General features: G+C 70.8%; 42 protein-coding genes and 1 pseudogene. 26 read left to right on the top strand and 17 right to left on the bottom strand.

The window, feature by feature from the left end:
- The first annotated feature begins 215 nt into the window (after positions 1-215).
- The 3 genes from ACSLTV_RS31260 to ACSLTV_RS31250 all read left to right on the top strand — a co-directional run bounded on the left by ACSLTV_RS31260 (position 216) and on the right by ACSLTV_RS31250 (position 3422).
- Complete coding sequence (locus tag ACSLTV_RS31260; RefSeq protein WP_432139354.1) at positions 216-1064, top strand: GNAT family N-acetyltransferase; 849 nt, start codon at positions 216-218, stop codon at positions 1062-1064.
- A 52-nt stretch (positions 1065-1116) separates the two neighbouring features.
- A complete protein-coding gene (locus ACSLTV_RS31255; RefSeq protein ID WP_432139355.1) occupies positions 1117-1650 on the top strand; it encodes a GNAT family N-acetyltransferase in 534 nt (177 codons plus the stop codon).
- Between the two features lie 71 nt (positions 1651-1721).
- Positions 1722-3422 carry a proline--tRNA ligase gene (locus ACSLTV_RS31250; protein WP_432155612.1) on the top strand — a complete coding sequence of 567 codons (1701 nt, stop codon included), beginning with the start codon at positions 1722-1724 and terminating at the stop codon, positions 3420-3422.
- A gap of 203 nt (positions 3423-3625) precedes the next feature.
- Here the strand turns inward: ACSLTV_RS31250 and ACSLTV_RS31245 are convergent, their stop codons facing one another.
- The 3 genes from ACSLTV_RS31245 to ACSLTV_RS31235 form a co-directional block, all read right to left on the bottom strand.
- A complete protein-coding gene (locus ACSLTV_RS31245) occupies positions 3626-4525 on the bottom strand; it encodes an aminoglycoside phosphotransferase family protein (RefSeq protein WP_432139357.1) in 900 nt (299 codons plus the stop codon).
- Positions 4526-5297: 772 nt separating this feature from the next.
- Entirely contained in the window at positions 5298-5828 is a 531-nt protein-coding gene (locus ACSLTV_RS31240; protein ID WP_432139358.1) for a ferritin-like domain-containing protein, read from the bottom strand.
- A complete protein-coding gene (locus tag ACSLTV_RS31235; RefSeq protein WP_432139359.1) occupies positions 5825-6475 on the bottom strand; it encodes a hypothetical protein in 651 nt (216 codons plus the stop codon). Before ACSLTV_RS31235 ends, ACSLTV_RS31240 begins: the two co-directional genes overlap by 4 nt.
- 182 nt (positions 6476-6657) lie before the next feature.
- Here ACSLTV_RS31235 and rimP point away from each other — a divergent pair, with 182 nt between their 5' ends.
- The 9 genes from rimP (at position 6658) to ACSLTV_RS31190 (ending at position 19283) form a co-directional block, all read left to right on the top strand.
- Entirely contained in the window at positions 6658-7164 is a 507-nt protein-coding gene (gene rimP, locus ACSLTV_RS31230) for a ribosome maturation factor RimP (RefSeq protein WP_432139360.1), read from the top strand.
- 2 nt (positions 7165-7166) lie between these two features.
- Positions 7167-8153, top strand: coding sequence for a transcription termination factor NusA (nusA, locus tag ACSLTV_RS31225; protein ID WP_432139361.1), 987 nt, complete (start codon positions 7167-7169; stop codon positions 8151-8153).
- A gap of 101 nt (positions 8154-8254) precedes the next feature.
- Positions 8255-8551, top strand: a complete 297-nt coding sequence (locus tag ACSLTV_RS31220; protein ID WP_432139362.1) for a YlxR family protein — start codon at positions 8255-8257, stop codon at positions 8549-8551.
- A gap of 147 nt (positions 8552-8698) precedes the next feature.
- A complete protein-coding gene (gene infB / locus ACSLTV_RS31215) occupies positions 8699-11725 on the top strand; it encodes a translation initiation factor IF-2 (RefSeq protein ID WP_432139363.1) in 3027 nt (1008 codons plus the stop codon).
- Between the two features lie 139 nt (positions 11726-11864).
- Positions 11865-12158 (top strand): DUF503 domain-containing protein, encoded by a 294-nt coding sequence (locus ACSLTV_RS31210; protein WP_432139364.1) that lies wholly within the window; start codon positions 11865-11867, stop codon positions 12156-12158.
- 34 nt (positions 12159-12192) lie between these two features.
- A complete protein-coding gene (gene rbfA / locus ACSLTV_RS31205; protein WP_432139365.1) occupies positions 12193-12642 on the top strand; it encodes a 30S ribosome-binding factor RbfA in 450 nt (149 codons plus the stop codon).
- The gene (gene truB, locus ACSLTV_RS31200; RefSeq protein ID WP_432139366.1) at positions 12639-13544 is read left to right on the top strand and encodes a tRNA pseudouridine(55) synthase TruB; all 906 of its coding nucleotides are present in this window, start codon (positions 12639-12641) and stop codon (positions 13542-13544) included. The genes rbfA and truB overlap by 4 nt, the downstream gene beginning before the upstream one ends.
- A gap of 247 nt (positions 13545-13791) precedes the next feature.
- Positions 13792-18168 (top strand): hypothetical protein, encoded by a 4377-nt coding sequence (locus ACSLTV_RS31195; RefSeq protein WP_435613321.1) that lies wholly within the window; start codon positions 13792-13794, stop codon positions 18166-18168.
- 164 nt (positions 18169-18332) lie between these two features.
- On the top strand, positions 18333-19283 hold the full coding sequence (locus ACSLTV_RS31190; RefSeq protein WP_432139368.1) for a bifunctional riboflavin kinase/FAD synthetase: 951 nt from the start codon (positions 18333-18335) through the stop codon (positions 19281-19283).
- A gap of 97 nt (positions 19284-19380) precedes the next feature.
- Here ACSLTV_RS31190 and ACSLTV_RS31185 read toward each other — a convergent pair whose 3' ends face one another.
- The 4 genes and pseudogenes from ACSLTV_RS31185 to eccE all read right to left on the bottom strand — a co-directional run bounded on the left by ACSLTV_RS31185 (position 19381) and on the right by eccE (position 25568).
- On the bottom strand, positions 19381-22464 hold the full coding sequence (locus ACSLTV_RS31185) for an AAA family ATPase (RefSeq protein WP_435613323.1): 3084 nt from the start codon (positions 22462-22464) through the stop codon (positions 19381-19383).
- A 543-nt stretch (positions 22465-23007) separates the two neighbouring features.
- Positions 23008-23136: pseudogene (locus ACSLTV_RS31180) on the bottom strand (SCO5717 family growth-regulating ATPase); the annotation flags it as partial.
- 339 nt (positions 23137-23475) lie between these two features.
- Entirely contained in the window at positions 23476-24153 is a 678-nt protein-coding gene (locus ACSLTV_RS31175; RefSeq protein ID WP_432155634.1) for a hypothetical protein, read from the bottom strand.
- A gap of 107 nt (positions 24154-24260) precedes the next feature.
- Positions 24261-25568, bottom strand: coding sequence for a type VII secretion protein EccE (eccE, locus tag ACSLTV_RS31170; protein ID WP_432155616.1), 1308 nt, complete (start codon positions 25566-25568; stop codon positions 24261-24263).
- 177 nt (positions 25569-25745) lie between these two features.
- Between eccE and eccB the strand changes: the two genes are divergently transcribed.
- The 3 genes from eccB to ACSLTV_RS31155 are packed head-to-tail and all read left to right on the top strand — an operon-like array spanning position 25746 to position 30057.
- Positions 25746-27272 carry a type VII secretion protein EccB gene (eccB, locus tag ACSLTV_RS31165; RefSeq protein ID WP_432155617.1) on the top strand — a complete coding sequence of 509 codons (1527 nt, stop codon included), beginning with the start codon at positions 25746-25748 and terminating at the stop codon, positions 27270-27272.
- A gap of 47 nt (positions 27273-27319) precedes the next feature.
- Positions 27320-28552, top strand: a complete 1233-nt coding sequence (mycP, locus tag ACSLTV_RS31160; protein ID WP_435613322.1) for a type VII secretion-associated serine protease mycosin — start codon at positions 27320-27322, stop codon at positions 28550-28552.
- The gene (locus ACSLTV_RS31155; RefSeq protein WP_432155618.1) at positions 28549-30057 is read left to right on the top strand and encodes a PQQ-binding-like beta-propeller repeat protein; all 1509 of its coding nucleotides are present in this window, start codon (positions 28549-28551) and stop codon (positions 30055-30057) included. Before mycP (ACSLTV_RS31160) ends, ACSLTV_RS31155 begins: the two co-directional genes overlap by 4 nt.
- Positions 30058-30110: 53 nt before the next feature.
- On the opposite strand, the gene ACSLTV_RS31150 is transcribed toward ACSLTV_RS31155, so the two are convergent.
- The gene (locus tag ACSLTV_RS31150; protein ID WP_432155619.1) at positions 30111-30407 is read right to left on the bottom strand and encodes a DUF397 domain-containing protein; all 297 of its coding nucleotides are present in this window, start codon (positions 30405-30407) and stop codon (positions 30111-30113) included.
- 305 nt (positions 30408-30712) lie between these two features.
- Here ACSLTV_RS31150 and ACSLTV_RS31145 point away from each other — a divergent pair, with 305 nt between their 5' ends.
- Both ACSLTV_RS31145 and ACSLTV_RS31140 read left to right on the top strand, forming a co-directional pair.
- Positions 30713-31045, top strand: coding sequence for a WXG100 family type VII secretion target (locus ACSLTV_RS31145; protein WP_432155620.1), 333 nt, complete (start codon positions 30713-30715; stop codon positions 31043-31045).
- A 37-nt stretch (positions 31046-31082) separates the two neighbouring features.
- Positions 31083-31397 carry a WXG100 family type VII secretion target gene (locus tag ACSLTV_RS31140; protein WP_432155621.1) on the top strand — a complete coding sequence of 105 codons (315 nt, stop codon included), beginning with the start codon at positions 31083-31085 and terminating at the stop codon, positions 31395-31397.
- A gap of 71 nt (positions 31398-31468) precedes the next feature.
- Here ACSLTV_RS31140 and ACSLTV_RS31135 read toward each other — a convergent pair whose 3' ends face one another.
- The 7 genes from ACSLTV_RS31135 to eccCa form a co-directional block, all read right to left on the bottom strand.
- Complete coding sequence (locus tag ACSLTV_RS31135; RefSeq protein WP_432155622.1) at positions 31469-32137, bottom strand: hypothetical protein; 669 nt, start codon at positions 32135-32137, stop codon at positions 31469-31471.
- A 20-nt stretch (positions 32138-32157) separates the two neighbouring features.
- A complete protein-coding gene (locus ACSLTV_RS31130; protein ID WP_432155623.1) occupies positions 32158-34416 on the bottom strand; it encodes a hypothetical protein in 2259 nt (752 codons plus the stop codon).
- A gap of 4 nt (positions 34417-34420) precedes the next feature.
- Positions 34421-34729: a hypothetical protein gene (locus tag ACSLTV_RS31125; protein ID WP_432155624.1), complete on the bottom strand. Its 309-nt coding sequence runs from the start codon at positions 34727-34729 to the stop codon at positions 34421-34423.
- A 178-nt stretch (positions 34730-34907) separates the two neighbouring features.
- Positions 34908-36293: a type VII secretion-associated serine protease mycosin gene (gene mycP, locus ACSLTV_RS31120; protein ID WP_432155625.1), complete on the bottom strand. Its 1386-nt coding sequence runs from the start codon at positions 36291-36293 to the stop codon at positions 34908-34910.
- A 29-nt stretch (positions 36294-36322) separates the two neighbouring features.
- Positions 36323-37846, bottom strand: a complete 1524-nt coding sequence (locus ACSLTV_RS31115) for a WXG100 family type VII secretion target (RefSeq protein ID WP_432155626.1) — start codon at positions 37844-37846, stop codon at positions 36323-36325.
- Positions 37846-38355 (bottom strand): hypothetical protein, encoded by a 510-nt coding sequence (locus ACSLTV_RS31110; RefSeq protein ID WP_432155627.1) that lies wholly within the window; start codon positions 38353-38355, stop codon positions 37846-37848. Before ACSLTV_RS31110 ends, ACSLTV_RS31115 begins: the two co-directional genes overlap by 1 nt.
- 59 nt (positions 38356-38414) lie before the next feature.
- Positions 38415-42377, bottom strand: a complete 3963-nt coding sequence (gene eccCa, locus ACSLTV_RS31105; protein WP_435613320.1) for a type VII secretion protein EccCa — start codon at positions 42375-42377, stop codon at positions 38415-38417.
- A 164-nt stretch (positions 42378-42541) separates the two neighbouring features.
- On the opposite strand from eccCa, the gene eccD reads away from it, so the two are divergent.
- The 6 genes from eccD to ACSLTV_RS31075 all read left to right on the top strand — a co-directional run bounded on the left by eccD (position 42542) and on the right by ACSLTV_RS31075 (position 49709).
- A complete protein-coding gene (gene eccD / locus ACSLTV_RS31100) occupies positions 42542-44011 on the top strand; it encodes a type VII secretion integral membrane protein EccD (RefSeq protein ID WP_432155629.1) in 1470 nt (489 codons plus the stop codon).
- 189 nt (positions 44012-44200) lie between these two features.
- Positions 44201-44488 carry a 30S ribosomal protein S15 gene (gene rpsO, locus ACSLTV_RS31095; RefSeq protein WP_010042739.1) on the top strand — a complete coding sequence of 96 codons (288 nt, stop codon included), beginning with the start codon at positions 44201-44203 and terminating at the stop codon, positions 44486-44488.
- A 362-nt stretch (positions 44489-44850) separates the two neighbouring features.
- Positions 44851-47073, top strand: a complete 2223-nt coding sequence (locus ACSLTV_RS31090; protein ID WP_432139382.1) for a polyribonucleotide nucleotidyltransferase — start codon at positions 44851-44853, stop codon at positions 47071-47073.
- Entirely contained in the window at positions 47070-48449 is a 1380-nt protein-coding gene (locus tag ACSLTV_RS31085; protein ID WP_432139383.1) for a M16 family metallopeptidase, read from the top strand. Before ACSLTV_RS31090 ends, ACSLTV_RS31085 begins: the two co-directional genes overlap by 4 nt.
- Positions 48450-48490: 41 nt before the next feature.
- Positions 48491-49243, top strand: a complete 753-nt coding sequence (gene dapB / locus ACSLTV_RS31080; protein WP_435613319.1) for a 4-hydroxy-tetrahydrodipicolinate reductase — start codon at positions 48491-48493, stop codon at positions 49241-49243.
- A 13-nt stretch (positions 49244-49256) separates the two neighbouring features.
- Positions 49257-49709 (top strand): hypothetical protein, encoded by a 453-nt coding sequence (locus ACSLTV_RS31075; RefSeq protein WP_432139385.1) that lies wholly within the window; start codon positions 49257-49259, stop codon positions 49707-49709.
- Between the two features lie 290 nt (positions 49710-49999).
- Here the strand turns inward: ACSLTV_RS31075 and ACSLTV_RS31070 are convergent, their stop codons facing one another.
- Together ACSLTV_RS31070 and ACSLTV_RS31065 are read right to left on the bottom strand one after the other, a co-directional pair.
- Positions 50000-50554 carry a hypothetical protein gene (locus ACSLTV_RS31070; protein WP_432139386.1) on the bottom strand — a complete coding sequence of 185 codons (555 nt, stop codon included), beginning with the start codon at positions 50552-50554 and terminating at the stop codon, positions 50000-50002.
- Between the two features lie 88 nt (positions 50555-50642).
- Complete coding sequence (locus ACSLTV_RS31065; RefSeq protein WP_432139387.1) at positions 50643-50828, bottom strand: hypothetical protein; 186 nt, start codon at positions 50826-50828, stop codon at positions 50643-50645.
- A gap of 138 nt (positions 50829-50966) precedes the next feature.
- Between ACSLTV_RS31065 and thyX the strand changes: the two genes are divergently transcribed.
- From thyX to ACSLTV_RS31050, 3 genes are all read left to right on the top strand, one after another.
- Positions 50967-51704, top strand: a complete 738-nt coding sequence (gene thyX, locus ACSLTV_RS31060) for an FAD-dependent thymidylate synthase (protein ID WP_432155630.1) — start codon at positions 50967-50969, stop codon at positions 51702-51704.
- A 213-nt stretch (positions 51705-51917) separates the two neighbouring features.
- Complete coding sequence (gene dapA / locus ACSLTV_RS31055) at positions 51918-52817, top strand: 4-hydroxy-tetrahydrodipicolinate synthase (RefSeq protein WP_432139389.1); 900 nt, start codon at positions 51918-51920, stop codon at positions 52815-52817.
- A gap of 155 nt (positions 52818-52972) precedes the next feature.
- Positions 52973-54658: a ribonuclease J gene (locus ACSLTV_RS31050; protein WP_432139390.1), complete on the top strand. Its 1686-nt coding sequence runs from the start codon at positions 52973-52975 to the stop codon at positions 54656-54658.
- Positions 54659-54811: the final 153 nt, after the last annotated feature.

Below are 54811 nucleotides of genomic sequence, written 5' to 3'. Positions count from 1 at the left end.
TGCAGGCGGACGGCGTGACGAGCGGGGAGCCGTCGATCTCGGTCGCGGGCTGACCAAGCCCAGGCGCAGCGCCCCGTGAGGGGCGCGGGGACTGCGCGAGCACCCCCCGAATCGCACGGGCACGCACACAGCCCCCCGAGCGGTCGGGCGCAGGGCGGCGTACCTCAGCTCCCGCAGGTACAGTGCGGAAACCAGCAGTTCCCCGGAGGACCCCCGTGTTGACCCAGACCACCTCCCGGGTCCTCGAACCGAGCGACCTGGACGCCGCCCTCGCCGTCCTCGACCGCGAGCCCGTCGCGAACGCCTTCGTGACGTCCCGCGTGCAGGCCGCCGGCCTCGACCCCTGGCGCCTGGGCGGCGAGATGTGGGGCTGGTACGAGGACGGAATGCTCACGTCCCTCTGCTACGCCGGCGCCAACCTCGTCCCCATCTGCGCCACCCCCCGCGCCGTCCGCGCCTTCGCCGACCGCGCCCGCCGCGCCGGCCGCCGCTGCTCCTCCATCGTCGGACCGGCCCGGACCACCGACGACCTGTGGCGCCTGCTGGAACCCAACTGGGGCCCCGCCCGCGACGTCCGCCGCCACCAGCCCCTCATGGTCACGGACCGCGTGCCGGCCGACATCACCCCCGACCCGTACGTCCGCCGCGTCCGCAAGGACGAGATGGAACGGATCATGCCGGCCTGCATCGCGATGTTCACCGAGGAGGTCGGCGTCTCCCCGATGGCCGGCGACGGCGGCCTCCTCTACCAGGCCCGGGTCGCCGAACTCGTCGGCGCCGGCCGCTCCTTCGCCCGCTTCGACGAGCACGGCAAGGTCGTCTTCAAGGCCGAGATCGGCGCCGCCACCGCCCAGGCCTGCCAGGTCCAGGGCGTCTGGGTGGCCCCCGAACACCGGGGCCGGGGCATCGCGGCCCCCGCCATGGCGGCCATCCTGCGCCACGCCCTCGCGGACGTCGCCCCGGTCGTCAGCCTGTACGTCAACGACTTCAACACCGCGGCGAGAAGGACGTACAGCCGGGTCGGGTTCCGGGAGGTCGGCGCCTTCATGAGCGTGCTGTTCTGAAGCGTCTCCTTCTCGGCCCCGGCACCCCCCGCACCCCCTGTACGCTCCCCGCATGGACCTCGTCATCGGCCCCCTGGACCTCTCCGCGCACGTGGACGAGGCGCTGGCGGTCCAGGCAGTCGCCTTCGGCCTGGGCCCCGACGAGGTGGCGGTACGCCGCCAGATCGTCCTCAGACACATGACCTCCCCGGGCGCCCGCGCCCTCGGCGCCACCACGCCCGACGGCCGGCTCGCCGGCTTCGTCTACGGCATGCCCAACGACCGCGCCCACTGGTGGTCCACCGTCGTCGAGCCCTACCTGCGCGCCCGGGGCAACGACCACTGGCTCGACGACTCCTTCGTCATCACCGAACTCCACGTCCACCCGGCCTACCAGAACCGCGGCGCGGGCCGCGCCCTGATCACCACGATCACCGACAGCGCCACCGAGCCCCGCTCGATCCTCTCCGCCATCGACACCGAGAGCCCCGCCCGCGCCCTGTACCGCTCCCTCGGCTACCACGACCTCGCCCGCCAGGTCCTCTTCCCCAGCGCCCCCCGCCCGTACGCCGTGATGGGCGCCGTGCTGCCCCTGCTGCGCCGTTAAGGATTTCCGGCCGGGCCGCCCGCCCGGCTAACCTCCTGCCATCACCCTCACGCAGCAGGAGTACGAGAACCATGGCCAACGCACCGGTCCAGCGCATGTCGAACTTGATGGCGAAGACGCTGCGCGACGACCCGGCGGACGCCGAGGTCCTCAGCCACAAGCTTCTCGTCCGGGCCGGCTACGTCCGCCGCACCGCCGCCGGCATCTGGAGCTGGCTGCCCCTCGGCAAGAAGGTCCTCGCCAACGTCGAGCGCGTCGTCCGCGAGGAGATGGACGCCATCGGTGCCCAGGAGGTGCTGCTCCCCGCCCTGCTGCCCCGTGAGCCGTACGACGCGACCGGCCGCTGGGACGAGTACGGCGCCGAGCTGTTCCGCCTGCAGGACCGCAAGGGCGGCGACTACCTCCTCGGCCCGACCCACGAGGAGATCTTCACCCTCCTGGTGAAGGACCAGGCGTCCTCCTACAAGGACCTGCCGGTCATCCTGTACCAGATCCAGCACAAGTACCGCGACGAGGCCCGCCCCCGGGCCGGCATCCTGCGCGGCCGCGAGTTCCTGATGAAGGACTCCTACTCCTTCGACCTCGACGACGACGGCCTCGCCCGGTCGTACGCCCTGCACCGCCAGGCCTACCAGCGCATCTTCGAGCGTCTCGGCCTCGACTACCGCATCTGCGCCGCCACCGCCGGTGCGATGGGCGGCTCGAAGTCCGAGGAGTTCCTCGCCCCGGCCGGCGCCGGCGAGGACACCTTCGCCGACTGCCCGAACTGCGACTTCGCGGCCAACACCGAGGCGATCAGCTACCAGCTGAAGCCGGTGGACGGCTCCGCCGTGCCCGCCGCGGAGGAGATCCCCACCCCCGACACCCCGACCATCGAGACCCTCGCCGCCTCCCTCGGCGTCCCGGCCTCCGCCACGCTGAAGAACCTGCTGGTGAAGGTCGACGGCGAGATCGTCGCCGTGGGCGTGCCCGGCGACCGCGAGGTCGACATGGGCAAGGTGGAGGCGCACTTCGCCCCGGCAGCGGTGGAGATGGTCACCGAGGCGGACTTCGCCGAGCGCACCGACCTGGTGCGCGGCTACGTCGGCCCGCAAGGCCTGGAGAAGGTCACGTACCTCGCCGACCCGCGCGTGGCGCCCGGCACCGCCTGGATCACCGGCGCCAACAAGCCCGACCTGCATGCGAAGAACGTCGTCGCCGGCCGGGACTTCCAGGTCGACGAGTACGTCGACGTCGTGGTCGTCCAGGAGGGCGACCCCTGCCCGAAGTGCGGCACCGGCCTGAAGCTGGACCGCGCCATCGAGATCGGCCACATCTTCCAGCTGGGCCGCAAGTACGCCGACGCCCTCAAGCTCGACGTCCTCGGCCAGAACGGCAAGCCGGTCCGCGTCACCATGGGCTCCTACGGCGTCGGTGTCTCCCGCGCGGTCGCGGCGCTCGCCGAGCAGACCGCCGACGACAAGGGCCTGTGCTGGCCCGCCGAGGTGGCCCCGGCCGACGTCCACGTGGTCGCCGCCGGCAAGGCCCTGCAGACCGAGCTGGCTCTCGACGTCTCCGAGCGGCTCGCGGCGGCCGGCCTGCGGGTCCTCGTCGACGACCGGGCGGGCGTCTCCCCGGGCGTGAAGTTCACCGACTCCGAGCTGATCGGCGTACCGCGGATCCTCGTGGCGGGCCGGCGCGCCGGCGAGGGTGTCGTCGAGCTCAAGGACCGCCGCACGGGCGAGCGCGAGGAGCTGACGGTCGAGGAGGCGGTCGCCCGCCTCACCGCCTGACGCGCGCGCCGGACGCGGTGTCGCTCCAGGTCACGCGAGGTGGTGCCGGCGGTGCCGGGGGAAGCACCCCGGCACCGCCGGCGACTGTTACCGGGCGCCCCGGGTACTCGTCGTGCGGCGACCGTGCTCCCACGACGCGTCTCATGTGCGGTCGCCACCAGCCGGGCGCCGCGGGGGTCACGTCCTCGGAGCCGGGTCCCCTCTCAGAGCCAGCTCGCGAACTCCAGCAGCAGCTCGGCGTCCCGCCGGCGCCCCACCCGGCGGGCCCGCACCCCCGACTCCACCGCCCGGAACAGCGTCCAGCCGCGCAGCCGCTCCTGGTCGACCTCCAGGGACTCCGCGAGCCGCTTCACCCGGCGCCGGGTGGTCGTCGCCCCCGACGGTGAGGCGATCAGGTCCTCCACGCGGTCGCGCACCAGCCGCGCCAGGTCGAACGCGCCCTCCCCGACCACCGGGTCGGGCCCCACGGCCAACCACGGCACCCGGTCCCCGGAGAGCACCTTGCTCTGCCGGAACGTACCGTGCAGCAGCAGCTCCTGCGCCGGGCCGGCCAGCAGCTCCTCGCGGGCCGCGAGCGCCGCCTCCACCAGCGGCGCCACCTCCGGGTCACGCCCGGCGCTCGCCCGCATCGCCGCCGCCTGCCGTCCGGTGCGCCCGGCCACCGTCTCGAACCCGTGCCCGGCCGACGGCGTCACCCACAGGCGGCGCAGCGTCCCCGCCGCCTCCAGCAGCGCCTTCGCCTCCGGCAGCGACCGCAGCGAGACGTCGGGGTGCAGCCGCTCCAGCAGCAGTGCCCCGTCGGGCGAGGTGTCCTCCAGCAGTCGTACGGCGCCCAGCCCGGCCCACCGCGCGAGCGCCGCACGCTCCGCCTCCGGCCGGAACCGGGGCGGGGCCAGCTTCAGCACGGCCGGAGTGCCGTCCGCCCGCCGCACCAGCAGCACCAGGCTGCTGCGGCCGCCGGGCACCTGAACCCGCTCCGCGGTCGAATCGCGCAGCGCGACGGCCCTGTCCACCGCCTCCGGCAGCCTTTCCAGCCAGTCGTCACCGTCGGGTGCCGTCTCACCGAGCGCCCTGGCCAGACGCTGCGGCGGTTCGAAAACCATGCGCGAGTCGTTCCCTTCCTGCCCCCGGTCGCACCGACGGCCCCACGTCCCATCACCCCGACGGCCCGCCCACGTCATCCCGACGGCCCGCCCCGCCCTTCCGGGCACCACCGCGCCCGACGGCCCACCCACTGCCGTCGCGCCGGAGGTCCTGCTGCGGCGTCGGCTCCGGCGATCCGGTGGTTCCGGCCTCGGCCGGCTTCCACTGCCGGAGGCCGCTCAGGCCGCTCGCCGACGGAACCGGCAGCCCCGCAGCCCCGGGCCCCGGCCGCGTGGCCCCCGGCACTCAGGCGCCTCATGTCCGGCCCGCGGCCCGTGCCCCGCCCGCTCGGACGCCGTGCCTCGGGCCCGAGGGCCGTGCCTCCGCTCGTTCCCACACCCGCCGCCGTGCGGTCCCGGGGGCCGCGCCGGGCTTTCCGGTGCCGACCTCCGAGGCCCGCGGTCCTGACCCGGGTCATTGTGCTGGGTGCCCCGGGTGACGCTGGGACGCGCCCCGGCGATCCGGGCGCCTGCCCACGACGACCCGGGCCAAACACACTCTCTCAGCCCGGCACCGGCCGCCGACCACGCCCCGGTGTGCCCGGACGTGCCCCGACCGGTCCGGTGTCCGCCCGCGGCGCCTCGGCGGTCCGGCCACCGCCCTGGCGCCTTGCCCGCCGGGCCCCTCCCCGCGGCCGTTCACCCCGACCGCCGATCACCTCGACGACGCCGGACCGGCGCATCCGGGGTGCCGGCGGCCCACCGCGGCTCGTCCGGTGTGCCCGGCGCCGCGTCACCTCGACGGGGTCGACGAAGAGCGGACCCGCTCCGGCGACGGCCCCGGAGCCGGGGAGTGGCCCGATCGGCCCGGGGCGCCGGCGGCGGCCGTCTCGGTGCGCTCGGCGCGCTCGGCGAGCCCCGGGAAGGCCACGCCGCCGCCGCGCCAGCGCACCGCCCGCACCGCCGCCTCCCGCAGTGCCACGGCCGCCTCCCGCCGCCGCGCCCCCGCCGTCGCCCGCACCAGGTCGGAGTACACCCCGGACACCCGGTCCTCCAGCTCGGCCGCGAGCCGTACCGCGGCGACCGAGTCGGCCACCGGGAACGGCAGGGCGTACCCCGCGCTCGCCGCGACCGGCGTCGCGCCCCGGTCGTGCACCTCGCGCATCAGCGCGTCGCGCCGCGCCCGGTGCGCGTCGTACCCGGACCGTGCCTCCGTGCGCCGCTCCTCGCGGATCCGCCCGCCGACGACCCCGTAGCCGTACACGGCCGCGTGCTCGGCCGCCAGCGCGGCCTGCAGCGCCCGCAGCTCGTCCGCCGCGCTCATCGGGCCTCCTCGGTGAGCAGGTACGCGTGCGCCGCTCCGGCCGCCGCCACCGACGCCAGCAGCCGCGCGGACTCACCCGGCAGGTCGAGCAGCGCGGTGATCCGGGCGTCCGAGAGCGCCCGCTCGGCTTCGGCCAGACCGGCCAGGGCAGCCTTCGGATCCACCGGCACGGAAGCACTGGACCCGGACCCACGGGACCGGGAGGCACCGGGCGCCGGAGCGCTCGCCCCGGAAGGCGCCGGCGCCGATCCGCTCGGCCCCGCACCAGCCGGAGCGGACGCGGCCGGAGCCGACGCCGACCGGGACGGCGACGGGGACGACGGCGACAACGGCGCCCGTGGCGCCTTCACCTCGCCCCCGAACGCCTCCACGTGCCGTACGACCTCCGCCCTGAGCGGCGCCAGCCGCCCCGTCAGCGCCGGATGCGCGGCGAGCACCGCGTCGTACCGCTCCACCAGCCCGGCGCTGTCCCGCGCCGCACGCGCGCGTGCCTGGTCCGCCGCGGAGGGACGGGTGGGGCTCTCGCCCGAGGCGGAGCCGTCGGACCCGGGAGAGCAGCCGGCGAGCAGCGCGGCCCCGGCGGCCGAGGCGAGCAGGGATCTTCTGCGCGGTCCCGACGGGGAGCGCGGCGGCGGAGCGTAGGGCACTGCGGACGTCCTCGGGGAGCTCGTGCGGCGGAAAGCGGGAGAAGGCGGGCCCCGGGCCCGTGATCACCGTATCGTGCACTCTCCGTACCCAGGTGGACGGCAACACCCTCCGCGACCGGATACCCTTTGACCTGACACGCGACCCATCCCACAACAGCACACGCGGCCGAGGAGTCACCCGGATGAGCACCACCCCCAGCGAGAGGCTGCGAGAACTGCTCGAACCGCTCGTCACGGCACAGGGCCTCGATCTCGAAGAGCTCGCCGTGGACTCCGTAGGGCGAAAGCGGGTGCTGCGCGTCGTCGTCGACTCCGACACCGGAGCCGACCTGGACAGAATCGCCGATGTGAGCCGCGCGCTCTCGGCGAAGCTCGACGAGACGGACGCGATGGGCGCGGGCGCCTACGACCTGGAAGTCGGCACGCCGGGCGCGGAACGCCCCCTCACCGAACACCGCCACTACGTCCGGGCCGTCGGCCGGCTGGTGAAGTTCCAGCTCGCCGAGGGCGGCGACCTGGTGGCCAGGATCCTGAAGGTCGACGACGAGGGCGTCGACCTGGAGGTGCCCGGGGTCAAGGGCCGCAAGGCCACCGCACGCAGACTCGCCTTCGCCGAGGTCGCCAAGGCGCGCGTGCAGGTCGAGTTCAACCGCAAGGACACGCACGAAGAGGAAGCAGAGGAGGCGTAGCCGTGGACATCGACATGAGCGCCCTGCGGGGCTTGGTCCGGGAGAAGGAGATCTCCTTCGACCTGCTGGTCGAGGCGATCGAGTCGGCCCTCCTCATCGCCTACCACCGCACCGAGGGAAGCCGCCGACACGCGCGCGTGGAGCTCAACCGGGAGACCGGGCATGTGACCGTGTGGGCGAAGGAGGACCCCGAGGACCTGGCGGAGGGGCAGGAACCCCGCGAGTTCGACGACACGCCGTCCGGCTTCGGCCGGATCGCCGCGACCACCGCCAAGCAGGTGATCCTGCAGCGTCTGCGCGACGCCGAGGACGACGCCACGCTCGGCGAGTACGCGGGCCGCGAGGGCGACATCGTCACCGGTGTGGTCCAGCAGGGCCGCGACCCGAAGAACGTGCTCGTCGACATCGGCAGGCTGGAGGCCATCCTGCCGGTGCAGGAGCAGGTCCCCGGCGAGACGTACCCGCACGGCATGCGCCTGCGCTCGTACGTCGTCCGGGTCGCCAAGGGCGTGCGCGGACCGTCGGTCACACTCTCACGCACCCACCCCAACCTGGTGAAGAAGCTCTTCGCGCTGGAGGTTCCGGAGATCGCCGACGGGTCGGTGGAGATCGCCGCCATCGCGCGTGAGGCCGGTCACCGCACCAAGATCGCCGTCCGTTCCACCCGCTCCGGCCTGAACGCCAAGGGCGCCTGCATCGGCCCCATGGGCGGCCGGGTGCGCAACGTCATGGGCGAGCTGAACGGCGAGAAGATCGATATCGTCGACTGGTCGGACGACCCCGCCGAGATGGTGGCGAACGCGCTGTCACCCGCGCGGGTGTCCAAGGTCGAGGTGGTGGACATGGCCGCCCGGTCCGCCCGGGTGACCGTCCCCGACTACCAGCTGTCGCTGGCGATCGGCAAGGAGGGTCAGAACGCGCGCCTCGCCGCCCGGCTGACCGGCTGGAGGATCGACATCCGGCCGGACACCGAGCAGCCCGGGGAATAGATCCCGGACGCGCGGCGCTCACTTCACGACAGATTACCGGCGGCAAGTGTTCGATTCCTGCCCCCAAAGGGTGAGGCCGGTGCGGGGAGGTAGACTTAGCTGTGTCTGGCCGGACGCACGTCGGCTCATGCCCTGAACGCACCTGTGTCGGGTGCCGGGAGCGAGCGGCCAAGAATGATCTGCTGCGGATCGTGGCGGTCGAGGACGCATGCGTCCCCGATCCTCGCGGTACGCTGCCCGGCCGGGGTGCGTACGTGCACCCCGCCGCGGCCTGTCTCGACCAGGCGGTGCGCCGCCGGGCGTTCACGCGGGCACTCCGTGCCCCGGGCACGCTCGACACAAAGGCGTTGCGCCGGTACGTCGAGCAGACAACAGTTGCCGATCGGGCAACACCGTAAGACGAGCCGTACGGAACAACCCGTGCGGCCTGGTACCTCGCGAGTCGAAAGCAGGTCGAGATTGCGATGAGCACTCGATGAGTACGCGATGAGTACGCCCATGAACTAGCGACGGTCCGGACGCAACCCGGACCTCAAAGGAGCGAAGTGGCTAAGGTCCGGGTCTACGAACTCGCCAAGGAGTTCGGTGTGGAGAGCAAGGTCGTCATGGCCAAGCTCCAGGAACTCGGTGAATTCGTCCGTTCGGCGTCTTCGACCATCGAAGCGCCCGTTGTACGCAAGCTGACCGACGCCTTCCAGGGCGGTGGCAACGGCAAGTCCGCCAAGCCCGCCCCGCGCAAGGCGTCTCCCAAGCCTTCCCCCGCGCCGTCCCCGGCGCAGGCGGCCCGTCCGGCCGCGCCGAAGCCGGGCGGCCCCAAGCCTCCCGCGGCGCAGCCGCCCGCGTCCGCGCCGGCCCCGGGCCCGCGTCCGGTGCCGGGCCCCAAGCCCGCGCCGCGTCCCGCCCCGGCCGCGCCGGAGTTCACCGCTCCGCCGGCGGCCCCGGCCGCGCCCCAGGCGCCCGCCGCCCAGGGCCCGCGTCCCGGTGCCCGCCCCGGCCCCAAGCCCGGCGGTGCCCGTCCCGGCGCGCCCGGCCAGGACCGTCAGGGCGGACAGGGACAGCGTCCCGCCGCCCAGGGCCCGCGCCAGGGTGGCGCCGGCGCGCCGCGTCCGGGCGCCCGTCCGTCCGGTCCGCGTCCGGGCAACAACCCCTTCACCTCCGGCGGCAACGCCGGAATGGCCCGCCCGCAGGCGCCCCGCCCGCAGGGCGGTCCGCGTCCCGGCCCCGGCGGTGCCCCCGGTGGCGGTCCCCGTCCCCAGGCGCCCGGCGCCCAGGGCGGCGGCCCCCGTCCGCAGGGTCCCGGCGGCTCCCGGCCGTCCCCGGCGGGCATGCCCCGTCCGCAGGGCGGTCCGCGTCCCGGCCCGGCCGGTCCGCGTCCGAACCCCGGCATGATGCCGCAGCGTCCCGCTGCCGGCCCGCGTCCCGGCCCCGGCGGCCGTGGTCCGGGCGGCGGTGCGGGCCGTCCCGGCGGCGCCGGTCGTCCCGGCGGCGGCGGCTTCGCCCGTCCCGGTGGCGGCGGTGCCCGTCCGGGCGGTGGCGGCGGCTTCGCCGGTCGTCCCGGTGGGGGCGGCGGCGGTGGCGGCTTCGGTGGCGGCGGTGGCCGTCCCGGCTTCGGCGGCCGTCCCGGCGGTCCCGGTGGCCGCGGTGGCACGCAGGGCGCCTTCGGCCGTCCCGGCGGTCCCGCGCGTCGCGGCCGCAAGTCGAAGCGGCAGAGGCGCCAGGAGTACGAGGCCATGCAGGCCCCGAGCGTCGGCGGCGTGATGCTGCCGCGCGGCAACGGCGAGACCATCCGTCTCTCCCGCGGCGCGTCGCTCACCGACTTCGCGGAGAAGATCAACGCCAACCCGGCGTCGCTCGTCGCCGTGATGATGAACCTCGGCGAGATGGTCACCGCCACGCAGTCCGTCTCCGACGAGACGCTCCAGCTCCTCGCGGACGAGATGAACTACAACGTTCAGGTCGTCAGCCCGGAGGAGGAGGACCGCGAGCTGCTCGAGTCCTTCGACATCGAGTTCGGCGAGGACGAGGGCGACGAGGAGGACCTGGTGGTCCGCCCGCCGGTCGTCACCGTCATGGGTCACGTCGACCACGGCAAGACCCGCCTCCTCGACGCCATCCGCAAGACGAACGTCATCGCGGGCGAGGCCGGCGGCATCACCCAGCACATCGGTGCCTACCAGGTCGCCACCGAGGTCAACGACGAAGAGCGCAAGATCACGTTCATCGACACCCCGGGTCACGAGGCGTTCACCGCCATGCGTGCCCGTGGTGCGCGGTCGACGGACATCGCGATCCTCGTCGTCGCGGCCAACGACGGCGTCATGCCGCAGACGGTCGAGGCGCTCAACCACGCCAAGGCCGCCGAGGTCCCGATCGTCGTCGCGGTCAACAAGATCGACGTCGAGGGCGCCGACCCGACCAAGGTGCGCGGTCAGCTGACCGAGTACGGCCTGGTGGCCGAGGAGTACGGCGGCGACACCATGTTCGTCGACATCTCCGCCAAGCAGGGCCTGCACATCGACAGCCTGCTGGAGGCCGTGATCCTCACGGCCGACGCCTCGCTCGACCTGCGGGCCAACCCCAGCCAGGACGCGCAGGGCATCGCGATCGAGTCCCGTCTCGACCGCGGCCGCGGCGCCGTGTCGACGGTCCTCGTCCAGCGCGGCACGCTCCGGGTCGGCGACACCATGGTGGTCGGCGACGCGTACGGCCGGGTCCGGGCGATGCACGACGACAACGGCAACAGCGTGGCCGAGGCCGGCCCGTCGACGCCGGTCCAGGTCCTCGGCCTGACCAACGTCCCGGGCGCCGGCGACAACTTCCTGGTGGTCGACGAGGACCGTACGGCCCGTCAGATCGCCGAGAAGCGTGCCGCCCGCGAGCGCAACGCGGCCTTCGCCAAGCGCACGCGCCGTGTCTCGCTGGAGGACCTGGACAAGGTGCTCAAGGCCGGCGAGGTCCAGCAGCTGAACCTGATCATCAAGGGTGACGCGTCTGGTTCCGTCGAGGCCCTGGAGTCCTCCCTGCTCCAGCTGGACGTCGGCGAAGAGGTCGACATCCGCGTCCTGCACCGCGGCGTCGGTGCGGTCACGGAGTCCGACATCGACCTGGCCATGGGCTCCGACGCCATCGTCATCGGCTTCAACGTCCGGGCAGCCGGCCGTGCGCAGCAGATGGCGGAGCGCGAGGGCGTGGACGTCCGGTACTACTCGGTCATCTACCAGGCGATCGAGGAGATCGAGGCGGCCCTGAAGGGCATGCTCAAGCCGGAGTACGAAGAGGTCGAGCTCGGCACGGCGGAGATCCGCGAGGTCTTCAAGTCGTCCAAGCTGGGCAACATCGCCGGTGTCCTCATCCGCTCGGGCGAGGTCCGCCGCAACACCAAGGCACGCCTCATCCGCGACGGCAAGGTGGTCGCGGAGAACCTCAACATCGAGGGCCTGCGTCGCTTCAAGGACGACGTCACCGAGATCCGCGAAGGGTTCGAGGGCGGTATCAACCTCGGCAACTTCAACGACATCAAGGTCGACGACGTCATCGCGACGTACGAGATGCGCGAGAAGCCGCGCGCGTGACCTGACACGCGACCGGGGCCGGTCGGCGGAAGTTATTTCCGTCGATCGGCCCCGGCCGTTGCGTGTACGGTTCCCGTATCGGCGCCGCACCTGAGCGCGGCGCCCGTACCCCGAACCGGCGGGACATCCGGACACACACATGTACGTGGGGACTCTGTCCTTCGATCTGCTCCTCGGCGACGTCCACTCGCTCAAGGAGAAGCGCTCCCTGGTCCGCCCGATCGTCGCCGAACTCCAGCGCAGGTACGGGGTGAGCGCGGCGGAGACGGACCACCAGGACCTCCACCGCAGGGCCGGGATCGGGCTCGCCCTCGTCTCGGGGGACACCGGGCACCTCAGCGACGTACTGGACCGCTGCGAGCGGCTGGTCGCCGCGCGGCCCGAGGTGGAGCTGCTCTCCGTTCGACGCAGACTCCACAGCGACGAAGACTGAAGCAAGAAGCAAGAAACGTTAAGGAGACGGACCAGTGGCCGACAACGCGCGGGCCAAGAGGCTGGCGGACCTCATCCGGGAAGTAGTGGCCCAGAAGCTGCAGCGCGGGATCAAGGACCCGCGGCTGGGCTCGCACGTCACCATCACGGACACCCGGGTCACGGGTGACCTCAGGGAGGCGACCGTCTTCTACACGGTGTACGGCGACGAGGAGGAGCGCGCGGCCGCCGCCGCGGGCCTGGAGAGCGCCAAGGGCATCCTGCGCTCCGAGGTCGGCCGCGCGGCCGGCGTGAAGTTCACGCCGACCCTCACGTTCGTCGCCGACGCCCTCCCGGACAACGCCCGCACCATCGAGGACCTCCTCGACAAGGCGCGCGCGTCCGACGCCAAGGTGCGCGAGGCCTCCGCGGGCGCCGACTTCGCGGGCGGGGCCGACCCGTACCGCAAGCCGGGTGACGACGAGACGGACGACACCGCCGAATGAACCGCAAGACCACCGCGCCCGACGGCCTTGTCATCGTCGACAAGCCGTCGGGCTTCACTTCGCACGACGTCGTGGCCAAGATGCGCGGCATCGCCAGGACCCGCCGCGTCGGCCACGCCGGCACCCTCGACCCGATGGCGACGGGCGTCCTCGTCCTCGGCCTGGAGAAGGCGACCAAACTCCTCGGGCACCTCGCCCTCACGGAGAAGGAGTACCTGGGCACGATCCGCCTCGGCCAGACCACCCTGACCGACGACGCCGAGGGCGACATCACCGCCTCCGCCGACGCCTCGCAGGTCACCCGCGACGCCGTCGACGCCGGGATCGCCAAGCTCACCGGCGACATCATGCAGGTGCCGTCCAAGGTCAGCGCCATCAAGATCAACGGCGTGCGGTCGTACAAGAGGGCCCGCGAGGGCGAGGAGTTCGAGATCCCCGCCCGGCCGGTGACCGTCTCCTCCTTCACGGTGTACGACGTGCGGGACGCCGTGGCCGAGGACGGCACTCCCGTGCTCGACCTGATCGTCTCCGTGGTCTGCTCCTCCGGCACGTACATCCGCGCCCTCGCCCGCGACCTGGGTGCGGGCCTCGGCGTCGGCGGCCACCTCACGGCCCTGCGCCGCACCCGCGTCGGCCCCTACAAGCTGGACTCCGCCCGCACCCTCGACCAGCTCCAGCAGGAACTGACCGTCATGCCGATCGCCGACGCGGCGGCGGCCGCCTTCCCCCGCTGGGACGTCGACGCCCGGCGCGCCCGGCTGCTCACCAACGGCGTCCGCCTGGACATGCCCGAGGAGTACGCGGGCGCCGGCCCCGTCGCGGTGTTCGACCCCGACGGCCGCTTCCTGGCCCTGGTGGAGGACCAGAAGGGCAAGGCGAAGAGCCTGGCCGTGCTGGCCTGAGCCGCCCGCTCGCCGTAGTAGCCCGTGGAGCGGCGGACACGGGGCACGCCCCCGCCGCTCCACGGTCCCCCCTCGGTTCCCCCACCCAAGGGTGTATCCAACGACCCCCCTCGGTTCACCCGTCCGGACGGGCGCTCGGAGTGAACCGAGGGAGCGTGAGGGGGCGCGTTCGTCCGGCGATCTGTCCCGCTGATCACCGCCCGCCTACCGTCGAACCGAGGCAGGGCACGCGGCGGGAGGTACGACGATGGCGGAGACGGTGCCACCCCGGGCGGCGGCCGCACACGGCTCGCCGCCGGTGACCGCCGTCGCCCCCGGCACGGCCCTGATCCGCGTCCGCGACGTCGCCGGCCGGCCACGCGGCACCGGCTTCCTCGCCGACCACCGGGGCACGGTGGTCACCAGTCACGAGGCGGTCGACGGCCTGCCCCGCCTGGTCCTGCACGGCCCCGGGGACCGCGCCTGCGTCGTCACGGCTGACGAGGTCACCCCGCTGCCCGAGCGGGACCTCGCCCTGATCCGCACCGACGGCCTGGGCGCCACCCCCCTGCCGATCACCGCGCGGGACCGCGTCGACACCGGCACCTACGTACGGATCGCCGCCGGCCGCTGGCGCGAGGCGCGGGTGCTGACCGCCGGCCCCGTCACCTACCCGGCCACCGACCGCCACCATTTCATCGACGACGCACTCGAACTGGCCATCGGCACCGACGGCCGGGATGCCCTGCGGCTCGGCGGGCCCGCCTGCGGGGGGCCGGTCCTGGACGGGACGACCGGCGCCGTGCTGGCGGTGCTGGGCACGGCCCTGCGCTCCGCCCACAACGACACCGGCTTCGCGGTCCCGCTGCGCACGCCGAACCCGCCCGACGGTCCGCTCGCCGACCTCCTCGCCCGCAATGCGGTGACGGTCCCCGCCTACGGAGCCGACCTCAACCTCGCGGGTGTCCTCGAACTCACCGCCACCTCGGTCGGCTCCGACGGCCCCGCGGGCCCGCTGTCCGGCCGGGACGGGACGGCGGTGGAGCCGGTCGAGCGGACGTGGGTGACTCGGGAGACGGCTGCGTTCGCCTGGGGGAGTGGTGGGGGTTCTGAGAGTCGCTGCGGTGGGCGGCTGGCGGGAGCTTCGGGTGGGGAGTTGGCGGGGGCCTGTGGTGGGGCTTCGGGGGGTGTCTGCGGCGGGGCTTCGGGGGGTGCCTGCGGCGGGCGGGGGACGAGGGTTGCGGGCGAGGGGCCGGGAGGCGCCTGCGGTGAGGGGCCGACGGGGCATTCGGCCGGCGAGGCATCGAGGGCTTGGGGAGGGGGCTCGGCCGAGGTCTGCGGCGGGAGTTCCGGCGGGGCCTTCGGCGGGCGTTCGGCGAGGGGTGCCGTCGGTCATGACGTGGCCGCTTGCGGCGACGGGCCCGCAGTGGCCGCCGGGAGGTCCGGCGGGGTCCTCGCCGGTGGCCCCACGACGCACGCTTTCGGCGGGAGCCCGGCCGGGTCCTTCGGCCGGAGCCCCGCCGCCGACGGCACGGGGAGGCCCAACGCCGACGGCACGGGGAGGCCCACCGGGGCCTCCGGTGGAAACGCCGCAGGGGGTGCCGCACGGGCCGGCGCCGGGGACGGCGTGGCGGCTTCCGGTGGGAGTGCTGCCGGGGCGGCTCCCGCCGGTGCACCCGCCGCCTGCGGTGGCAGCCCCGCCGGGACCGTCGCCGGGGCCGCCCCCGGCGGCAGCCCTGGCGTGCCTTGCGGCGAACGAGCCGTCGAGGTGCGCGGGGAGCGCTGCGACGGGGCTTTCGCCCCAGGGGACGGCCTCGGCGCGCCCTGCGGCGAACGCCCCGACGGTGCCCACGGAGGGCGCCCCACCGCCGTACTGGCCCTCGTCGGCGCTCCCGGCAGCGGCCGTACCACCGAACTGGCGGCCCTCGCGGCCCGCCGCGCACGGGGCCGGCGTCCGGCGCCGACGCTGTGGCTGCGCGGAGCGGACCTCGGCGAGGACGACACCTCGATCGCGGACGCGGCCCACCGGGCACTCGCCCGGGCGGCACGCATCGTCGCGGCCTCCCGTCCCGACGCCGCGGCGGACCTGGGCGACATCACCCCCGACCGCCTGGCCCACCTCGCGTCCGCGGCCGGCCGGCCCCTGATGCTGCTCCTCGACGGCCCCGAGGAGATGCCACCCGTCCTGGCCCACCGCCTCCCCGCGTGGACCCGGGGCACGGCGGCCTGGCTGCGGGACACCGGTGCGCGACTGGTCGTGTCGTGCCGGCCGGAGTACTGGGAGGGCGCCGGCGCCGAGTTCCCGCAGGAGATGCTGTACCGGCCGTCCTCGGCGTCCCCCGACGACGAACACCCGGCGGCCGGGGACGGAAGGGACGGAAAGGGCGGGCCCGGCGCCGACGAGACCCTCCCGCCCTGCCTCCGCCTCACCGATCTCACCCCCGTCGAGGCCGCGGAGGCCCGCCGCCGCTACGTCATCCCCGCCGGAGCCCTCACCGAACCCGCCGCTCGCCACCCCCTCACCCTCCGCCTCCTGTCCGAGGTCCGCGCCGCCTGCCCGGCCCTGGACGACCGGCCCGACATCGACCGTGACGCCGTCTTCACCGCCCACCTCGACCTGATGTGCCTGCGCGTCGCCGTCCGCCTCGCCGCCGAGAACGGTCTGCGCGGCACCGCCGTACGCCGGCTCGCCGCCAAGGTGTCCGGTCAGGTGCACGCGGCCGCGCGACGCAGCCTGGGCCCGGGCCAGGGCGAACTGGACCGCGAGTCGTTCGAGGCGGTCTTCCCCTGGGGCCCGGCCCCCGCCCGTCTCGGCGGCGGCACCGGCTGGGCGTCCGCCGTGCTCACCGAGGGCCTCCTGGTCCCGGCCGGCGGCGGCTACCGCTTCGCCCACGAGGAGCTCGCCGACTGGATCCAGGGCATGCACCTGGACCTCGACGAGGCACTGCGCACCCTGGTCCACCGCCCGCGTACGCCGGCCGACCGGCACCCGCTGCCCGTACCGCACCACCGCATCGGCCCGGTCGTCGAGTCCCTGCTGCACCTGGCCCGCCAGCAGGGGCCGGACGAACTCGCCGCCCGGCTGCGCGACTTGGTCGCCGCCTGGGAAGCGGCCCCGGACAGCTGGTGGGCCGCCCGGCTGCTCACCGAGACGGCGCGGCGGGTCCCGGACGCCACGCCGTACCTTCCCGTCCTGCGACTCCTCGCGGACCGCGTCGTGGCCCACCGGCGGAGGCCGGAGGGGACGCCAGGGACGCCACCCGCTCCCGACGGAACCGGACCGGCCGCACCTCCCGCGCTGCCCCGGGAGTTCGCCCCCGACTTCTGGACGTCCCTCACCCTGCCCGCCGACATCCGCCTCGACCTCCTGCGCCGCCTGGTCCTCGCCGACCCCGCCCCCCAGGACACCGGCACCCCCCGCTACCTCGACGCCGTCGCCCGGCTGCTCGCCGCCGACCCCACCGCCGTACAGCCGCGGCTCACCCGCTGGTTCGACGACGAGCGGCCGCTGCCCGCGACCCCGCACGCGACCGTGGCCACGGCCGCACAGGCCCTGTTGCACACTCACCGCCACGGCGCGCTGGACCACCTCACCGAGGTGCTGGCCGACTGCGCCCACCGGCGCGCCGACCAGCTGCTGGCGGTGCTGGCCGAGGACGAACCGTCGGCCCTGTGCCGCGCGGTGGACCGCTGGGCGCACGACGAACGGCCGGACCGCCGGGTCGCGGCGGTGGCGTACGGGCTGCGTGCCGTCCCCCACGTCCACACCGACGCCGACCGCCGCCTGCTGCGCCACGCGGCGCTCGCCCTGCTCGCCCGCCCCGCCGACGTCACGCTGCACAGCGGCGCCCTCGCCCTCCTCGTACGCGATCCGGAAACCCGCGCCGCCCACCTCCCGCAGGCACTGGAGCGCTTCGCCGCCGGGGACCCCGGCCTGGAACCGGACTCACTGCTCGCCGCGCTGGACACCCACCCGGAGCCGGTCCTGGACGCCTTCCGCGCCCGGCTGAACAGGCCCGGCGCGGACACCGGCCGGACCCTGCGCGCACTCGCCGACGTCACCACACCCGCACTGGCCGGCCGCGTCGCGGTGCTGGTACGGGAGGCGCTGGCGCACCGGCCCGACACGGCCGCCGGTGTCGCCGCGTACGTCGACCGCCGGCTGGACCAGGGGCCCGCCGCGCGAGCGGTGCTGGTGCCACTGGTCACCGTGGTGCTGACCGGCGGCCCCGAGCGGGTACGGGCCGCCCTGGCCGCCGTGCTGGCCGCGCCCGGCGCTCCCGCGTCCCGGCCGCTGCGCCAGGAGCTGCGCGAGTTCCAGCTGGCTCACGAACGGGAGCCGTCCGTCCTGGCGGCCGTGCTGCACGCCGTCGCGCCGTACGCGGTCCCGCCGTACCCGCTCCAGCGGTATGAGGGGGAGGAGGCACGCGCACTGGTGCGCCGCGTAGGGCTTCTGATGGTCCGCACCCCTGAGGGCGCCGCCCTGTTCGACCGCGGCCTGGTCGATCTGGGCCGTCATGTGCCCGGCTTCGCGGCCCGGGTGGCGGGCTGGCTCATCGAGGCGCCGGGGGAGTGGGCGGCGGTGGTCGGCCCCAGCGCCCGCCGCATGATCGAGAATCAGGCCGGGGTGCGGGTGCCGGCGTGACGCCGCCCGCCGGGCGCCCGCGGATTCCGCGCGTTCCCCCGCGACACGTGCGCCGGGTCACAGCCCCGATGCCGATGCGGGCGGCGAGCGCCCGGCATGGCACCCTTAGTACCTGCGTAAGCGGTCAAGGACAGATACGGACACGGGTTCGAGGAGCGGTCACAGTGCAGCGCTGGCGTGGCTTGGAGGACATCCCCCAGGACTGGGGGCGCAGCGTCGTCACCATCGGCTCGTACGACGGCGTCCACCGCGGGCACCAGCTGATCCTCCGGCACGCGGTGGACCGCGCCCGTCAGCTGGGCGTGCCGTCGGTGGTCGTCACCTTCGACCCGCACCCCAGCGAGGTCGTCCGCCCCGGCAGCCACCCGCCGCTGCTGGCCCCGCACCACCGCAGGGCCGAGCTGATGGCCGAGCTCGGCGTGGACGCGGTGCTGATCCTGCCGTTCACCACCGAGTTCTCGAAGCTGTCGCCGGCCGACTTCGTGGTGAAGGTCCTGGTCGACAAGTTGCACGCCAAGGCGGTCGTCGAGGGCCCCAACTTCCGCTTCGGCCACAAGGCCGCGGGTGACGTGGAGTTCCTGACCGAGCAGGGCAAGGTGTACGACTTCGAGGTGGAGGTCGTCGACCTGTACGTCACCGGGGACGCGGGCGGCGGACAGCCCTTCTCCTCCACGCTGACCCGGCGTCTGGTCGGCGAAGGCGACGTCACCGGCGCCGCCGAGATCCTCGGCCGGCCGCACCGCGTGGAGGGCGTGGTGGTGCGCGGCGCCCAGCGCGGCCGCGAACTCGGCTTCCCCACCGCCAACGTGGAGACACTCCCGCACACCGCGATCCCCGCCGACGGCGTCTACGCCGGCTGGCTGCACGTGGGTGGCGAGGCGATGCCGGCCGCGATCTCCGTGGGCACCAACCCGCAGTTCGACGGCACCGAGCGCACGGTGGAGGCGTACGCCATCGACCGGATCGGGCTCGATCTGTACGGGCTTCACGTCGCCGTCGACTTCCTGGCGTTCGTGCGCGGCCAGGCGAAGTTCGAGTCGCTGGAGGCACTGCTGGAGCAGATGGCCGACGACGTGCGGCGGTGCAAGGAGATGATCGCGGAGGCGGAGGCGTAGTGCCTCATCGCTGAGCGTGGGTACGCCGAGGGCGGCCGGTGTCTTTCGGACACCGGCCGCCCTCGTTCGTGTTCACGGCGTACCGCCGCGTCGCGGGTTACTGCTGCTGCGGCGGCGGGGGAGGAGCCTGGCCGGGAGCGCCCTGGGGGTAGCCGGGGTGACCCTGCCGCTCGGGGTGGCCGGGCTGACCGGGGTGGTCAGGCTGGCCGGGGTGGCTGGGGTGCCCGGGCTGACCGGGGTGGCTCGGCTGGGGTGCCGCGGGGTAGCCGGGCTGGGGGGTGGGCTGGGCCGACGGGTGCGGGGGGCCAGAGTGGCCGGGGTGGCCCGGCTGCTGCGGTGGGTGGGGCTGACCGTACGGCTGACCGGGCTGGGGCGCCGCCGGATAGCCGCCCGGCTGCTGCGGGTATCCCTGACCGGGATGCATGGGCTGTCCCGGGATCGGCTGGCCGGGCATGGGCTGTCCCGGGGCGGGCTGTCCCGGCATCGGCTGGCCGGGCATGGGCTGTCCCGGCATGGGCGGGGCGGCGACCGGGGGCGGATTGCCGTCGCTGGTCCACAAACCGTGCATCTGCTGGTGACGTACGAAGTCCTCGGCGACCATCGCCGCGAGGTTGAAGTACGCCTCCCGCACCTTGGGCCGCATCATGTCGAGGTCGACCTCGGCGCCGGCGGCGAGATGTTCGTCGAAGGGGACCACCACGACCCCGCGGCATCGGGTCTCGAAGTGCGCCACGATGTCCTCGACCTTGATCATCTTTCCGGTCTCGCGGACACCCGAGATGACGGTGAGGGAGCGGGCCACGAGATCGGCGTACCCGTGCGCCGACAGCCAGTCCAGCGTCGTACTGGCGCTGCTCGCGCCGTCCACGGACGGCGTGGAGATGATGATGAGCTGGTCGGCGAGGTCGAGCACACCGCGCATGGCGCTGTACAGGAGACCGGTGCCCGAGTCGGTGAGGATGATCGGGTACTGGTTGCCCAGCACGTCGATGGCGCGCCGGTAGTCCTCGTCGTTGAAGGTCGTGGACACCGCCGGGTCGACGTCGTTGGCGATGATCTCCAGGCCGGACGGGGCCTGGGAGGTGAACCGCCGGATGTCCATGTAGGAGTTGAGGTAGGGGATCGCCTGCACGAGGTCACGGATGGTGGCCCCGGTCTCCCGGCGCACGCGTCGCCCGAGCGTACCGGCGTCCGGGTTGGCGTCGATGGCGAGGATCTTGTCCTGCCGCTCGGTGGCGAGCGTGGAGCCGAGGGCGGTGGTGGTCGTGGTCTTGCCGACGCCGCCCTTGAGGCTGATGACGGCGATGCGGTAGCAGGACAGCACCGGCGTGCGGATCAGGTCCAGCTTCCGCTGCCGCTCGGCCTCCTCCTTCTTCCCGCCGATCTTGAACCGTCCGCCGCCGGCGGCAGGCCGGCTGCTCTTGGTCTTCTGCTTCTTGTTGTTCAGCAGCCGGTCGGAGGACAGTTCCACGGCCGCGGTGTAACCGAGCGGCGCGGCCCCAGGGTTGACCGGCTGCCGCTGGTCGTGCTGGACCGGCTGCGGCCAGGCGGCACCGGCCCGGGGGTCGACGGCACCGGCGGCGGGGCCGGGCGGCGACTGCTGACCGGGCGGCTGTCCCGGCGGGAAGCCGTAACCGGCGGGCGGGGGAGGGGTATTGGGGTCTCCCGTGGGAACCTGCGGGGGCTGCTGGCCGGGCTGCTGTCCCGGCGGGAAGCCGTAACCGCCGGGCTGGGCCGGAGGGTTCGGGTGGGCGCCACCGACGGGAGCGTGCGGGGGCTGCTGGCCGGGCTGCTGTCCTGGCGGGAAGCCGTAGCCGCCGGGCTGGGCCGGAGGGTTCGGCGCGCCCGGGGGCACCGGGGCGCCGGGGTTGGGCGCCGGGGGCTGCGGGGCTCCGTACCCCGGCTGGGCGTTGGGCGCGACGGGGGCGTGCGGCTGGTGCTGCTGGGGGTGGGGCTGCGGGTGGCCTGCCGGAGCGGCCGGGTCGGGCCCCGGCTGACCGGCGTTGGGGGCACCCGGCTGCGGGAAGCCGTATCCACCCGGTCCCGCCTGGGGCGCGGCACCTGGGGCGGGCGGCTGCTGGGGGAAGCCGTAACCGCCGGGCTGCACCGGGGGAGTGGGTGTACCGGGCTGCGCCGGGGGAGTGGGCGTAGCGGGCTGCGCCGAGCCGCCCGGGTGCGCGGCAGGGGGCTGCGGGAAGCCGTAACCGGGCTGAGCGTGGTGACCGGGCTGAGGGGACCCGGGCCCACCCGGTGCGCCCGGGGCTCCCCAGGCGGCCGGCGCGGGCACGGGGGGCTGCGGCCGGCCCGGCACCTCGGGCTGGACGGGCGGCTGCGGCTGCGCGCCTGCCGCCGAGCCCTGCGCGGCGCCCGGGGCACCGGCCTGCGGCTGCGCGGGCCACTGGGCGGCGGGCGCGGGCGCGGCAGGCTGGTACGACGGCGGCAGCGGCGGTACGTCACCCTGCGGAGCCGGCGGCGGAGCCCAAGGATTCGGCGTACCGCCGCCCGCTTCGGGGGCCTCCTGAGAGGCAGAAGAAGGAGCAGGGGCAGAGACAGAGGCACCGGCATCGGCGGGCTCGGGTGCCTGCGGCTCGGGAGAGTCGGAGGGCTCCGAAGACTGGGTGCCGCCCAGGCCGTCAGGGGACGAAGTCGGCGAACCGGAAGGCGCCGAAGCGGCGTCACCAGCCGCGGACGCTACAGCAGCCGAAGGCTTCGCGATCTCCTCGGCCCCCGCGATCTCCTCGCCTCCTCCGCTCTCCTCGCCTCCTCGGGCTTCCTCGACCCCACCGGCCTCCGCGGCCTCTGCGGCCTCCTCGACGTGCGAGATCCCTCGCGCCTCCCCGGGTCCCTCGGCTTCCTCCCCCTCCGTCGCACCTCGACCGGCGCCGTCACCCACACCGTCACCGTCGGCGACCTGCGCAGACCCTGAAACTTCCTCACCCTCGGAAGCCCCACCGGCGGCCTTCACGTCCTCCACGGAGAAGACGGGAAACGTGGGGAAGCCGTCATCGGCCCCACCAGGAGCACCGGCGGCCTCGACATCCCCGCTGTCCACGGCCTCGTCGCCGTCCGCCTGCCCGGAACCGGACCCTTCCCCGCCCTTGCCCAGCGCGTCGCCGGAAGCCTCCCCCGAGACCTGCTGCTCGGAGAACTCCCTCTTCAACGCGGCCGGCGAGAACTTCATCGTGGCCCCGCTCTCCAGGTCCCCGAGCCCAGCAGCCTGCTCAGGCTCGGACACCGGTGCGGCGGGCACCTGCGGCGGCTGTGGCGGCCGCAGTTCGAACGCACCGTCCGGGGATGCTCCGGGCATCCCCACGGCGGCACCCTCCCCGGCCGGCGGACCGGCGGCCGGCCCGGGCGGAGTCAACGGCGCCGCGGGTGCAGGAGCGTGCGCGGGCACGGCAGGATCGGGTACCGCAGGACCGTGACCGGCCGCCCCAGGCGCGGCAAACGGCGCGGGCGCGGCCGGCGGACCACCGAAGGGCATCCCGGGCGCCGGAGGAACAGGCCCCGGAGGAACGGGACCAGGGGCAACGGGCCCCGGCGCGGCCGACGGGGCATAGGCGGGCGGAGCCGCGCCCTCAGGCCCCCTCGGCGGAGCCACTCCACCGGTCATTCCCCCGGTCATCCCACCGGCGCTCCCACCGGCCATTCCTTCGCCGGCGCCGGCTCCCTCGTCGGCCGGAGCCTCCTGGGCGCCGCCTCCTGGACCTCCGGACGTGTTCTGCGTGTACCAGGCGGGCGGCGCGTAGTCGATGGTGAACTCGCCCGTCATCTCGATGTCGGACTCCGCGTCGGGCTGGTCATCGCCGGGTGTCGCCCAGCCCCCGCGGATCCCGTCCCGATCGCTGCTCACAATTCCTCCTGGTGCGGTCGACCACCCTCATGCCGTGCCGGGGCGACCATGTGTCGTTCGTGTCGTCCGAAGTCGTGCCAAAACGGGGCGGTCCGGACGGAGTGCACGGCGCCGCCACCCCGGGTCTTCCCCTTGGGCCGCCGATACCGTGTCCACGGGTTCCGTCATCGCGCCCGGACCCAGCCTAATCATCAGACGGCTCACCCGGGCAGGCCTGTCCACCTCCCGACGCCTGCCCGTTCTGCGACTGCTCACCCAGAAGCGCCTGTCGAAAAAGCCAGGAACTCGGCAAGTGGTCACACGGGGAGGGAACGTCCCGCAACGCCCCACATGTCCGGCTCAGTCGATTCTTCGCGGCATGCCCAACAGGCCGACCTCGACATCAGTCGGCTGGGTCATCACATACTGCCGGTCCCGATCCGCGCACCAGAGCGTGAAGCCGTCGGCGAGCGTGGGCAACGCTGCCATCGTGCCGCGCGAGAGCCCCATTGCACGGCCCAGCCCCGCCGCTTCGTCCGGAGAGATCCGTTGTACACCTACCAGTCGGGCCTGCCGCACCAGCCGCGGGGTCACAGGACTGACGTAGGGGAGCAGGGTCAGTACCGACTGCCACGGCCCGGAGACCACCCGCCCGCGCGGCGGCCGCATCCCACAGTCACGGATCACCAGCACAGGAGTCCCCGCCGACGTTCCCTGCGGCGGCACTCGGCCGACCTCGTGCACCGCGAGCCCGTTCTGCCCGCCCCCCATGGCATGCACCATCTGCATCCACGCCTGCGGCCGCCCCGTCTCCACAGCCACCCGCGCTCCGGTCGCCGCCGCCCGAAGAGCGATGACCTGGGCGGTCCACAGACCACCGATCAGCACAACGTCGTACGCGGTGGGCCGGTTGAGTCCCATGACCGCCGGCCGGCCCTCGGCATCCACACCGATGACGACCCCGTCGTCCCCGATGGGCAGAGCGAGCGAGTCCAACTGCTCCACGGAGACCGAGTGCCGCGCGTGCCGAGGGCCGATGAGCCCGAAACCGACGCTGGGGGCGGGCTCGCGCCTGCGGTGTCCGGTGCCCGGCTCGGGCTGCTGCGGAGTGGTGGTGGTCCGGGCAGGGGTCGTCACTCTCGATGTCACCAGGCACCTCCAAGGGGCAGAGTGGCCAGTACGCCGGGCACCTGCTCCCGGTCCAGCCGGGTGAGTCCCGCGCCCGCGTGCCGGGCAGCGTCCTGCAGCGCACGCCGTGCTGCCACGAGTTCGTCGTCGCTACGACCCGTGACCCGGACGTGGCCCGCCAGCGACAGTTCCTGCCGGTCCCCGCGCCCGAGGGTGAGACTGAAGGTTGTGGCGAGGGCGGGTATCGCGGTGAGCAGGGCGATGAACTGCGGCAAGGACGGACCGGGACCCCCGCCCACCGGCGGCCATCGCCGCACCCAGTACGTAGTGTGCCGGCGGTTGTCGCAGCGCCAACTCCGGCTGGACTCCTCGGTGCGTCGCTCAAGAGTCCCTGCTCGGCCGGCCTCCGCCGTCACCAGAGGATTGGCACACGCCGAGGTGGCGAGAGCGGTGGTCAGCTCCTCCTCGTCCAGGACGGTCACGCGGAATCCGGCGCCCGTCAACCGGCTCCGGAGATGGTCCGCCACACGGATGACACACTTCTGGGCCCCCACGAGACCGCCCCCGCGGGCCGCCACCGCCTCGGCGCACCGTTCGGGGTCGAGCTTCAAGGCGATCCATGTGATGCGCACCGCCGGGGCGCCGGTCTGCTCCTGGAGCGGCAGGTAGTTGGAAACCGCAACGGACTGCGGAGGCAGGTGCAGGGCGGGCGCCGGCTGAGTGTGCAGTACGACCTGAGCCGACTCCAGGCGAATCCCGTCCACGTCCAAGGCGTCGCGCACCAGACCCAGCGGCAGGGGATGCCGGCCGCGTTCCGCCCGCATCGCCGTTGAGTCCGCCTCCACTTGGAGTACCGCGGTGACGAACGTACCGTCCCCGACGATCCCGACCGGCTTGCGATCGTGACCGCCGTACGCATAGGTCCGCAGGCTCGGGTCGCATTCCACTGCGGGAGCCAGTCCAGGTTCCGTCCCCGGTGGCAGTGTCAGCCTCGCGGCGGCTTTCCGGCGCGCCTTCAAGCCCCTTGCGGTAGCCAGCCATTCGGGCAAGGTGCGGCCCCGGCGCCTGGCGAAGGCGACGCCCAACAGTCCGGCGCCGACCATGCCCGCGGGAACCAGGGCCCAGGGGGCGATGACCCAAGCGGTCAGCAACAACGCCGCAGTGATCTCCACCAGGAGCAGTTGCTGCAGACGCACCGCTCCGGATCGGCCCGACCGGGCCTCGAGTCGAAGCGTGACAGCGGGCCTGGCAGCGGGAGTCACGGTGGTCGGCGACGACACCGCGGCCGTCCGCCCCCGCGACCGCGCCCGGCTTGCGGAAGCCATCACTGCAAACCCCCCGTACTCACCTGAAAAACCTCGTCGGGCGATGGCCCGGATGCGCACAGCACCCTACCCCGCCCCACTTGCACCACTCGTCAACAGGCATAGTAGGGGCCCGGTCTGACAATGACGGGCGGGGGACTGCGACCCCCGGCACGGCACGGGGAGAGACAGACAGTCATGGCATCACGGCGGGACGAGCTCAACGCCTACACGTTCGCGAAGCGACGTACCTTGGCGGCCTTTCTGCAGCCCTCGCCCTCGGGATCGGAGGAAGGCGCCCCGAAACCACTGCGCGCGGTGGTACCGAGTCTGATCGCGGGCGCCCTGGCTCTCGCCGTCTTCGGAGCCTGGGGCATGTTCCAGCCGACCGCGCCGACGGGCTGGGACACACCCGGCACCCGCGTCATCGTGGGCAAGCAGTCGACGACGCGCTACGTCGTTCTCAAGACCGGGAAGAACACCCGACTGCATCCGGTGCTGAACCTGGCTTCGGCACGCTTGCTGATGAACGACGCCTCGTACAAGGTCATCCAAGTCAGTGACGACATCCTGGACTCAGGCCGTCCTCCGCGCGGCCCCATCCTGGGCATTCCCTACGCCCCCGACCGCCTGCCGTCTCCGGGGGAGGCGGGAAAGGCCAAACGCTGGGCCGTCTGTGAACAGCCGGGCGGCAAGGGCGGCACCGTCCAAGAGGCCACATTCGTCCTCGCCGACCGCGACGAGAAGCGTACGGAGGGCTCCCGGCGGCTCTCCGGCGGTGATGTGCTCTACGTCAAGACCCGCACGGGCGAGCGGTATCTCGTCGACTCCCAGGGCACCTCGTACGCCGTCACCGGCACCACTTCGGACGCGCTCACCGTCGCCCTCGTGGGCTCTCAGCAGCCCCAGTCGGTCACCAAGGAGTGGCTGGCCACCCTCCACCAGGGCGCACCCCTCCGCTTCCCCCGGCTCCCCGCCGGCGTCGGATCCCCCGCGAGGGTCCCCGGCAACCTCTCGGCGGAGGAGAACAAGGTCGGTATGGTCCTGAAGACCGAGACCGGCGAGGGCACGCAGTACTACGTCGTGCTGCCCGGCTCGGTGCGGCCGGTCAGCGAATTCACCGCCTGGCTCCTGATCAGCTCGCCGCAGACGGCGCAGCTGAACATGAACGGGCAGGCCCGCGCTGTGGGCTTGCAGGACTTCACGGCAGATCCCGAGCCTTTCGAGGGTCAACCCGCCGACTGGCCGCAGCACCGTGCCCGCCAGGTGAACTCCGCGGCTCCCGGCTCCGGCCGCGACACCGTGTGCAGCGTGCTGCGCTCCGTGGGGGACGACAACCGGACGACTCTGAGCACGTGGGCCGGCACCGACTACCCCGTTGAGATCACGGCCGACGGCACCGGCACGTACGTCACGCCTGGCACCGGACTGCTGTACACCCAGCTCCAGGGCAAGGAGACGGCCGCGGGATCCCTCTTCCTCGTCACCGACACCGGGCTGCGGTACGCCGTGCAGGCCAACGGCGACAGCGACAGCGCCAAGTCCGACATCGGCACGGGCGACCGGGAGAAGTCCTCCGACGGCAGCCCTGAACCCAGTGAGGCCCAGGTCAAGCTGGGCTACCAGAACGTGCGGCCGGTCAAGGTGCCGCTCGTCTGGTCGGAGTTCCTGGCCAGGGGCCCGCGCCTCGACACCAACAGCGCACGCCAGCCTCAGGGTTCGTGACCCTGCCGGACCGAGACACTCACGGACGAGGACAGGAGCACCCAACGGTGTCGCCGACTAGGACAACCCTGCTGGTAACGGCCGCTCTTGTGACAGCGCTCGGTGCCTGGCCGTCCGCGCCCGCTCCGGCGCCCGGACCACGGGCGTCCGCGGAGCTGGACGGCAGCGGCGCGTGCACCTTTCCCGCCCCTCAGATCAAAGGGCGCCCCTGGTCGTTGCAGCGCGTCCTGCTGGACCAGCTGTGGCAGGGCACCAACAGGGGCAAGGGCGTCAGGGTGGCGGTCATCGACACAGGTGTGGATGACAAGAACCCGCAACTGGCCGCCGCGGTCGACAAGGCGGCCGGCCGCGACTACCTCACCAAGGGCAAGGGCGGCGATCCCACCAACGACGAGGTGGGACACGGCACGAAGGTCGCCGGCATCATCGCGGCCCGGCAACACAGCGATACCGGTTTCGTAGGACTGGCTCCGAATGCCACGATCATTCCGATCCGCCAGAACGACGCCGACAACAGCGGGGACTCCGACACGATGGCCGACGCCATCACCTACGCGGTGAGCAAGGGCGCCGATGTCATCAACATTTCCCAGGACACCACGAAACCTCTGTCGGCCACCTCCGCTCTGGCCGAAGCGGTACGCAAGGCCATCGCCGCCAAAGTCGTCGTGGTCGCCTCCGCGGGCAATGACGGCCTCGACGGCAAGACCAAGAAGACCTACCCGGCGGCCTTCCCCGGTGTGCTCGCAGTCGCCTCCTCCGACCGCAACAACGAACGGGCCGGCTTCTCGCAGGCAGGCTCCTTCGTCGGGGTCGCCGCCCCCGGTGTGGACATCGTCTCGACGGTCCCGGGAGGGGGCCAGTGCACGGACAACGGCACCAGCTTCTCCGCGCCGTTCGTGGCCGGCGTCGCTGCCCTGCTGAAGGAGAAGCACCCCGACTGGAGCACCGCCCAGATCGTCACCCAGATCGAACAGACTGCGGAACGCTCGATCAACGGCCACGACAATTATGTCGGCTGGGGTGTCGTCGACCCGGTTCGTGCCGTACAGGAGTCGGACATCGACGACCCTCCGTCCGTACCGGTTCCCGATCCCGGCCCGGCACGGGCGGCAGCGCCTGACGTGGCCCCCTTCTCGCTCGCTGAGACAGCCCAGGAACGCGATGAGCGTTATGCCACCTACGGCCTGGGCATCGCCCTGGTGGTGGTAGTGATCATCACCGGCATCACGGTCGTCGCCCGTGATCTGCGCCGCAATCGAAAGGATCTGCAGCCGTGAGCTTCGGCCCACCGCCATCGGTCTACACCGAGTCCGCGCTGGCCTCGGACAAGAAGCGCAGGAGCCACCGCCGCCGCCTGGCCGCGGTGGCCGGAGGTACCGCCCTCGCCCTGGTGTGTGTGGGCGGCTGGTTCTTGTGGGACGGGGCGAGCGGGCAGGCGAAGGGCCACGGGAGCCCTGCGGCGGCCCGAGCGGCGGCGGACGACATCAGGGAGACGGTCGAGAGGCCCCCGGTCTCACCAGAGGGCGTGCTCGTCACCGAGCGGGATGAGGAAGGCCTGACCAAAGCCAGCCAGGACCGTCCCCGCTACGCGCCTGGTACCTGGGTCACCGACAAGATCGTGGCGAAGGGCGTTGCCAACCGGATCGAAGGCTATCGCTTCGACTGGAAGGACAAGCCGGCCTGGAGACTCGATCTCGATGGCCATATCTGTGCCGTCAGCCGCCATGTCACCGTGGACGGCCGTACCGCCGTCGCCGTCCAACCCCACAAGAGGAAGAACGGGACCCCGAACGACAAGGGTGTCTGCGACGAAGTGGTGTTCTTCGAGTTGAACACCGGCAAGAAACTGTGGCAGAAGACGATGCCTGCGGCCGAGTTCGCCTATGCGACCAACACCAACCTCACCCTGACCAAAGGGGTGGTTGCGGTGGCATGGGGCCATGGCTCGGTGGCGTACGACATGAAGAGCGGCGGGCAACTCTGGAACAGCACCACCACCTCCAAATGTGAGGACCGCGGCTTCGCCGGTGGCAGGGCACTGCTGGCGCTGCTCAGTTGCGGTGCGGCGCCCAACCGGACCTTCCAGGTACAGAGACTTGATCCGCGTACCGGAAAGGAGCGGTGGACGTACCGGATCGCCGACGGCGTCTCCACCGCCTACCTGCCCTCGTCCGACCCACCGGTGATCGCCGTCGCCGCCGGGGACACCATGGTCACGGATTTGATCTCCCTTGACGACAAGGGCAGGCACATGGCCACCATCTCCTTGGACGGCTATGAGGCCGACTGCGACACGCGGTCCTACGTGGACCCGCTCTTCGGGGTGGTGGAGGTCTGCGACGGAGTGGTCGTCGGCCGCGACCACGTGTTCGTCACGAGCAAGGAGAACACGTCCATCGACCAACCTCGGAACTGGATCGTGGCCTTTGACCTCAAGACGGGCCACTCGGCGGGGAAGTTCGAGGGCCGTCCGTTCAGGGGGGTCCATCCCTTGCGGATGAGTGGCGACGATCTGTTGATCTTCAGGCAGAGCGCCGGCGTAGGCACTGATTTCGCGGCGGTGGTGGCCTGGAACCCACAGACGGACAAGGAGACCCCGCTGCTCTTCCTCCTCCTCCCGGAGGATGACGGGGCGAAGCTGGGTGATCCTCTGCAGTCGGACATCGTCGTGGAACATGGCAGGGTCGTCTTCTCGAGACGAGAACTCGTGCTGGACGACGAGAAGTCGAAGGACCCAGTGCTGATGCTGCTGGCTTACGGAACCGAGGGGCTGAAGCACTGACGCCGACGAGCCTGAAGGGGGGCGCCACGGGCTCGCCCCCCAACTGGCCAAGCTCACTCGGCGGCGGCCAGGCCCCCGTTGTGTTCCGCCGGCTCAAGGTCGAACTCCCCGTCCCTGGCACCCAGGACGAAGGCCCGCCACTCGGCCTCCGTGTACCGCAGTACGGTGTCCGGGTCGAGGGACGACCTCATGGCCACCGCTCCGCCGGGCAGATAGGCGATCTCCACCCGCTCCTCGTGCTCCTCGGTCCCCGGCGCGCAGTGCCACTCGACGCCCGAGATGTCGAGCGCGTACAACTCATCGCGCTCCCTCTCCTTGCGTGCCTTGAGTTCCTCCGGCGCTTCAGCCATCGTCGGGCGGTCCTTTCACGACGTACGAACGTTCCTTGGTCACAGTACTGCCCCGGGTAGGGCCCGACTCGGTACTTGCACAATGCGCTTGTCCGGCTTTGCAGTTGGAAGCGTCATGCCAAGTGACTAGAGTGGCTTCCGGTGTCACGTGAGTGATACGGCACGGGGGCGGCGCGACGCTGCGACTGCGCCTAGCGCGAGGAGTCGGAGCAGAACTTGCCCGCCAGGAGAGCTTGGACATCAACCAGGCGGACCCGTCGCGGTGGTGAAGGTCACCACAGCCTCAACAGGAGGGCAAGAGGAATATGAGTATTGACCTCAGTGCGGAGTCCCTGACAGGGCTCGCCAACGACATCCGTTCGTTTCACCACGAGGTGAGCGACCGGGTCGCCTCACTCAACCGCGTGGTGGACATGATCCAGGCCGGGTGGCAGGGCGCGGCGGGCAAGGAGTTCGACACGGTCCAGCAGGGAGTGAACCAGAACCTCAAGAAGCTCCAGGACGACCTCGTCGACCTGGAGGAGGCGATGCGTGCGAGCGTCGGCGGCTTCACCGACCAGGAGCAGGAACGCATCGCCGACATTCGCAAGGTGGACAACTCCTACCAGGTCACCAGCCGCATCACGGATCTCGCCTGAGCCCAGCGCCGCATTCCACCAAGGGGAAGAACGCATCATGAGTGTCAACAACGCCGATCGCACAGCCGTCAACTACGACACCGTCACGCAGGCCGCCAACGACGTCCGCGCGACGGCGAAGAACCTCTCCGAGCAGCTCGAAACCCTCATGCGCCGCGTCAAGGCAGTGGCCGAGACCTGGGAGGGCGAGGCGAAGACCGCCTACACCGAGATCCAGCGCAGCAGCAGCAGCGAGATGGACCAGATGTGCCAGAAGCTGGCCCGCATCGCCCGGCTCCTCGACGACTCGGTCGTCGGCTACAGCGACATGGACAAGGGCAACGCGGCGCGATTCCGCATGCTGATGGGCTGACGCGTCCGGCTGCAGCAGCGTGAGATGCCGAGGGGGAGGTGGCGAAAGATCGCCACCTCCCCCTCGGCCCTTCATGCCTTGCTTGGCATTTCGAATGCTCCTGAAAGGCCAGCGTTGTTCTCGCACCGCAGCGCCTTGGCCATAGCAAAACTTACGGAATGTGCGACGGTAAGATTCCGCTTCTGAACGGCAACATCGTTGCCGTCCGGCTCGTATCGATTCCGTGTCTCGCCTCTGATGAGGAATGATTCTTTGCTGCCGTCCGGATCGAACTCGCTGCTTGTGCACCTCATGTAGAGGGCCGCGGACTGGTTCCCGGCCAATGCAAGTGCACCCATTTTGTACGGAGTGAAGACCGAAGCTGTTTTCTTGGCGTCCGGAATTTGCGTCGCGAAAGAGAAAGAAACAGTGATGTCGCTCAGGTCCTTACTGGATCGGTAGATCCAGCAGACTCCGATTTTGCTGCCTTCGGAAATACCATTCTTCCGATACTCGGACACCAGCGCTTTGGCCGCGCCCGTCATTCCGCCGGAAGCCGTCGACGTGCGCACCCTTGTCGCGTCGATCAGGGCTGCCGCAGCAGCGACGGCATTCTCGTCGAGAGCTCCGGCGCAGTTGCCGTCCACTGTTTCGGTGGAGGGCGCCGCCTGGGTGTTGTCGTCGGAAGACTGGCATGCGGTCACTCCTGCGCACAGGAGCAGGCTCAGCGCCAGCGAGGCCGCACGTCCACGGATAACCATCTGTCAGGCCCTCACTTGCTTCACGTCTGCGGGGTGACGCCCTGCTGCTGTTCCCGATCAGTTCCCTTGCCGTAGCCGGCGTTCAGATCTGTCTCCAGCGACTGGGCGAAGTTGCTCTCATCGGCGGTGATATTATGCTCCGCCAGGAAATGCTTCAAAGGATATCCGGCGTTGAACTCGCCAACCTGGAAAATCTTGGCCCGCTGTTTCTGGATGTCGTCGCCGCTGTCCTTTTGGTCGGACTGGGCCCAGTCCCCGATGCCGTCACCGACGAGCTTACCGATGAGTGCCGTGCCCTGGTCTGTAGCGAGTGGAATGAGTGTTCCTGCCACGCCTGCTGCGGCCACCGGAGGCAGGAACGCAGCACCAGCGGCGATGCCCACGCCAGCTCCGAATTGCACCCAGCCTGAACGCTCTTCAAGTGCCTTGTTATACTCCTCGTCGCGCTTTAGGCCTTCTGCCTTAACCTGGTCCGCCCGTGCCTGATCAAGCATTCCTTGAACCTCGGCACCGGTACGCAGCGCCTCTCGCACACGAGGTTCGTGAATATTACCGTTGGTATCGACCTGTGCCTCCATCGCGCTGGTCGTGTAGAGCCTCTCGGCGTATGCAACCTCGGTGTAGGCGTCTGGGTGCTGGCCAAGGGAACTCAGGAACTTCCGGGCGCCATCCATGCCGATCTCGACATGACCGTGCTCTCCCGCCCTCGGGGCGAACATACTGTCAGGCGCGTTCTCATTGAGCGCCCAGTTGATGTCGTCCACGTAGCCCGCCGCCATGCGCCCGAGGCTGCCGGACAAGGCTTCCTGTTTTTTCAACAATGCAGGGTCGCTATACGTCTCCACCACCTTCTCCATGACCTTTGCGGTGTCGTCGTTGCGAGAGAGCTGAGGCGACGGGTCGTCGTAGGCATGGCCAGTGGCGGCCGATTCCAGGGCATGCCCGAGACTTTCGTACCCATAGTTGCTGTCGGTACCTCCATCGTGAATGTCCTCAGGCCACTGGCGGTCCTTCGTGAAATACTTGAAGGCATCGACCGTCTTGTTGTCGTTGTGATTCTCTGGCGTCAGGTCGATTTTACTGTTGAAAAAATCGGTCGAAGCTCGCGCGTTGTGACCGAGTGCCTCCATGAAGCCCGACATCGGGTCCTTGCCAAGACCTTTGCCGTCCCAGCTCAGGTGTGGCGGGGCGCCCATGCCGACTGCCCATGCCTGATTGGGTTTGATGGCTCCGTCGCGAGTCAGCTTGTTCTCGCCCACAACCACGGCATCGCCGTAGTCGTGGAGGAACTTCGTGTCGTAATTTCCGTATCGCATGAGGCTGCTCATGACCTGGAAACCATAGGCTGAAGTTCCGTGACTCTGAATCACAGTGGTGCCGGACTTGATGACATCGGCCTTCCATTGCTCCATGGCGGGGCTGGTGGAATGTGTGGCGGTGGCCAACGTCATGCTCCAGTTCTTCTGAAGCTCCTTCATGCGCTCTGGATTGTCGATGGCCAGGCGTGATCCATCACTGGGATCGCCGAGGTCCATCCAGTAGTCGAAGTTCCCCTTGACTCCCACTTCCAAAGCAAAACGTTCGGCGAAATACGGGTCGCCGTCATTGTCCTGAAGGTACTTGTTCAGGCGATCGATCTCCTGAACAGTGGCATCATCCCCCTTCGCCACGATCTGCGCCGCTGCCTTGGCGTCCTCGGCGTCCTGGGCTCTTCCGGCCTGCTCGAGAGAGCCGTACTCGGTGCCGGAGAAGTTGTTCTTGTCGGTGCCGACGAGCGTACCCAGTGCACGGGCGGCTATGTCGTCCGCGTCATTAGCCCTGTCCAGACAAGCCAAAATATCAGCACGGACCTTCTCGAAATCGGCTGCCTGGGGCTCCGGGCCGTCGTAGTCCTTGCTCCGGCGATCGGGGTGCACCAGATAGCTGACTGCTCCGTTCGAGTCAATCCTGATTCCCTTGCCGGGTGCATCTTCGACTACCTTAGTAAGGGCCGCTTTCGCAAATTTGAACTCGGCCAGTGCATCCCGCAAAATGTTTCGGATACTCGTCGCCTCTTTGACGGCGTCTGTGAACTCCTTGGCGGTCTTCTTCACGAATGGAAGTGTCACCCCGGCGTTCTCACCCGCCCAGTCGGCTTTCTCGGCCTTCTTGAGCATGCCGTCCTGCGCGCTCGTCTCGAGCGTCGTCAGTTTCGTGATGGTCTCGGTCCAGTCATCGACGGAATTCTGGAGGCTGCCCAGGCGTGCGTGGTACAGCTGATCAAAGGTCACCATGGTCATTGCCTCACTTGAAGTGCTGCGTGAGCTGCTTGAGGGTGTGGTTGGTGGCAAGAAGCTCTTCGTGCTTGGTGTGCGTGACGACCGTGTCCTCGAGGTGGTTGTGGATGTGCGCGCAGGCGCTGAGCAGTGCCTCTGCCTGAGAGCGCCAGGTGTCCCAGGCCGTCCACAGGGCCGAACCCGTGGCGAAGCCGTCCTCGTTGAGCTGGTTGGCCGCGGTGTCGGTCTGGGCACCGGCGTGGAAGGCGTCCGTCTCGAGGTGGTGGAAGAGCTCTTGGGCGTCATTCCCGACGGCCTTGAGCTCGGAAGACGTCACGGCGTAGTCCTGGCCGGCGACTCCCCCGCCTCCGTCGGCGGGCAACTGATTGAGCCGCATGCTGCTGTGCTGACGAGCCGCGGCACTACTCCGGGCTTGGCCCCACATCTCGTCGAACGACACATTGGTCCCTTCTCGCCGTCATCGGACGACTGATCTGATCGATGTGCTCACCGGTTCAGGCGTGCCGGCCCGGACCAGGAGTCCCCTCGGAGGATGTGCCAGTGACATCGCCCTGGGGCGGACCGAAGGGCGGAGACTGCTGCGGGGAGCCCTGGGGCGCGTACATGGGTGGGTACGGTGCACCTGTCGGCTGCTGTGTGGCGCGTCGGCGCCTGGTACGGACGGCGAAGATGGCCGAAGCGGCCCCGAGGAGCACAACCGCCGCGATACCGAGTGAAGTCCACAGCGGCACAGGGGTGTCGTCCGCTGCTGAAGCGGGCGCCCGCGTCGCTGCCTTCCGATCAGCCTCGCCGTCGTCACCCGCAGGCGATGACGCCTTGGCGGACGGAGAGGAAGAGGACGCCGCGGCCAGATCCGGCAGGGGGTACTCATCCGCCGGACCGGGATCGCCCGGGTTCTGCAAGGCGACTCGAGGCCGGACGATGCCGTAGCCGAAGTCATCGTTGCGCGTCCTGCTCTGCTCGTTCCCCTTCATGGTGTTGAGCAGCACGCGGAGGACCTGGTTGTTCGTCCAGGTCGGGTGCTTGGACCAGACCAGGGCCGCGGATGCCGAGGCGATGGCCGTGGCGTCACTGGTACCACTGGACTTGCACACTCCGGTCCCACCGGGACACGCGTGATACATGTCTTCACCGGGCGCGGTGACGTCGATCTCGGGGCCATGCTCCGAGAAGGCGCTTCGCCTCACCTTCTCGTTGATCGAGCCCACCGCGACCACCCCGGGCACCGACGCGGGATAGCCCGGCCGGTTCGCTCTGTCGCCTTCGTTCCCGGCAGCCGCGAAGATCAGCTTTCCCTTGCCGAGGGCGTATCTGACGGCGGAGGCGAGGGCCGGGGTGTCGGCCTCCTCCTTGAAGGTGCCTCCGGAGATGTTGATGATCTGGGCCTCGGAGTCCGCTGCGAAACGGATCGCGGAACTCATCTCCGCCGCATAGGCCGCCGTCGACTGCGAGTTGCCGAACAGGTTGCCGCTGGGCTCCAGCCGGATGGGAAGGATCTTGGCCCCCGGCGCAAGGCCGTACGAGCCGTTGAGGGATCCTCGCTTCCCTGTGGCGGCGATGAGCGCGGCGATCCCGGTGCCGTGTCCGTCAGGGTCGGTGTGCTCATCGCCGCTCAGGTCGGAGTAGTCCTTGCCCGCCAGCACCTGGCCTTCGAGGTCGGCGAGGGAGTCATCCACTCCGGTATCGATGACCGCGACCGTGATCCCGCGCCCGGTGCTTACCTTCCACATCTCCTCGGCGTGCATGGCATCGAGGTGCCACTGACGCGAGCGAACCGACTCGGCGTGGGCAGCAGGAGCGGACAAGCCCACCAGCAGAAGGCCGAGAGCGGTCGACATCGCCGAGATGTGCCTGAAGGTTCGCAGGCTGCTGGTACGCATATGCCTTCCAGGAGGGACGGGCGCCGGGTTCAGCCGACGACTGGCGGGACGTTACGCCGGTTGTTGGGCGTCCAGGTCTCTTCCTCTTCGGTGAGGTAGTCCGGGCGCCGGGTGTCTCGCTCGTCCCGTCGGGCGGTGGACGAGCGGGCGGGGTGGGTTCCGGTGGGTCGACCAGTTGTCGCGCCATGCGTGGCATCGGCGGCACCGGCCGGTCGTACCAGGCCTGACCCGCCTTGGGTGAAAGGACGTGGCAAGCGTCCCGGCTGGGCTGGGCGGCCGCCCACGACACGACCGGTCTCCGAGGCGAGACGGCGGCCACCGGTCACTCCGCTCTGTCCTGCACCCGCGCTGCCCGGCGTGCCTGGGGCGAAGCCGCGTCCCATGGGTGCGCGGCCGGGCGACCCGCTGTCACCGATGACGGTCCCGCGGGGAATGCTGCCCGGCCGACCGGAAGTCGGAGAGATCGGGCGGCCCCCCATGATGCCGGTCTCGCGCGACATCCGGGCCGTGCCTCCGCTCGTAGTGCTCTGCCCCAGGCCGGCAGGAGGACGCGGGGTGGAGGGAGCACGCGGAGGGACGCCCGTGACCTGTCCGGTGTAGGCGGGCGGGACGACACCTGGCTGAAGCGTGGACGCGTCGGGACGAGGGACACCGGGCTGCGGGCCCGGGAGCGCAGTGGTGACCGGGCGCGATACGTCCGGCAGGATCCCCGTGCTGTTGATTTCCACGGCCGCGGGCCGGGACCGATCGATGTGTTCGCTCCCCGCAACGGGTGTCACGTGGCTGCCAGTTGCGGGGGAGACCGGTTGAACGGGGGCGGCATGTGTTCCACCGCTGCTACCACTGGCCGAATAGGACGAGCCGGCAGCAGCGCCCGAAGCGCCCGTGGCCCCGACGGCTACGTACTCGTTATCGCTGTGCCACTGCTTGCTGTCCATGTGCGCCGACGGTGGTGAGAACGTGGGCGGCGTCACGCTGTTCACCTGCTGTGCCGAGTATTCGTACGTCTGAGCCAGCTTGCGCATCTGCTGGACAGCCTCAGCCCGAGCGGCCTCGATTCGCTGTTGGGCCGCCGCAGCCTGGGACTCCGCCGTTTGCGCGAGCTTTCGCGCCTCGGGGTCGTTGCGCGCCCCGGGTTCCTTGGACGCGGAGATCGTCGAGTTGGCTGCCGCGAGGTCGGCCTGGGCCTGGGTGGTCTCCGAGCGGGCGGGCATGGCGGCCTTGGCTTCGGCGACCGCCTGCGACACGGTCTCCATCCACCGCCCCGCGGCTTCGGCGTACTGGCCGAGGCGCAGGGCCGAGCTGCTGGTCTGACCGCCCCACTCGCGGAAGGTGTCCCCGTCCTCACCCTGCCACTCGAGACCCTTGACGTGGGTCATGAGGTCGTCGCCGATGCTGGTGATGGTCGCGGCCGCCTTCGTTAGCTTGCCGGCGAGGTGCGAGGCGCCTTCCGAACTCGCGGACGCCAGAATCGCCACGAGCTGCTCATGGGTCATCGACTCGAAGTCGGTGCGAGCGAGCTTCGGCTCGGGCCGCTTGGCCGCGTCAGCCATTACAGCCCCTCCTCGCTGTTCTGGGCGGGCGTGGGTGCCGTCGACGTGCGCTGCGGTTGGGCGTACGGATCGCGGTCGACGACGTAGTACTTCTCCGCCTCGGCGTTGATCTGCTTCATCCGCGCTCGAAGGTCCGCGTCGAGGTTCTCGTAGCCCACTCGTGACGCGTGCACCGCCAGTCCCATGGCTTCGATCTGGGCGCCGAGGGCCTTGGAAAGGTTCTCCAACTCGTCGTGGACGATGGTGTACGAGTCGTAGAGGAACTGGGCTTCCTTGAAGTCGGACGAGCCCAATTCGACGCGCGGCAGACGGTCCTGACCCACCTTGCCGGGCGCCGCTTCCGACCTGTCGAGTTCGATGAGCAACTCGTCGACGCGCTTCTTGAAGCTCGTCAGTGAGCTGTGCTGGATGTTCAGCGCCATCTGCGGGTTCACGCCGGCCAGCGTGTCGAACGCCTTCCCCGTGTCCGGTACGCCGTCGCCCGCAACGTTGCCCCCGTTCGCAGTCACCTCGGTCGTCCTCCCGTTGTCCCCGTCGAAGCGGTCTCTTCACGACCAGATCCATCACCTTAGTGGCGTTGCGGAAGCAAGCCCACCTGGATAAGGGGCGTCCCTCGCTTGCGCGAGACGAAGACACCGCGGCCGGGCGGCATGGGACGGGCTCGGACGTTACCGAGGATGTCCCCCTCGGTCGGATCGCCGGACAGGACCACGCCCTGGGCGCCGAGCTCCTTCACTCGCTGCATGAACGACTCGTACATGGCACGGGAGGCCCCGGCGGCGCTGCGGGCGATGATGAACTTGACACCCACGTCACGCGCGAACGGCAGGTTCTCCACCAACTGCGACAGTGGGTTGCCGGAGTTGGTGGCGACCAGTTCGTAGTCGTCGACGATGACGAACAGTTGCGGGCCGCTCCACCAACTGCGATCGCGAAGCTGCTGCGGAGTGATGTCGGGTTTCGGGGCGCGCATCTCCATGAACTGTCGGATCGCGTCCATATGGACCTGCATGGCCGAGGCCATGGGCGCGTACTCCAGCAGGTGTTCCTCGGAGACGGCCTCCAGCATCGTGCGCCGGTAGTCGCCGACCACGATGCGGGCCTCGGCCGGGGTGTAGCGCTCCGCGATCTGTTTCGCGATCAGCCGCAACAGATTGGTCTTGCCGGACTCGCTCTCGCCGAAGACCAGGAAGAACGGGTCCGTGTCGAAGTCCACGAACACGGGTTCCAGGTTCGACTCGTCGATGCCGATCGCGATGCCGTGCTGCGGGAACTCGAAGCCCTTGGGCAACTGGTCGGCCGGCAGCTTCCGCGGGAGGAGCCGCACGGTCGGCGCCGCCGGGCCGTGCCAGTTGCCCTTCACGGCATCGACGAGCTGAGCCGTGGCGTCCGAGAGGTCATCGGCCGCCGAGGAGGCGTCGATACGCGGCAACGCCGTCATGAAGTGGAGCTTGTCGGGTACCTGACCGCGGCCGGGCACCCCCGCCGGGACGTTCGCGGCGACCTTGCGGTCGAATTCGGAATCCATGGCGTCACCGAGCCGCAGTTCCAGACGGCCGAGGATCTGGTCCTTGAGCGCCGCCCGCACCTCCATGTACCGCGACGCGGACAGCACGACATGGATGCCGTAGCCCAGACCACGGCCCGCGATGTCGTTGACGACTGAGTCCAAGCCCTCGTAGTCGGTGCGGAAGTTGCCCCAGCCGTCGATGACCAGGAACACATCTCCCCAGGCTTCCCCGGGCAACTCGCCCGCCGCGCGACGGCGGCGGTAGGTGGCGATGGAGTCGATTCCGTTGCTGCGGAAGAACTGCTCACGTCGGTTGAGGATGCCTGCGACCTCCGCGACCGTGCGCCGGACGCGTTCGGGATCCAGCCGCGACGCCACACCGCCCACATGGGGAAGGTCAGCGACGGCCGTGAGACCGCCGCCGCCGAAGTCCAGGCAGTAGAACTGCACTTCGTGTGGCGTATGGGTGAGGGCGAAGGACGCGACGAGGGTGCGCAGCAGTGTCGATTTGCCGGATTGCGGACCGCCCACCACCATCATGTGACCGGCTGCGGCCGAGAAGTCCTGGTACAGCAGTTCCCGTTTCTGTTCGAAGGGCTTGTCGACCAGCCCCAGTGGAACCGTCAGGCCACCGAGGCGTGTGTACTCCGAGGCCTGCACACCACGCTCCGCGGAGACCGACAGGGCCGGCAGCAACTGGTCCAATGCCGGCGCCTGATCCAGCGGAGGCAGCCACACCTGGTGGGCGGGCATGCCTTGGCCCTCCAGCCGCTGCACGATGACGTCCAGCACCGTATCCGCCAGTGCGTCGTCGTCCGGTCGCTGTCCGGACGTCTGGGCCTGCGCCGGGTCCGGCACCGCGTGGACCGCGGGTACCGGCGCCGCCGTGAACAAGGCGGGCCGGTACTCGATGGACATCCGGCTCTGACCGCTGTCCGGACCGCCCGCGCGATACGTTCCCGACACGTAGGCCGCCTTGAAGCGCACCATCTCGTCTGTGCCGAACTTCAGGTACCCCGAGCCGGGCACGGACGGCAGGTGATAGGCGTCCGGTACGCCCAGCGCCGCCCGGGACTCGGCGGCGGAGAACGTCCGCAGACCGATGCGGTACGACAGATAGGTGTCCAGGCCCCGCAGCCGCCCCTCTTCCAGACGCTGCGAGGCGAGCAGCAGATGGACTCCCAGGGAACGCCCGATGCGTCCGATCTGGATGAACATGTCGATGAAGTCGGGCTTGGCGGTGAGGAGTTCGCTGAACTCGTCGATCACGAGGACGAGCGAGGCAAGCGGCTCCAACGCGGCGCCGGCCGCCCGTGCCTTCTCGTAGTCGTGGATGTTGGCGTAGTTACCGGCCGAACGCAGCAGTTCCTGGCGGCGCTGCAGCTCCCCGCGGATCGCGTCACCCATGCGGTCGACCAGGGTGAGATCGTCCGACAGGTTGGTGATCACGGCGGCCACGTGCGGCATCTGTGACATGCCCGCGAAGGTGGCGCCACCCTTGAAGTCGGCGAGCACGAAGTTGAGCGTCTCCGAGGAGTGGGTGACCGCAAGGCCCAGGACCAGCGTCCGCAGGAGCTCCGACTTTCCGGACCCGGTCGCTCCCACACACAGGCCGTGCGGGCCCATACCGTCCTGCGCGGCCTCCTTCAGGTCCAGCATGACGGGCTGCCCGTCCTCACCGAGACCGATCGGCACCCGCAGCCGCTCCGGCGTGGAGCGGGGCCGCCACGTGCGCGTGACGTCCACCGACGCGGCGTCACCCAAGCCCAGCAGGTCGGTGAAGTCCAGGTTCGCCAGCAAGGGCTCGTCGTCGTCCCCACCGCCCGTGCGCAGCGGTGCCAGCTGCCGCGCGAGCGCCTCGGCGGCCGGCAGGGACATGGCGTCGGGCATCCCCTCGTAGACGAACCCGTCGCCGGAGTCGAGCCACAGCCGTTCCGGTCGTACGACGATCGACAGGTCTCCGCGCGGCTGGTCGAGCTCGCCGGAGACGACCTCGATGATCGTCACTCCTTGGAGCCCCTCCGCCGCGGCGAAGGCCGATGTGGGCGGCACCATGCCACCGTCGAGGACCACCAGGATGTGCGGCTGGTCCAGCAGGGGCTGGCCGTCACGACTGAAGCGCGGACGGCCGTCCAGCCGGGAGGCGAGCAGTTGCTCCAGTTCGCCGAGGTCGTCCCCGAACAGGCGTCGGGTGCCGCATCCGTCGAGCTGGCCCGGAATCTGGCAGTGCGGGAGCCACTTCGTCCAGTCCCAGCGGCTCACCCCGCCCGGGGCCGTCACGACGACCACCACCAGGTCGTCGGGGGAGTGCGAGGTGGTGGCTTGGGCGACCAGTGCGCGGGCCGTGGCATGAGCGCTCTCGGGCTCCCCGGAGACCGTCAGATGGTAGAAGGCGCGCAACGACACCGCCACCGGCAGGCCGTCCAACTGTCCGTGCACGGCCAGGAACCGCTGCATGGCCCCGGCGCACAGCGGCTCCAACTCGTCCACGGGGGCTGTGTGCGGGGCGATCAGGGGGGTGGCCAACTGCTGAGGGCCCAGACCGATGCGCACCTGGCCGAAGTCGGCGTCCGCCACTCGGCGCTCCCAGACCCGGCCGCCCTCTGCGACGACAGCCCACAACTGCTCCGGGGCCGGGTGCAGGTAGAACTGGGCGTCGCGCTGACGCAGAGCGGTCTTGCGTACGGTGCGGCGTGTCTGGGCGAGGTAGCGCAGGTAGTCCCGGCGTACGTCGGCCATTTGCCCTTGCGTACCCCGGCGGTAGCGGACGATCTGCGACACCACCATCGCGGCCGTCGACATGAGCATGACGACGCCCATGATCCGCATGAAGGGGTGCGCGTTCGGGGACGCGAAGTAGAACACCACCGACGAGCCCATGCCGAGTGTCGGCAGGACCTGCATCAGCATGCCTTCCTGCTGCCCGCGCGGCAGTTCGGGCGGAGCTTCCAGTTGCAGCTCTTCCGAGGGCACTTCGGGCGGCAGGGAACGCGGCGGGCGCTTGATGACGATCTGGCTCACCGGAGCCTCAATCCCCCTATACGGACGATCGGTTGCACACCGGCACCCCCGTGGTGACGGTCGTCCTCCGCTGTGAGGGAATCCTACTTGCCGCCTCCGACAGCGGATGTGGGTAGGGTTGCGCACCGCAGCGTGCGCATCCGCGAATCAGGGGGTCAGTGAAGGTGAGTACGACCGCGGCTACCGGATTCTGCCGAGTGACCGTCGTGGCGCCTGACGGCCGCGTCGACGTGGCACTCCCGGTGGACATCCCCGTGGCTGACGTCTATCCGGAGATTCTGCGGCTGACGGGACAGACTCAGGCCGCCGGGACCCCCACGGGATACCACCTGGTGCGCAGGGACGGCCGGGTTCTCGATGGCGCACGCACCCTCGCCGACGAACAGGTCCTCGACGGTGAGGTGCTCGGCCTGCGGCCGTTCGCCGAGTCACTGCCGCCCGCGGTCTACGACGACGTTTCGGACGCCGTCGCCTCGGCCGTCGTCCGCGACCGGCACCTGTGGAGCGACGAGCTTCTGCGCGTCGCGGGACTGATCGGCGGCGCCCTCCTCCTGCTGCTGACCGCCTTCGTCCTCTGGTTCGCTGATCCAGTCCGGCACGATATGCACGCTCTGCCCGGTGTCATCGCCGGAGGGCTCGGTCTGCTGCTGACCGCCTTCTCCGGGGTACGCGCGCGTGTCTACGCCGACCGTGCCTCTGCCGTCGCCCTGGGGCTCGGGGCGCTGCCACTGCTGATGATCGCCGGCTCAGGGATCGTCGCGCCGGGGGACGGTCAGGGCCCGGGCAAGCTGCAGTTCATGCTGGGCTGCGCGACCGTCCTGGTCGCCTCGGTCACCCTCGTGGCGCTCGCACCCGGTTCGGACGCTCCGTTCGTCGCCGCCACCCTGCTGGCCGCGGTCGGCTCCCTGGCCACCTTCATGGCCATCGTCGCCGGCGCCTCGGCGACCGCCACCGCCGCGGTCTGCGCTCCGTGCTCGATCGGCCTGGTCGCCTTTCTCCCCGGTATGTCCGCGCGCTTCGCGCGGCTGCCGATCGGCTACGCCTCCCCGCACTCGGCCGGCCAAGGCGATTTCGACCTGGACCCCGCGCAGGGTCCGGACGCGGAGCCGCTCGACGCCGAGCGTGTCGCGGCCCAGGCGCGGCGTGGCCACGAGATGCTGCTGGGCCTGGTCGGCGGCGCGTCGGCAGTCGTCGTGGCCTCCGCCGCTGTGCTCGGCTTCTCGGACAACCTGTGGGGCCGCTTCCTCGCTCTGGCGGCCGGGCTGTCCATGCTGATCCGCGCCCGGCTGTTCCGCTACACGTCGCAGGTCACCTGTGCCCTCGTCGCGGGCATCGCAGCCGTGGCGCTCCTGGTCGTCGGGCTCGCGTTGAACCCGCCGACCGAGGCCCTGACGGAGTTCGTCCTGCACGGCGACCGGGGTGCGCTGGACCTGCGGACGACCTGGCTGACGGCGGCGAGCGCGACCGGCGCCGCGGTGATCGTCGCGATCGGCCTGATCGTCCCGCGCAAGGGTCTGTCCCCCTTCTGGGGCCGTTTCCTCGACCTGGCGGAAGCCACCGTTCTCCTCACACTGGTGCCGCTCTGCCTCGCGGCTGTGGGCGTCCTCACCACCGTTCGCTCCCTGACGGGGTGAGTCCGGCCACGGACAGACGTATCCCTCCAGCCTGGTACCCTGTGTGACGGCCGTTCGTGTACGCACCCCCGGAGCCCCGAAGCACTGGAGGCCGCGCTCAGCGGATCCCCGCCTTCCGAGTCATGGAAGCTCCCCCGAGAAGCAGACCGGGGGCACTCGGTGGCCACACACAGACCATGAGGAGTACGCGTGTCGCTCGACGCCGCTACGAAGAAGCAGATCATGTCCGAGTTCGGTACCAAGGAGGGTGACACCGGCTCCCCCGAGGTCCAGGTCGCCCTCCTGTCGCGTCGGATCTCCGACCTGACCGAGCACCTCAAGACCCACAAGCACGACCACCACAGCCGTCGTGGCCTGCTGATCCTGGTCGGTCAGCGCCGTCGCCTGCTGCAGTACCTGGCGAAGAAGGACATCCAGCGCTTCCGTGCGCTGGTGGACCGCCTCGGCATCCGCCGCGGTGCGGCGGGCGCCAAGTAAGACGCCCTGGAGGGAGCGGTTCCCGGAACCATCGGGAGCCGCTCCCTTTGCTGTACGTACGGACCTGACGTGCTCCATGTACGGACCGAACGCACGGAAACATGCGGAGTGTCACTCACGCTTTGTAGTGTGGTAGCACAACGCACACGCAATACGGACGACACAGCACCACAAAGAAGAGGAGAAGCGCGCCTCGCCGCCGCCGGTCCTCGGTAGTGGCCCCCGGGGGGAAGGAAGCCCCGGGTGCTTCGATCGAAGACCGGCCCGCACCAGAAGGAGCGCTTCTCCGTGACCGTCCCCCTGCCACACGGGCAGCCGCGGGACAAAAGACGACACGCAGACAAGTAACGGAGAAAACGCTAGTGGAGAACGAGACCCACTACGCCGAGGCCGTCATCGACAACGGCGCCTTCGGTACCCGCACCATCCGCTTCGAGACGGGCCGCCTGGCCAAGCAGGCCGCCGGCTCCGCCGTGGCGTACCTGGACGACGACACCATGGTGCTGTCGGCCACCACCGCCTCCAAGCAGCCCAAGGACCAGCTCGACTTCTTCCCCCTGACGGTGGACGTCGAGGAGCGGATGTACGCCGCCGGCAAGATCCCCGGCAGCTTCTTCCGCCGCGAGGGCCGGCCGTCCGAGGACGCCATCCTCACCTGCCGCCTCATCGACCGCCCGCTGCGCCCGTCCTTCAAGAAGGGCCTGCGCAACGAGATCCAGGTCGTCGCCACGATCATGGCGCTCAACCCCGACCACCTGTACGACGTTGTGGCGATCAACGCCGCCTCCGCGTCCACGCAGCTGGCCGGTCTGCCCTTCTCCGGCCCGATCGGCGGCGTCCGCGTCGCGCTGATCCGCGGCCAGTGGGTGGCCTTCCCCACGCACACCGAGCTCGAGGACGCCGTCTTCGACATGGTCGTCGCGGGCCGCGCCCTGGAGGACGGCGACGTCGCGATCATGATGGTCGAGGCCGAGGCGACCGAGAAGACCATCAAGCTGGTCGAGGGCGGCGCCGAGGCGCCGACCGAGGAGGTCGTCGCCGCCGGTCTGGACGCCGCGAAGCCCTTCATCAAGGTCCTGTGCAAGGCGCAGGCCGACCTCGCCGCGAAGGCCGCCAAGCCGACCGCCGAGTTCCCGATCTTCCTGGACTACCAGGACGACGTGCTGGAGGCACTGACCGCCGCCGTCAAGCCCGAGCTCGCCCAGGCGCTCACCATCGCCGGCAAGCAGGAGCGCGAGGCCGAACTGGACCGCGTCAAGGCGCTCGCCGCCGAGAAGCTCCTGCCGGAGTTCGAGGGCCGCGAGAAGGAGATCTCCGCCGCGTACCGCTCGCTCACCAAGCAGCTGGTCCGCGAGCGCGTGATCAAGGAGAAGAAGCGCATCGACGGCCGCGGGCTGACGGACATCCGCACCCTCGCCGCCGAGGTCGAGGCCATCCCGCGGGTCCACGGCTCCGCCGTGTTCGAGCGTGGCGAGACCCAGATCCTGGGCGTCACCACCCTCAACATGCTCCGCATGGAGCAGCAGCTGGACACCCTCTCCCCGGTGACCCGCAAGCGCTACATGCACAACTACAACTTCCCGCCGTACTCCACCGGCGAGACCGGCCGTGTCGGCTCCCCGAAGCGCCGCGAGATCGGCCACGGCGCCCTCGCCGAGCGTGCCCTGGTACCGGTCCTGCCGACGCGCGAGGAGTTCCCGTACGCGATCCGCCAGGTCTCCGAGGCGCTCAGCTCCAACGGCTCCACGTCCATGGGCTCGGTCTGCGCCTCCACCATGTCGCTGCTGAACGCCGGTGTGCCGCTGAAGGCCCCGGTCGCCGGTATCGCCATGGGCCTGATCTCCCAGGAGATCGAGGGCGAGACGCACTACGTCACCCTCACCGACATCCTCGGTGCGGAGGACGCCTTCGGCGACATGGACTTCAAGGTCGCCGGCACCAAGGAGTTTGTGACCGCCCTCCAGCTCGACACCAAGCTGGACGGCATCCCGGCCTCCGTCCTGGCCGCCGCGCTCAAGCAGGCCCGCGACGCCCGTCTCCACATCCTCGACGTGATGATGGAGGCCATCGACCGGCCCGACGAGATGTCCCCGAACGCGCCGCGGATCATCACCGTGAAGATCCCGGTCGACAAGATCGGTGAGGTCATCGGCCCCAAGGGCAAGATGATCAACCAGATCCAGGAGGACACCGGCGCCGAGATCACCATCGAGGACGACGGCACCATCTACATCGGTGCCGCCGACGGCCCGGCCGCAGAGGCCGCCCGCGCCACGATCAACGGCATCGCCAACCCGACGATGCCCGAGGTCGGCGAGCGTTACCTGGGCACGGTCGTGAAGACGACCACCTTCGGCGCCTTCGTCTCCCTGCTCCCCGGCAAGGACGGTCTGCTGCACATCTCGCAGATCCGCAAGCTGGCCGGCGGCAAGCGCGTGGAGAACGTCGAGGACGTCCTCGGCGTGGGCCAGAAGGTCCAGGTCGAGATCGCCGAGATCGACTCCCGTGGCAAGCTCTCCCTCATCCCGGTGATCGAGGGCGAGGAAGCCGACACCGCCGACAAGAAGGACGACGCCGACAAGTGACGTCCCGTAGCTCCAAGGCGACGGCCCGCACCTCCTCCGAGGCGCGGGCCGTCGCCCGTACCCAAACCCTCATCCCGGGCTCCGCGGGCATCGGCACCGTCCGCAAGACCACCCTCCCGGGCGGTCTGCGCATCGTCACCGAGACCCTGCCCTCCGTGCGCTCCGCCACCTTCGGCATCTGGGCGCACGTCGGCTCCCGCGACGAGACCCCGTCCCTGAACGGCGCCACCCACTACCTGGAGCACCTGCTCTTCAAGGGCACCCGGAAGCGGAGCGCCCTGGACATCTCCTCCGCGATCGACGCGGTCGGCGGCGAGATGAACGCGTTCACGGCCAAGGAGTACACGTGCTACTACGCGCGTGTGCTCGACACCGACCTGCCGCTCGCCATCGACGTCGTCTGCGACATGCTGACCGGGTCCCTGATCCGCGAGGAGGACGTCGACGTCGAGCGCGGCGCGATTCTCGAAGAGATCGCGATGACCGAGGACGACCCCGGCGACTGCGTGCACGACCTCTTCGCGCACACGATGTTCGGCGACAACGCCCTGGGCCGCCCGGTCCTGGGGACCGTCGACACAGTCAACGCGCTCACCGCCGACCGCATCCGCCGCTTCTACAAGAAGCACTACGACCCCACCCACCTGGTCGTGGCGGCCGCCGGCAACATCGATCACGGCAAGGTCGTACGGCAGGTGCGCGCCGCCTTCGAGAAGGCGGGCGCCCTGACGAACACCGACGCCGTGCCCATCGCCCCGCGCCACGGCAGCCGCGCCCTGCGCACCGCGGGCCGGGTCGAGCTGATCGGCCGCAAGACCGAGCAGGCACACGTCGTCCTCGGCATGCCCGGCCTGTCCCGCACCGACGAGCGCCGCTGGGCACTGGGCGTGCTCAACACCGCCCTGGGCGGCGGCATGTCCTCCCGCCTGTTCCAGGAGGTCCGCGAGAAGCGCGGCCTGGCCTACAGCGTGTACTCGTACACCTCGGGCTTCGCCGACTGCGGCCTGTTCGGCGTCTACGCCGGCTGCCGCCCGAGCCAGGTCCACGATGTGCTGAAGATCTGCCGCGACGAACTCGACCAGGTCGCCCGGCAGGGGCTGTCCGACGACGAGATCGACCGCGCCATCGGTCAGCTCAAGGGCTCCACCGTGCTCGGTCTGGAGGACACGGGCGCCCTCATGAACCGCATCGGCAAGAGCGAGCTGTGCTGGGGCGAGCAGATGTCGGTGGACGACATGCTGGCCCGGATAGCGGCGGTCACCCCGGACGACGTCCGTTCGGTCGCCCGCGAGATCCTGGGCAGGCGTCCCTCGCTGTCCGTCATCGGACCGCTGAAGGACAAGCAGGCCGCGCGTCTGCACGACGCCGTGGCCTGACCCTCCAGGCCGCGTAAGTCCCTCTCGAAGGAAGCAGGAAGATGAGCAAGCTGCGCGTGGCGGTCCTCGGCGCCAAGGGCCGGATCGGCTCCGAGGCCGTACGGGCGGTCGAGGCCGCCGAGGACATGGAGCTGGTCGCCGCTCTCGGCCGCGGCGACACGCTGGAGACGCTGTCCGGATCCGGTGCGCAGGTGGCCGTGGAGCTGACCACGCCCGCCTCGGTGATGGACAACCTCGACTACTGCGTCCGCCACGGCATCCACGCCGTGGTCGGTACGACGGGCTGGACGGACGAGCGCCTCGCGCGGCTCAAGGGGTGGCTGGCCGAATCCCCGGAGACCGGCGTGCTCATCGCGCCCAACTTCTCCATCGGGGCCGTCCTCACGATGAAGTTCGCGCAGATCGCCGCGCCGTACTTCGAGTCGGTCGAGGTCGTGGAGCTGCACCACCCGAACAAGGTGGACGCCCCGTCGGGCACCGCCACCCGCACCGCGCAGCTCATCGCCGAGGCCCGCCGCGCCGCCGGGACCGCCCCCGCGCCCGACGCCACGGCCACGGCCCTGGACGGCGCGCGGGGCGCCAGCGTCGACGGCGTCCCGGTGCACGCGGTCCGGCTGCGGGGCCTGCTGGCCCACCAGGAGGTCCTGCTCGGCGGCGAGGGGGAGACGCTCACCATCCGGCACGACTCCCTCCACCACAGCAGCTTCATGCCGGGCATCCTGCTGGGCGCCCGCCGGGTGGTGACGACCCCGGGTCTCACCATCGGCCTGGAGCACTTCCTGGACCTGAGCTGATCCGGAGCCTCAGATGCGCGCGAAGATCTCCTACGTCATCACGGCCGCCGTCCTGGTGTTCTACTTCGTCCTGGTCGGCAGCCGCGGCGTCATGCTCATACAGGCCGGCACGATCATCACCGTCACGTTCGGCGTGGCGGTACTGGTCCTGCCGGTCATCGGCCTGTGGTTCCTGTGGAAGAACACGCAGTTCGTCCGCCGGGCCAACGCCCTCGCCGCCGAACTCGACGCCGAGGGCGGTCTGCCCACCGACGAACTCAAGCGGCTGCCCAGCGGCCGTATCGACCGCGACTCCGCCGACGAGGTCTTCGCCCGGCGCAAGGCCGAGACGGAGGCCTCCCCGGACGACTGGCGCACCTGGTTCCGCCTCGCCGTCGCCTACCACGACGCCCGCGACACCCCACGCGCCCGCAAAGCGATGCAGCGCGCGATTGCCCTGCACGACGGCAGAACCGTCGAAGCCTGACCGCCGCACCGCACCCCGGCCGCGCCGCGTCGGACTCGCCCCTGCCGCGATCCCGAGCCGCACGCCCGATCCCGAGCCGCACCCCGAAGGGGCCGTCCCGCCATCACTGCGGACCGGCCCCTTCACACCTCCCGGACCCCGTACTCCGACAGGACCCCACGCGTCGACAGGACCCACGCGTCGACAGGACCCCACGCGTCGACGAGACCACGTGAGCCGAGGTCGGCGTGAGCCGACGAGCACGCAAGCCGCTGACCAGTGCGACACCGCGACCGGCAGCGCCGAGCGACTCAGCCCCGCCTCTGCTCCGCGGCCCACGCCTCGACGGTGTCCGCCGCCCGGTCGAACGCCTCCGGCCGGGCCAGGAAGTCGGCGTTGTGCGTGGTCAGCAGCGGGGCCGTGTCCTTCGGAGCACGCCCCCGCCGAACGAGGGTCAACGCCTGTCCCTGCACGGTCCGCGGAAGCCCCAGCCAGCGCACCGGCTGCTGTACCGTCCGCACGTCGACGACCTGGTCCCACGGCACCGTCCGCGTCACGAGGAACGCCACGTGGCGCAGCCCGCGCGCGCTCACCCACACACCGACCCGCAGCAGCCGCAGCGCGCCGGCGATGACCGCCAGGGAGAGTACGAGGACCGTGCCGGCGTCGGCCACCGTGCCGGTCAACGCGATGACGACCGCCGCGAACAGCACGAACGAGGCGAGCAGTAGGCACACCGCGGCGGCCCCCACCCGCCACGGCCCCGGCCGGTAGGGGCGCCGCCAGCGGTCCTGGTCCTCGTAGGGCAGTGCGACGTCGTCCGTGGCCTCGGCGGTGCGATCGGCCGTCAGGAAGGGCAGGGGCACGGCTGGTCCTCACTCGATCATGCGTGGGCTGTGACCGGTGAGGCTATCCGTCCGGATGCCTGCTCACCACCATCGGGGCCGGATGGCGTCAACGTCCCTGGGTCGCCTGCGACTGCGGGGTCTCGGCGGAGTGGTCGAGCGTCAGCGCCGGCATGCCGAGGACCAGCGATCCCACCAGGGCGGCCACGATCGTGAGACCCAGCAGCCAGCGCCCGGCTATCCGGCCGGCGGACGCCCGCTCACGCGGTGGCGGCGTGACATTGCTCTGGAACATCTGTGGTGCAGCTCCCTTCGATCGAGGACAGAGCCGGACATTGCCACCTGTAAGACGAACGAACCGGCGCAAAGGTGCCCGCCCCAGCTGGGTAAAGTGGCGATCCCCAGCCGCGAGACGGGAAAGGCCCCCTGCACCGTGATCCCCGATGAAGACGACTTCCAGCTCGATTTCCGCAGCGATGTGACGGTGGAGCTGGTGAAGCACAGCGCGGCCGACTCGGACGTCCTGTTCGCCGCCCGTGTGTCCACGCTCGGGGAGCAGTCCCTGGACGAGCTGCAGAAGGACCCGGAGCGCTCGAAGGGGCTCATCAACTACCTGATGCGGGACCGGCACGGCAGCCCGTTCGAGCACAACTCCATGACCTTCTTCATCAGCGCGCCGATCTTCGTGTTCCGCGAGTTCATGCGGCACCGCGTGGGGTGGTCGTACAACGAGGAGTCGGGGCGTTACCGGGAGCTGCAGCCCGTCTTCTACGTCCCCGACACCTCCCGCAAGCTGGTCCAGGAGGGCCGGCCGGGCAAGTACCGGTTCGTCGAGGGCAGCCCCGAGCAGCACAAACTCGCTCGCGAGGCCATGGAGGACTCCTACCGCCGGGCCTACGGCACGTACCGCGAGATGCTGGCCGCCGGCGTCGCACGCGAGGTCGCCCGCTCGGTGCTCCCGGTGGGCTTGTTCTCCTCCATGTACGCCACCTGCAACGCCCGTTCCCTGATGCACTTCCTCGGCCTGCGCACCCAGCACGAGCTGGCCAAGGTGCCGTCCTTCCCGCAGCGGGAGATCGAGATGGTCGGCGAGAAGATGGAGGAGGAGTGGGCGCGTCTGATGCCCCTCACCTACGCCGCCTTCAACGCCAACGGCCGCGTGGCCCCGTAACGGCGTCCGGTCCACCGGGCGGCGGCACACATGTACGGGTCACCTGCCCGAAGTGTCCGTATTGCGGCATTTAGAGAAGTTCATCTAGCCTGATCAAACGGACCCGGCACTGCCTGAACCCCCGAGCAGGCAGTGCCGGGCTCCACCTTTGTCCCGACTTCTCCCGACCACCCGAGGGCAGACCGCGCGGTCAGCAACGAGTAGCGTGTAACCATGGCTCCGACCTCCACTCCGCAGACCCCCTTCGGGCGGGTCCTCACCGCCATGGTCACGCCTTTCACGGCGGACGGCGCACTCGACCTCGACGGCGCACAGCGGCTCGCCACCCATCTGGTGGACGCAGGCAACGACGGCCTGATCATCAACGGCACCACCGGCGAGTCGCCCACCACCACCGACGCGGAGAAAACGGACCTGGTACGAGCCGTACTGGAGGCGGTCGGCGACCGCGCCCACATCGTGGCGGGCGTCGGAACCAACGACACCCACCACAGTGTCGAGCTGGCCCGTGAGGCCGAGCGGGTCGGCGCCCACGGGCTGCTCGTCGTCACCCCGTACTACAACAAGCCCCCGCAAGAGGGGCTGTACCGCCACTTCACGACCGTCGCCGACGCCACCGGGCTGCCGGTGATGCTCTACGACATTCCCGGCCGCAGTGGCGTCCCCATCAACACCGAGACACTCGTCCGGCTCGCCGAGCACCCGCGCATCATCGCCAACAAGGACGCCAAGGGCGATCTCGGCCGCGCGAGCTGGGCCATCGTCCGGTCCGGTCTCGCCTGGTACTCCGGCGACGACATGCTCAACCTGCCGCTGCTCTCCGTGGGCGCGGTCGGCTTCGTCTCCGTCGTCGGCCACGTGGTCACGCCCGACCTGCGCGCGCTCGTCGACGCCTTCGTCTCGGGTGACGTCCAGAAGGCCACGGAGATCCACCAGAAGCTGCTCCCCGTCTACACGGGCATGTTCCGTACCCAGGGCGTCATGACGACCAAGGCCGCGCTCGCCCTCCAGGGACTGCCCGCCGGGCCGCTGCGCTCGCCCATGGTCGAGTGCACCGCGGAAGAGATCGGCCAGCTCAAGATCGATCTTGCCGCCGGCGGGGTACAGCTCTGACATCAGACTTCGCGCGCCCGGGCGCGCACCTGTACTTCACAACTGAATAGGCGGGCCACCGGTGCCCGCACCCCACAACGACAACTGCTTCTGCACGAACGTCACGCGCGCCACGTGCCCGATCGGTACGTGGCGCGCGTGGTGAGGAGAGTCTTTTGAGTCATCCGCATCCTGAACTGGGCTCGCCCCCGCCGCTCCCCGAGGGCGGCCTGCGGGTCACCCCGCTCGGCGGTCTCGGCGAGATCGGCCGGAACATGACCGTCTTCGAGTACGGCGGCCGCCTCCTGATCGTCGACTGCGGCGTGCTCTTCCCGGAGGAGGAGCAGCCCGGCATCGATCTGATCCTGCCGGACTTCTCGTCCATCAGGGACCGCCTCGACGACATCGAGGGGATCGTCCTCACCCACGGCCACGAGGACCACATCGGCGGGGTGCCGTACCTGCTCCGCGAGAAGGCGGACATCCCGCTGATCGGCTCCAAGCTGACCCTCGCCCTCATCGAGGCCAAGCTCCAGGAGCACCGCATCCGCCCGTACACGCTTGAGGTGGCCGAGGGGCGGCGCGAGCGCGTCGGCCCCTTCGACTGCGAGTTCGTCGCGGTCAACCACTCCATTCCCGACGCGCTGGCCGTTGCCATCCGCACCCCCGCCGGCATGGTCGTCCACACCGGTGACTTCAAGATGGACCAGCTGCCGCTGGACAACCGGCTGACCGACCTCCACGCCTTCGCGCGGCTGAGCGAGGAAGGCATCGACCTCCTCCTCTCCGACTCCACGAACGCCGAGGTCCCCGGCTTCACCCCGCACGAGCGGGACATCTCCAACGTCCTGCGGCAGGTCTTCGCCGGCGCCCGCAAGCGGGTCATCGTGGCGAGCTTCGCCAGCCATGTCCACCGCATCCAGCAGATCCTGGACGCGGCGCACGAGTACGGCCGCCGGGTGGCGTTCGTCGGCCGCTCGATGGTCCGCAACATGGGCATCGCGCGCGACCTCGGCTATCTGAAGGTGCCACCGGGCCTGGTCGTCGACGTCAGGACGCTGGACGACCTCCCGGACGACGAGGTCGTGCTGGTCTGCACCGGCTCGCAGGGCGAGCCCATGGCCGCGCTGTCCCGTATGGCGAACCGCGACCACCAGATCCGCATCGTCGACGGCGACACGGTGATCCTCGCGTCGTCGCTGATCCCGGGCAACGAGAACGCGGTCTACCGCGTGATCAACGGCCTGACGCGCTGGGGCGCGAACGTCGTCCACAAGGGCAATGCCAAGGTCCACGTATCGGGTCACGCCTCGGCCGGCGAGCTGCTGTACTTCTACAACATCTGCCGTCCGAGGAACCTGATGCCGGTCCACGGCGAATGGCGCCACCTGAGGGCCAACGCCGAACTCGGCGCGCTCACCGGCGTTCCGCACGACAGGATCGTCATCGCGGAGGACGGCGTCGCCGTCGACCTCGTCGAGGGCAAGGCGCGGATCTCCGGGAAGGTCCAGGCGGGATACGTCTACGTCGACGGCCTCTCCGTCGGCGACGTCGGCGAGCCGGCCCTGAAGGACCGCAAGATCCTCGGGGACGAGGGCATCATCTCCGTCTTCGTGGTGATGGACTCCTCGACGGGCAAGATCACCGGCGGCCCGCACGTCCAGGCCCGCGGGTCCGGCATCGAGGACTCCGCCTTCACGGACGTCATCCCGAAGATCACGGAGACGCTGGAGCGCTCGGCTCAGGACGGCGTGGTCGAGCCCCACCAGCTGCAACAGCTGGTCCGTCGGACGCTGGGCAAGTGGGTCTCCGACACCTATCGCCGCAGGCCGATGATCCTCCCGGTGGTGGTCGAAGTCTGACGCGTCTGGAGCGGGGCACCTCGATTTGCATCGGGGCGCCCCGCTCCAGTACGTTTACGGCTCCGCCCAGGGGGGAACCCGGTTGCTTCGTGCGCCGGGGGAGTCTCCGGAGGGCCGGAAAAACCGACTGAGAAGTTCTGATAAAGTCGGAAG

Source organism: Streptomyces sp. bgisy159, assembly GCF_965341775.1.
Lineage (GTDB): Bacteria > Actinomycetota > Actinomycetes > Streptomycetales > Streptomycetaceae > Streptomyces.
The sequence above is the reverse complement of the archived record's forward strand: the minus strand, read 5'-3'. Positions and strand labels throughout refer to the sequence as shown.

Excerpts from the sequence above, each read along its gene's own strand:
- ACSLTV_RS31255 (WP_432139355.1), top strand. The coding sequence starts at position 1,117 with ATGGACCTCGTCATCGGCCCCCTGGACCTCTCCGCGCACGTGGACGAG.
- ACSLTV_RS31250 (WP_432155612.1), top strand. The coding sequence starts at position 1,722 with ATGGCCAACGCACCGGTCCAGCGCATGTCGAACTTGATGGCGAAGACG.
- ACSLTV_RS31245 (WP_432139357.1), bottom strand. The coding sequence starts at position 4,525 with ATGGTTTTCGAACCGCCGCAGCGTCTGGCCAGGGCGCTCGGTGAGACG.
- ACSLTV_RS31240 (WP_432139358.1), bottom strand. The coding sequence starts at position 5,828 with ATGAGCGCGGCGGACGAGCTGCGGGCGCTGCAGGCCGCGCTGGCGGCC.
- rimP (WP_432139360.1), top strand. The coding sequence starts at position 6,658 with ATGAGCACCACCCCCAGCGAGAGGCTGCGAGAACTGCTCGAACCGCTC.
- ACSLTV_RS31210 (WP_432139364.1), top strand. The coding sequence starts at position 11,865 with ATGTACGTGGGGACTCTGTCCTTCGATCTGCTCCTCGGCGACGTCCAC.
- truB (WP_432139366.1), top strand. The coding sequence starts at position 12,639 with ATGAACCGCAAGACCACCGCGCCCGACGGCCTTGTCATCGTCGACAAG.
- ACSLTV_RS31195 (WP_435613321.1), top strand. The coding sequence starts at position 13,792 with ATGGCGGAGACGGTGCCACCCCGGGCGGCGGCCGCACACGGCTCGCCG.
- ACSLTV_RS31185 (WP_435613323.1), bottom strand. The coding sequence starts at position 22,464 with ATGAAGTTCTCGCCGGCCGCGTTGAAGAGGGAGTTCTCCGAGCAGCAG.
- eccE (WP_432155616.1), bottom strand. The coding sequence starts at position 25,568 with ATGGCTTCCGCAAGCCGGGCGCGGTCGCGGGGGCGGACGGCCGCGGTG.
- eccB (WP_432155617.1), top strand. The coding sequence starts at position 25,746 with ATGGCATCACGGCGGGACGAGCTCAACGCCTACACGTTCGCGAAGCGA.
- ACSLTV_RS31150 (WP_432155619.1), bottom strand. The coding sequence starts at position 30,407 with ATGGCTGAAGCGCCGGAGGAACTCAAGGCACGCAAGGAGAGGGAGCGC.
- ACSLTV_RS31145 (WP_432155620.1), top strand. The coding sequence starts at position 30,713 with ATGAGTATTGACCTCAGTGCGGAGTCCCTGACAGGGCTCGCCAACGAC.
- ACSLTV_RS31140 (WP_432155621.1), top strand. The coding sequence starts at position 31,083 with ATGAGTGTCAACAACGCCGATCGCACAGCCGTCAACTACGACACCGTC.
- ACSLTV_RS31135 (WP_432155622.1), bottom strand. The coding sequence starts at position 32,137 with ATGGTTATCCGTGGACGTGCGGCCTCGCTGGCGCTGAGCCTGCTCCTG.
- ACSLTV_RS31130 (WP_432155623.1), bottom strand. The coding sequence starts at position 34,416 with ATGACCATGGTGACCTTTGATCAGCTGTACCACGCACGCCTGGGCAGC.
- mycP (WP_432155625.1), bottom strand. The coding sequence starts at position 36,293 with ATGCGTACCAGCAGCCTGCGAACCTTCAGGCACATCTCGGCGATGTCG.
- ACSLTV_RS31115 (WP_432155626.1), bottom strand. The coding sequence starts at position 37,846 with ATGGCTGACGCGGCCAAGCGGCCCGAGCCGAAGCTCGCTCGCACCGAC.
- dapB (WP_435613319.1), top strand. The coding sequence starts at position 48,491 with ATGAGCAAGCTGCGCGTGGCGGTCCTCGGCGCCAAGGGCCGGATCGGC.
- ACSLTV_RS31075 (WP_432139385.1), top strand. The coding sequence starts at position 49,257 with ATGCGCGCGAAGATCTCCTACGTCATCACGGCCGCCGTCCTGGTGTTC.
- ACSLTV_RS31065 (WP_432139387.1), bottom strand. The coding sequence starts at position 50,828 with ATGTTCCAGAGCAATGTCACGCCGCCACCGCGTGAGCGGGCGTCCGCC.
- dapA (WP_432139389.1), top strand. The coding sequence starts at position 51,918 with ATGGCTCCGACCTCCACTCCGCAGACCCCCTTCGGGCGGGTCCTCACC.